The organism is Kitasatospora sp. NPDC048407 (assembly GCF_043200475.1).
GTDB lineage: Bacteria > Actinomycetota > Actinomycetes > Streptomycetales > Streptomycetaceae > Kitasatospora.
In genome coordinates this window covers 57,351-115,021 of the sequence record NZ_JBICXW010000008.1, presented here as the reverse complement: position 1 = coordinate 115,021, position 57,671 = coordinate 57,351, and the positions used below count along the sequence as shown (strand labels likewise).

The window sequence follows — 57,671 nt, the reverse complement described above, 5'->3', positions numbered from 1 at the left end:
GCACACCACCGTCCGCCTGCCCCGCACCGGCGGCGACCCGCTGGCCGCCCTGTTACTGGTACTGCGCAAGTACACCGGCGCCGACCTGGTTCCGCTCGGCCGCCTGGACGCGGCCGGCCGGCCGCTGCCCGCCGTCGAGGTGGGCGTCGATCCGGCCGCCACCCTCGCCGAGTTCACCGCCCACGCCGCCGAGGCGCTGCGCACCGCCGACGGCGGCACCGGCCCGCAGAGCGTGCTGCTCGCCGACACCCCGCAGGCGCTCGCCGCGCACCCAGTGCCGTTCGACCTCGCCGTGTGCGCCACCGAGGACGGCGCCGAACTGCGGCTCGACGTCCGGGTGCACGCCGACGCCGTCGACCCGGCCCTCGCCGAGGCGCTGCCCCGGCACCTCGCCCTGGTGCTCGACGCCCTCGCCGAGCGGCCCGACCAGCGCGTCGCCGACACCGGCATCATCGGCGCGCAGGAGCGCGACTTCGTACTGCACGAGGTCAACGCCACCGCCGTGGACTACCCGCGCGACGCCTCGCTGCCCGCGCTGTTCGCCGAGCAGGCCGCCGCCCACCCCGAGCGCACCGCACTGGTCGGCCCGGACGGCGAGTCCCTGAGCTACGCCGAACTCGACCGCCGCTCCGCCCGGTTGGCCGGGCGGCTGCGCGCCGCCGGGGTCGTCCCCGGCAGCCGGGTCGCGCTGCGCGCCGAGCGCACCGCCGCGATGGTGGTCGCCACCCTGGCGGTGCTGCGGGCAGGCGCGGCGTACGTGCCGGTCGACCCGGGCCACCCCGAGGAGCGGGTCGCGTACACGGTGGCCGACAGCGGCGCGGTGCTGATGCTCACCTCCGACCCGGGCCTCCCGGCCCCGCTGCCGCTCCTGTCCTGGGACACCGCCGACGGCGACCCGACCGGCCCGGACAGTCCGGCGGCCGCCGAAGCGACGGCGTACGTGATGTACACCTCCGGCACCACCGGCCGGCCCAAGGGCGTGCCGATCAACCACCGCAGCGTGGTGCGCCTGGTGCGGGGCAGCGACTTCGCCGAACTCGGCCCGGACACCCGGGTGTTGCAGACCGGCGCGCCGGTCTTCGACGCCGCCACGCTGGAGATCTGGGGGCCGCTGCTGAACGGCGGCACCCTGCACCTGGTCGACGACTCCGTGATCCTGGACGCCCGGGCGCTCGGCCGGGCGGTGCGCGAACGCGGCATCACCACCATGTGGCTGACCGCCGCCCTCTTCAACCAACTGGTCGACCAGAACCCGGCCCTGCTCACCGGCCTGCGCGAACTGCTGGTCGGCGGCGACGCGCTGTCCGTCCCGCACATCGACAAGCTGCTCACCGCCTGCCCGGGCCTGAAGGTCACCAACGGCTACGGGCCGACCGAGAACACCACCTTTTCCACCACCCACCCGGTCACCCGCCCGCTCGGCGAGCGCATCCCGATCGGCCGGCCGATCGCCAACTCCACGGCGTACGTGGTCGATCCGGACGGCGGGCTGCAGGCCGTGGGCGTCCCCGGCGAGCTGCTGGTGGGCGGCGACGGCCTGACCGCGGGCTACCTCGGCCGGCCCGACCTGGACGAGCGGGCCTTCGTCCCCGACACCTTCGGCGGCGGCGGGCGGCTGTACCGCACCGGCGACCGGGTGCGGCTGCTGCCCGACGGCGCGCTGGAGTTCCTCGGCCGGGTGGACCACCAGGTCAAGATCCGCGGCTTCCGCGTCGAACCCGCCGAGGTCGCCCAGCAGTTGATGCGGGAGCCAGGCGTGCGCGAGGCCGTGGTGGTGGCCCGGCAGTACCCGGAGACCGGCGAGAAGTACCTGTGCGGGTACGTCGCGGCCGACGCCGCCGCCGACCCGGCCGCCCTGCGCACCGCCCTGGCGGCCCGGCTGCCCGAGCACCTGGTGCCGGCCCGGATCGTCCGGCTGGACGCGCTGCCGCTCACCCGCAACGGCAAGGTCGACCGGGCGGCGCTGCCACTGCCGGAGGCCGCCGCACCCGACGCCGGCTACGCCGCCCCGCGCGACGAGCTGGAGCGCTTCCTGTGCGAGCGCTGGCAGCAGGTGCTCGGCCGTGAACTCGTCGGCCTGGACGACGACTTCTTCGACCTGGGCGCGAGTTCGCTGACCGCCGCGATGCTCGCGGGGGACGTCCAGCGGGAGTACGCCGTCGACTTCTCGGGCGCGCTGATCCTCACCCACCCGACGGTGCGCGAGGTCGCCGAGCTGCTGCGCGCGGCGTTCGCCGAGGCCGCCGACTGGCCCGCCGACGCGGGCGTCCGGGAGCTGCCGACCGCGCCCGAGCTGCCCGACCACCCGGTCACCCCGCAGCAGAAAAGGCTCTACGTCGAGCAGTTGAAGGACCCGTCGACCACCCAGTACCACGTCCCGCTGGTGGTCGACCTGCCCGCCGGGCAGGTCGGGGCGGACGCGCTGGAGGCGGCGCTGCGGCAGCTGATCGCACGTCATGAGGTGCTGCGCACCGCCTTCGTGCACGACGGCGACGAGCCCCGGCAGCGGGTGCTGTCCGAGGTGCCGTTCGCGCTGGAGCGCGAGGAGCGGACCGTGCGCGAGCTGCTGCGGCCCTTCGACCTGGCCGAACCGCCGCTGCTGCGCGCCGCGTTCTTCCCGCGCGGCGACCACGACCGGCTGCTGCTGGACGTCCACCACATCGTCGCGGACGGCACCTCGGTGGCGGTGCTGCTGGCCGAACTGGCCGACCTGTACCGGGGCGTGCCGCTGCCCGAGCCCAAACACCAGTACCGCGACTACGCGCACTGGTGGCGGCAGCACGGCGAGGCGATGGCCGAACGCGAGCACCGGCCGTACTGGCTGGAGCTGTTCGCCGAGCCGCAGCCCGCCGCCGACCTGCCCGTGGACCGGCCGAGGCCCGCCACCCGGGGCACCGCGGGCGACCGGACCGCCTTCGACCTCGGGCCCGAACGCTCGGCTGCGATACGGGAGTTGGCGTCCCGCCACCGGGTGACCGTGTTCGGCTTCCTGGCCGCCGCGCACGCGCTGTTCCTGTCCGCGGTGACCGGCAGCCACGACGTCACCGCGGGCGTCCCCACCGCCGGGCGGACGGTGCCGGGCAGCGAGCGGCTGCCCGGCATGTTCGCCGGCACGGTCTGCCTGCGCAGCCGATTCGAGCCCGGCACCCCGTTCGCCGACCACCTGCGGGCGGTCGCCGACCAGGCGGTGCAGGCCTTCGCCCACCAGGACCAGCCGTTCGACACCCTGGTCGAACTGGTCGCCGGGGAGCGGGACTACAGCCGCAACCCGCTGTTCGACGCGATGCTCGCCTTCCAGGGCGGCGGGGTCGGACCGGGCGACTTCCTCGGCGCGCGGCCGCGGTTCGCCGACACCGACACCGCCCACACCATGTTCGACCTGAACCTCCAGTTCCACGAGGCCGGCGAGTCCGTCGAGGCGGTGTGGGCGTACAGCACCGACCTGTTCGACCGCGCCACCGCCGAGGCCTTCGTCCGCCTGCTGCTCGACATCGTCGACGGCGCGCTGGCCGACCCGCACGCGCCCGTCGGCCGGCTGATCCGACCCGCCGCACCGACCGTCGCCCCGGCGGCCGTCGCCATCGAGTTCGACCTGTGAACCGCGCCCCGGGCGGCCCCGCTCCACACCCAGAGGAGAAGACCATGGCCCAGCACGAGACCTTCGGACAACGCAAGATCATCGCGGCGCAGCGCCCGCTGGCGACCGCCTACTGGAAGGGCCTGATCCGGCCCGGCCGGTACCGCTCCGCCTTCCCCGCCGACCTGCACCACGGCATGCCGGACGACGCGCCGCGGGTCACCGCCGACACCGCGCTCGGCGCCGAACTCGCCGCCGTGCTCGACCGGTTGACCAAGGGCAGCCCGGACGCGCTGCACACCCTGCTGACCGCCGGCGTCGCCGCCCTGCTGCACCGCTACGGCGCCGGCGAGGAGCTGACGCTGGCCCAGCCGTACCCGGCGGCCGACCACGAGCCGCTCGGCGACGCCCTGCCGCTGGAGCTCGCGCTGGACGCGGACACCGACCTGCGCACCGCGCTGTCCCGCACCCGGGAGGCCGTGCTCGGCGCCCTGGAGCACCGCGACTACCCGCTCGACGTGCTCGCCGCGGAGGCCGGGCTGACCGCCCCGGCCGGCGACAACCCGCTGTTCGACGTGGTGGTCCGGCTGGCGGGCCTGCACGCCGCGGCCCCGGCCGCCGGCGTCCGCTTCGACGTCCGCCGCGAGGACGACGGTCTGTACCTGACCGTGGACTGCGACGGCCGCCGCTACGAGGCCGGCACCGCGCGGCGGCTCGGCGCCCACCTGGCGCTGCTGCTGGAGCGCTGGGCCGCCGCTCCGGAGACCCCGCTCGGCGACCTGTCGCTCTTCACCGGTCAGGACGCCGCCCGGCTCGCCGAGGCCAACGCCACCGACGCGCCGTTCGAGGACGGGCCGCGCCTGCACGAGCTGTTCGAGCGTCAGGTCCGGGCCACCCCGGACGCGCCGGCCGTCGTGCTGGACGGCGAGAGCGTCAGCTACGCCGAGTTCAACGCCCGCGCCAACCGGCTGGCCCGCACCCTGGTCGCGCGGGGCGTCGGCCCGGACACCGTCGTCCCGGTGGTCGCCGAACGCTCGGTGGAGATGCTCACCGCCGTGTACGCCGTGCTCAAGGCGGGCGGCGCCTACCTGCCGGTCGACCCGTCCTACCCGGCCGAGCGGGTCCACTACCTGCTGCGCGACAGCGGCGCCGCCCTCGTCCTCGCCCGCACCGCGCACCTGGGCCTGCTGCCCGACGGCACCGCGATCGTCGACCTCGACGACCCCGCCTCGTACGCGGACGCCGACGGCGACCTGGAGAGCTTCGGCACCGCCCGCGACCTCGCCTACGTGATCTACACCTCCGGCTCCACCGGCAACCCCAAGGGCGTCGCCGTCGAACACCGCTCGGCCGTCAACCGGATCGGCTGGATGCAGCGCGCCTACCCGATCGCCCCCGGCGACGTGGTGCTGCAGAAGACCTCGATCTCCTTCGACGTCTCGGTGTGGGAGCTGTTCTGGTGGGGCCAGCGGGGCGCCGCCGTCTGCCTGCTCGCCCCCGGCGGCGAGAAGGACCCGGAGACGATCATCCGCACCGTCGAACGGCACCGGGTCAGCACCCTGCACTTCGTGCCGTCGATGCTCGCGGTCTTCCTCGACTACGCGCACGGCACCGGCGCGACCGGCGCCCTCGCCACCCTGCGGCAGGCCTTCGCCAGCGGCGAGGCACTCCCGCCGCACCTGGCCGCCCGGTTCGCCGAGGTGCTGCCCGGCAGCCGGCTGATCAACCTGTACGGGCCGACCGAGGCCACCGTCGACGTCACCCACCACGAGGTGCACGGCCGTCCCCACCGCGTCCCGATCGGCGCGCCGATCGACAACACCCGCCTGCACGTCGTCGACCACAAGCTGCGCCCGCAGCCGATCGGCCTGCCCGGCGAGCTGTGCCTCGCCGGCACCGGCCTGGCCCGCGGCTACCTGCACCGGCCGGAGCTGACGGCGGAGAAGTTCGTCGAGCGGCCCTTCGACGGCGAGGAGCGGGTCTACCGCACCGGCGACCTGGCCCGCTGGCTGCCCGACGGCACCGTCGAGTACCTGGGCCGGATCGACAACCAGGTCAAGATCCGCGGCTTCCGGATCGAGCCCGGCGAGATCGAGGAGCAGCTGCGCCGCCACCCCGCCGTCACCGAGGCCGTGGTGGTCCCGCACCGCGGCGCGGACGGGCAGCTCCAGCTGCACGGCTACGCGGTCGCCCCGGCCGGCGGCCCCGACGAGCGCGAACTGAAGGAGCACCTGCGGGCCGCGCTGCCCGAACACCTCGTCCCGGCCCGCGTGGTGCGCCTGGACGCGCTGCCCGTCACCCCGAACGGCAAGCTCGACCGGCGCGCCCTGCCGCTGCCCGCGGACACCTTCACCGGGCCGGAGTACACCGCGCCGGGCAGCGCCACCGAGCAGCGGCTGGCCGGGATCTGGGTCGAGGTGCTGGGCCTGGAGCGGGTCGGCGTGCACGACTCGTTCTTCGCGCTCGGCGGCAACTCGATCCACTTCGTCAGCGTGCTGGCCCGCAGCCGCCGGCACGGGCTGGAGTTCACCTTCCAGGAGTTCTTCCAGCACCCGACCGTCGCCGAACTGGCCGCCCTGCTCGACCGGGAGGGCGCCGAACGCACCGGCGAGAGCCAGGAGTTCGCACCCCTCTCGCTGATCTCCGAGGCCGACCGGGCGCTGCTGCCCGCCGACGCCCAGGACGCCTACCCGATGTCGATGCTGCAGGCCGGCCTGATCTTCCAGAGCGAGATCACCCGCGGCACCGCGCAGTACCACGACATCATCAGCTACCTGATCACCAGCCCGTTCGACGCCGGGCTGTTCGCCGAGGCGGTGCGGATCCTGGTCGAGCAGGCGCCGATCCTGCGCACCACCTTCCACCTGACCGGCTTCTCCGAGTCGCTGCAGATCGTCCGCTCCGAGGTGCCGCTGCCGCTGACCATCACCGACCTGCGCGGACGCACCCCCGACGCCCAGCAGTTCTGGTACGAGCAGTGGGTGAAGGAGGAGCGCGGCCGGCGCTTCCGCTGGGAGGAGCCGGGCCTGATCAGCCTGCACGTCCAGGTGCTGCGCGACGACCTGTACCGGTACAACATCAGCCTGCACAACTCGGCGCTGGACGGCTGGAGCATCAACCTCGTCCACACCCGGCTGTTCGACATCTACTACCGGCTGCGCGACGGCCGCCCGATGCCCGAGGCGCCCGGCGACCACCTGCGCAACCACGTCGGCCTGGAGCTGCGCGCGCTGAACTCCCCGGCCGCGCGCGAGTTCTGGGCGGGCATGCTGGACGGCGCGGAGAGCACCGCGGTGCCGCGCCCGGCCGTCCCGGACAGCGAGGAGTTCGCGGTCGGCATCCGCCCGGTGCCGATCCCGGCCGAACTGTCGGCCCGGATCGTCCGCCTCGCCGACCAGCTCGGCGTCCCCGTGAAGAACCTGCTGCTCGCCGCCCACCTGCGGGTGCTCGGCCTGCTGGCCGGCCGCACCGACGTGCTCACCGGCTACGAGCACAGCGGGCGACCGGAGTTGGAGGGCGCCGACCGCTCGATCGGCATGTTCCTCAACACCGTGCCGTTCCGCATCGAGTTGTCCGGCGGCAGCTGGGCCGAGCTGATCCGCTCGGTCTACCGGGCCGAAATCGACCTGCTGCCGCACCGCCGCTACCCGATGGCGCGGATGAAGCAGGACGCCGGCGCCCACCGGCCGCTGTTCGAGACGGTCTTCAACTTCACCCACTTCTACCTGCTGAAGGAGCTGAAGAAGCTCCCCGAGTTCGCGCTGCTGGACGTGCAGGTGCAGGCGGAGACCGAGTTCGTGCTGCGGGCCGAGTTCTCCCGGCACTTCTTCGAGGACAACGTGCGGCTCAGCCTGCACCACCACGCCGACGTGCTGAACAGCGAGCAGATCGACCGGATGGGCGGCTACTACCTCACCGTCCTCGACCTGATGACCGCCGACCCCGACGGCCCGTCCGTCACCCCGGAGCTGGCCCTCGCCCCCGAGGACCGCGAACTCCTGCCCCCGGACGCGGAGTTCGAGGCCCCCGCAGCGGTGGCCGCACCCACCACCGGCGGCCCGTCCGCTGTGCAGCGCCGGATCGCCGAGGCCTGGTCGCAGGTGCTGGGCGTGCCCGCCTCGCGGATCGGCGCCGGGGACGACTTCTTCGAACTCGGCGGCAACTCACTGGCCGCGCTGCGGGTCGGCATGCTGCTCGACGGCACCGTCTCGCTGGTCGACGTGATGCGCTACCCCGTCCTCGGCGACCTGGCCGCCGCCGCCGAACGCTCCGCCGAACAGAACGACGAGCAGCCCGGCCACCTCCAGCCGCTCACGGTGCCCGACGGCACCCCCGACGCGACGCTGATCTGCTTCCCGTACGCGGCCGGCAACGCCGCCAACTTCGTCCCGCTGGCCCGCGAACTCGCCGCCCTCGACGACCGGATCGCGGTGTACGCCGTCGAACTGCCCGGCCACGACCTGCACCGCTCCGACGAACCGTGCCTGGACGCCGCCGCCACCGGCCGCCTGGTCGCCGAGGAGATCACCCGGCACATCGACGGCCCGGTCCTGCTGTGGGGCCACTGCGGCGGCGCCGCGGTCGCCGTGGAGACCGCCCGGGAGCTGGAGCGCCGCGAGGCCGACCTGCGCCACCTGGTCATCGGCGCCAAGCTGTTCAACCCCGTCGATGACATCCACGAGGCGATCGGCATCCTGCACGGCATGTCCGACCAGGACATCGTCGACTGGCTGATCGAGCGCACCGGCTACGGCATCGACGACGGCCTGGCCATGGACCGCGCCCGCACCATCGCCACCCTGTTCCGGCACGACGTCGAATCCAGCCACCGCTACCTGCTCTCGCTGCGCGAGCAGACCGGCACCCCGCTGCGCGCGCCGATGACCTTCGTGGTCGCCCAGGACGACCGGACCACCGTCGAGTACCCGCAGTACCACCAGGACTGGAAGCTCGTCGCCCCCGACCTGCGGCTGTGCGAACTCGACTCCGGCGGCCACTACTTCATCCGCACCAGGGCCGCCGACGCGGCCCGGATCGTCCGCGAGGCCTGGCAGCAGGCCGCGCCCACCGGCTGATCACCCCGCACCCCGGGCCGGTGCGGCACCCCGCCGCACCGGCCCCACCGCCTCACCCCTTTGAGATGAGAGATCCCCGATGAAGTCCTACCTGTCCGTCCTGCGCCTGCGGGACTACCGGCTGCTGTGGTCGGCCTCCGTGCTCAACCTGCTCGGCGACGGCGCCACCTGGACGGCACTGTCCTGGCTGGCCATCTCCAAGGCCGGCGCGGGCGCGCTGGGCGTGCTCGCCATCTGCTACACCATGCCGGTCATCGTCGGCGGCGCCTTCGTCGGCCCGCTGCTCGACCGCTTCTCCCGCAAGTTCGTACTGATCGGCGACTCGGTGCTGCGCGGCGTCATCGTGGCCGGCGTCCCGCTGATCGCGCTCTTCGGCGACGTGCCGCTGTGGCAGCTGTACGCGGTGGCGGGCACCTACGGCCTGCTGAAGATCGTGCCGCTCGGCGCGGTGCCCACCATCGTGCCCGAGCTGGTCCCCAAGGAGCAGCTGCAGCCCGCCGCGGCGCTGGAGACCATCGCGTACGGCGCGGCCGGTTTCGCCGGTCCGGCGCTCGGCGGTGTGCTCATCCCGGTGATCGGCGGCGAGGCGGTGCTCGCCCTGGACGCGGCCAGCTACCTGCTGTTCGCGCTGGCCATCTGGGCGATCCGCGCCCCGCTCTCCCGTCCCGAACCCGCCGCCCCGGCCGCCCCCACCGCCACCGGGAAGAAGCCCAAGTCCGGAAACTGGGGCTGGGGCCCGGTGTTCGCCCTGCTCAAGCGGGACAAGGTGCTGCTGAGCATCACCGTCGGCTTCGCCCTGTTCAACTGCGCGATGGGCATGCTGCGCGTCACCAACCCGTGGCTCGCCCACAACGCGCTGCCCGGCGGCGCCGAGACCCTCGGCCTGCTGCTCGCCGCCGCCAACGGCGCCGGCCTGATCGGCTCGCTGATCGCCGGCGCGCTCAAGCCCTCCGACAAGCAGATGGGCCGGATCGGCCTGCTGCAGATCTTCGCCGGCGCCTCGCTCGGCCTGCTGCTGATCCTCAACCTGCCGGTGATTCTGATCGGTCTGGTCCTGTCCGACCTGCTCTCCGCGCCGATGACGGTCTCCTCGCAGGTGGTGCGGATGGTCCGCATCCCGGCGGAGGTCCGCGGCCGCACCATGACCTTCATGCGCACCCTGATGAACAGCACCAGCCCCGCCGGTGCCGCGCTCGCCGCCGCGCTCCTCGCCGGCAACATCTACCGCCCGACCGTGGTGATCATGACGCTGGTCGCCGCCGTCCCCGGCCTGTTCATGTGGCTGGCCTACCGGAAGACCTCCTTCTCCGAGGAGCTCGGCCTGAACAAGTCCGAGGAACCCGCCGCCGAACCCGCCCCCGCCCCCGCGCGCTGAGAGGACACCGACCATGCCCAAACTGCTGCTGGTCGGGGTCGGTGAACTCGGCCTGCCCTACCTGATCGCCGCCAAGCGGCTGCGGGCCTCCGTCGGCCTGGTGGAGACACCCGGCCGGGCGGCCCTGCTGCGCGACCTGGTCGACGAGGTCTTTCCGGTCGCCGGGACGGCCGAGGAACAGTGGTCCGAGGCCGCCCTCGGCGCCGCCGCCCGCTGGTCCCCTGACGGGGTGCTGGCGCTCGGCGAACCGCAGGTGCTGGCCGCGGCGCTCACCGCCGGGCGGCACGGCCTGCCCGGGCCGTCGCTGGGTGCCGCGGTGGTCTCCCGCAACAAGGCGCTCCAGCGGGCGGTCTTCGCCGCGGCCGGGCTCCCGCAACCCGTCTCCACCGTCACCGAACGGCTCGGCGCCGCCGCCGACTGGGCCGCCGAACGGCTGCCCGTCGTCGTCAAACCGCTCTCCTCGTCCGGCAGTTCCGGCGTCGAGCTGGTCCCGGACGCCGCCGCCTGGGCGGACGCGGTGCGACGCCGCGACGGCGAGGGCCGGCTGCTGGTCGAATCCGCCGTCACCGGACCGGAGTTCAGCTGGGAGGGCCTGGTCCGGGACGGGCGGGTACTGCTCGGCAACGTCACCGAGAAGGAGACCGGCCCCGCGCCGTACTTCGTCGAGGTGGCGCACCGGGTCGGCACGGCCGCCCCCGCCACCGTGGCGGCCGGTCAGCGACTCGGCCGCCAGGTCGTCGAGGCGCTCGGCATGCGCACCGGCATCGTCCACCTCGAATTCCGGCTCACCGCCGACGGCCCCGCCATCATCGAGGTCGCCGTCCGTACCCCCGGCGACTCGATCATGGACGCCGTCGGCCTGGTGCACGGCCTCGACCTGTACGAGGCCGTGGTCCGGCTCGCCCTCGGCCTGCCCACCCCGGCGGTCGAAAGCGCCCGCCAACTCCGTTGCAGCGCAAGCCTGTTCCCCACCGCCACGCCCGGCCGGGTGGTCGCCGTCCACGGCGCCGCCGACCTGCGCGGCCGCCCCGGCGTCGCCCGCGTCCACGTGGGCGTCCGCCCCGGTGACACCGTCGGCCCGATCCGCTGCTCGGCCGACCGCCCCGCCGCCGTCCTGGTCGAGGCCGCCGACCCCGAATCCCTGGAGAAGGCCGTCGCCGACGTCCGCGCCACCCTCCTCGTCGAAACGGAGCCCACCCCCTGACACCCCCTCGGCGGGGCCGGTCCCGGACCCCGGCCCCGCCCCCTTCGCCCCTCGCGGCACGCGGGTGCGCCGGCACTCGCTAGAGTCACCCCGTGACTACTCAAGGACGCCTCGCCCTGATGCTCATCGACCTCCAAACCCGCATCGTCGACCTGGAGTTCAAGCCGCGCAGCGGCCGCGAGGTGGTGGCGACCGCGCGCACCCTCGCCGACGCCTACCGCACCGCCGGCGTCCCCGTCGTCGTGGTCCAGGTGCACCGCCCGGGCATCCCCGAGCAGCCCCCGGGCAGCGAACTGGTCGACGGCGTCCTCGCCGAGGGCGACCTGCTGTTCACCAAGCAGGCCATCGGCGCCTTCCACAGCGGCGAGCTCGACACCCACCTGCGCGAGCGCGGCATCGACACCCTCGTCCTGGCCGGCCTGGTCACCAACATGGGTGTCGAATCCACCGCCCGCGCCGCCGTCGACCACGGCTACAAGGTCCACTTCGTCGAGGACGCCATGGCCGCCCTCACCGCCGAGGAACACGACCACGCCTTCCGCCACACCTTCCCCCGCTTCGGCACCATCACCACCGCCACCGAAGCCGCCACCCTCGCCCGGCCCTCCTGACCCACCGCCGACACCGGCCCCGCCGCGGTGGACACGGGCGGCGCGGCCGGATCGGCGAGGGCCCGCTGTCGTCCCTCCGGTTCCGCCGCCCAGGGGGGGTTCGCGTAGGTGCCGCCGGGCGACTCCCCCACCGCGTGCCGCTCCGCTGCGGCAGGGCGGCCACGTGCACGGTCGGGATCCCGCTCGGTCCCGACCGTGCGAGGAGGCCCCCGATGCGCCTGCCGGCCCTGACGACGACCGCCGTCGGCGCCCGGAACCGATCGCCGGCCGTTCACTGCCCCTGACCGGCAGCTTCGTCATCGCCGTAGGATGCGGACCATGGACAGCACCACCCCGGCACACGACGAACCCATACCGACGGCGGCGCGGCGAACCCGCTGGCAGGAGGCGGGAAACAGCGGAAACTTCGGCAAGCGGTTCGCCGAACTCGTCTCCACCGGCGAGGACATCGACGGCGAGGCCCGACTCGCCGACACGCTCCTGCCGCGCGGCGCCCGGGTGCTCGACGCCGGGGCCGGCATGGGCCGGGTCACCGCGGCCCTGCTGCGGCGCGGGCACGACGTGGTCGCGATCGAGCCCGACGAGGCACTGGTCCGGCAGGCCCGGGAGACCTACCCCGGGCTGCCGATCCAGGAGCGCGACATCCTCGACCTCCGCCCCGACGACGGCCCGTTCGACCTGGTCGTCTGCGTCGGCAACGTCATGCTCTACCTGGCCGAGGACACCGAACGCGAGGCCCTGCGCGCCATGCGCGCCGTCCTCGCCGAGAACGGCCGCATCCTGGTCGGCTTCCACCTCCAGGACGCCCCGGCGCACGCCCGCACCTACACCCCGGCCGAGTTCGAGGCGGACCTGACGGCCGCCGGCCTGCGCGTCGACCTGCGGGCGGGCACCTACCAGCTGCACCCCGCGAACGACGCCTATGCCGTCTGGATCCTGAGCCGCGCCCACGACTGACCCCGCTCCAGGTCTCCCGCCGCGGACCGCTTCAGGAGGGCAGGGACTCCAGCCAGTCGACCAGCAGCCGGTTGACCTCGGCGGGGCGTTCCTGCTGGATCCAGTGCCCGCAGCCGTCGAGGACGTGACAGGAGAGCAGGCCCGGCAGGGTCTCCGGGTAGGCCGCGATCGCATCGGCCATCCAGGTGGTGGAGGCGTCCAGGCCGCCGCCGGCGAACAGCGACGGCTGGGTGATGGCGACACCGTCGAAGGCGGCGAGGTCCTCCCAGTCGCGGTCCATGTTCCGGTAGCGCGCCAACCCGCCGCTCATACCGGTCCGTTCGAACTCTCCGGCGTACACGTCGAGGTCCTCCGCGCTGAGCCAGGCAGGCCGCCGCCCGACCGGGAACCGGTCCCGCAGCCGGCCGCCCCGGACCACGAAATGCGGGTCGGGCGCGTCGGCCGCAGGCATGGTGTCGGCGGACAGCGCGGCGTAGAAGCCCGCGAGCCAGCCGCGCACGTCCGGTTCGATCTCGGCCTCCGCCCGGCCCGGCTCCTGGAAGTAGGAGATGTAGAACTCCTCGTCGCCGCCCATCCGCCCGAAGATCTCGCTCGGCCTCGGCCCGCCCCGCGGGCGGTAGGGCACGCTCAGCAGCCCCACCGCGCGGAAGACGTCCGGCCTGGCCAGAGCGGAGTTCGCGGCGATGACCGAGCCCCAGTCGTGGCCGACGACCACCGCCCGCTCCTCACCCAGGGCGTGCACCACGGCGACGTTGTCCTCGACCAGGTCGGGCATCCGGTACCCGTCGATCTCCCCGGGCCTGCTGGAACGCCCGTACCCGCGGACATCGACGGCGACCGCCCGGTACCCGGCCGCGGCCAGCGCCGGCAACTGGTGACGCCAGGAGTACCAGGACTCCGGAAACCCGTGCACCAGCAGAACCAGCGGCCCGATGCCCTGCTCCGCCAGGTGGATCCGGCCGGCGGGCGAGGAGACCAACCGATGGGTGACGCCTGCGGTCCCTGCTGACATGAAACCTCCCGAGATCTCGGCCCACTGCGCGCCGGATCCGTCGCCCGACGGATCAACACCGATGGTGCTGCGCGCAGTTGACGGCGAACAAGCCGTGTTGCCACTTCGGCAAACCGCCCGGGCGGACACGGTTCACGCCCTGTGGGCGTCGTCGGTGCCCACGGAACCGCCGACGGCGGCCTGCTGGTGGGGCAGGACGGCGGTGCCGGCTGCCGCTTCGGGCGAACGGGTGAGGCGCCGGATGATCGGGTTGACGGGCAGGGTCGCGGAAACGGCGGCGACGAGCAGGATCGTGAAGAGCCGGTCGCCGATGATGCCGAGGTCGCGGCCGATCGTCAGGATGAGGACCTCGCCGAGGCCCTTGGTGTTGAGCAGTACGCCCACGGCCACCGCCTCGCGGCGCGGCACGCCGACCAGCCGGGCGCCGATCCGGACACCGGCGAACTTGCCGCCCCAGATGACGGCCAGGACCACCAGCGCCGCCGCCAGGCCCGCGAAGCCGAGTCCGCCGAGGTCCACGGACAGGCCGGTGAGCGCGAAGAACACCGGCACCAGCAGCGCCCCGGCGTTGCGCAGTGGCGCCTCGACGGCCTGCCGCAACTCCTGCGCGGCGTCGCGCGGCATGACGAGCCCGAAGGCGAACGCGCCGACCGCCGGGTGAACGCCGAGGAAGGAGGCGGTCCAGCCGGACAGCAGGACCCCGCTGCCGAGGGCCAGCAGGGCGAGCGACGGGTGCCCACCACCGGCCGGGCGGCGGAGCAGTCGTCGCAGCAGCGGGCGGACCAGGAACGCCATCCCCGCCGAGTAGCAGGCGAGTTCGACGAGGGCGAGAGCGAGGTGGCTCGCGCCGTCGCCGTGCGCCGCAGGGGCGAGGCAGGCGACGGCGCACCACACGGCGAGGTCGGTGAGCGCCCCGCAGGCCGCGGCCATCGCGCCGGTCCGGGTGGCCTGGAGCCGGTTCTCCCCCACGATGCGCGCCATCACCGACAGCGCGGTGGCCGACAGCACGATGCTCAGGAACACCGTCAGCAGCACCGGGGAACCGGCCCCACCGACGAGGTGCGGCCGGCCGACCGTGAGGGCGGCCGCCAGGACCGCCGCGCAGGCGAGGGGGACCGCGACCGAGGTGACGGTGACGGCCAGCACGACGCGGACCCGTCCGTGCAGCTGCTTCAGGTCGAGCTCCCACCCGGCGGCGAACAGCGTGAAGACGATGCCCAGTTGGGCGATCCCCAGGAGGTGCACCCGGGCCTCGGGCGGGAACAGCAGGTGCGGAAGGTCGCCCGGGAACAGCCCGAGGACGCTCGGACCGAGGATCACCCCCACCGCGATCTCACCGACCACCACCGGCTGGCGCAGCCGGGTGCGCAGCGGCGACAGGAGCAGTCCGACCAGCAGGATGACCGCGACATCGGCCATCGCGGTCGTCAAGGAGCCGTCCAAGAGCGTGCGCCTTCCTGGGAGTTGGCGTGGCGTCCTGTGCGTTATCGGCACGGCCGGTTCGTCGACGTAGCGTTCCTCCCGCGCCGCAGGAGCACGACCGCCCGGCCCGCGCCCCGGCGCCACACCTTGCGCCCCTCGCGCACCTCCTCTTTCAACTCCCCCTCCACCTGGGCCGCTCGCTCACCGGGGCAGCGTGTACCCCCGGCTGCGGACGAGGTCGCGGGTGATGCGGGTGAAGGCGTGGGCGGCGACGCTCTGATAGGCGCCCTCGCGGTGCAGCAGGGTGACGGTGCGGGTGGGCAGGGGCGGGTCGAGGGGGACGGGGGCGAGGTGGGGGTGGTCGTGGGTGAGGGCGTCGGGGAGGACGGTGACCAGGTCGGTCCGTTGAACGATCTCGGTGAGCGCCTGGATGGAGTTGGCCTCGACCGAGATGCGCGGGGTGCCGCGATGGCGCGCGAAGTACTCGTCGATGTGCCCTCGGGTGGCGAAGTCGCCGGTGAGCAGCGCGAGTTGCTTGTCCTTGAGGGCCTTGACCGGTAGCGGGTCGGGCATGGCGCGGGCCCGTTCGGTGCCGGCCACCAGGGCGAGCGTCTCGGTGAACAGCGGCGTGCCGGCCAGGCCGGGGAGGTGGTCGCCGGCGAAGGCGATGCCGAGGTCGAGGTCGTCGGCGAGCAGGGCCGCCTCGATGCGGTCCTGGGTGGCCTCGGTCAGCGTGAGGTCGATACCGGGATGGCGGCTGTGCAGCTCGGCCGCGAGCGGGCCGACCAGGTACGCGGTGAACGTCGGCGTGACGCCGAGGCGCAGGTGGCCGCGGCTGAGGTCCTGCACGTCGTGGACGGCGCGTTCGGCGGCGGCCAGGTCGCGCAGCGCGCGCCGGGCGCGATCGGTGTAGACGGCACCCGCGTCGGTGAGCCGCACGGTGCGGCCGCTGCGGTCCAGCAGCTGGACGCCGAGGGTCTTCTCCAGCTGCTTGATCTGCTGGGAGAGCGTGGGCTGCGAGATGTGCAGCTCCTCGGCGGCGCGGGTGAAGTTGCCCTGCTCGGCGACGGCGAGCAGGTAGCGCAGGTGACGCAGTTCGACTTGAGCCATGGGCGCCACTATAGGTACCACCAATTGCTTCTGCCGCTAACACCCCTACGGCACTATGCACGCTGGTCATGCCGGATTTCACAGGCGGGGAGGCGAAGGCTCGCCGGCGAGGGTCGGCGCACCCGGCGGCGGACCGCCGGTTTTCGGACAGCCGGGGGTCGGCGCCGTGCCCGCGCGCGCGACGGGAAATCCCCCGTGTGCGACCGGGGCGAGCCGCTCAAACTCTCGAACTTTGTCCGATTCGTCGTCAGAATCTCGAGGCCGGAACACGCCTGACGCGGACATGCCCCTTTGCGTAGCCTTGACCCCCGGCGGCCCCCTCGACCGCCGTCCCCCACAACTCCCCAGGAGCGCAGATGCGTCGTTCCGTTCGCGTCCCCTCGCGTACCGCCGGCAGGATCCTCGGCGCCGCAGCGCTGGTCGCAGGCGTCGGCCTCGCTCAGTTCGCCGCCCCTTCCACGACCACCACCGCGCAGGCCGCGGCCTCCACCGAGTGCGCCGGGGCGGCGACCAACGACGACGCCGCGGCCCGCAAGCCCGCCGGCAACACCGTCGGCCACGACCCCAACGCCGTCACCGACGCGCAGGTCAAGACGATGGAGGCGGACCTCAACGCCCGCGTCGCCGAGCTGGCTGCCTCCGGCCAGGGCGGCGCCCTGCTCGCCCCGGGCGTGACGGCGGCCACCACCATCCCGGTGTACATGCACGTCGTCCACTCCGGGACCACCGGCAAGCTGTCGGCCACCACCATCGCCAAGCAGATCGACGTCCTCAACGCGGCCTACAGCGGCCAGGGCGCGGGCAACACCCCCAGCCAGTTCCAGTTCCAGCTGGTCTCCACCGACTACACCGACAACGCGACCTGGTACAACGGCGTCGCACCTGGCTCCACCGCCGAGAGTGCGATGAAGAACGCGCTGCGCAAGGGCGGCGCAGGCGCCCTCAACCTGTACAGCGCCAGCCTCGGACAGTCACTGCTCGGCTGGGCGACGTTCCCGAGCAGCTACAAGTCCAGCCCGAAGGACGACGGCGTGGTCATCCTCGACACCTCGTTCCCCGGCGGCTCGGCCACCAACTACAACGAGGGCGACACCGCCACCCACGAGGTCGGCCACTGGCTCGGCCTCTACCACACCTTCCAGGGCGGCTGCGGCGGCCAGGGCGACTACGTCGCCGACACCCCGGCCGAGAAGAGCGCCGCCTTCCAGTGCCCGACCGGCCGGGACACCTGCACCGCCACCGGCGTCGACCCGATCCACAACTTCATGGACTACACCTACGACTCCTGCATGACGCAGTTCACCCCCGGCCAGGTCGCCCGCATGGCCAGCTCCTGGGCCGCCTACCGGATCTGACACCCACCGCCCCGACACCGGCGGGTGCGTGGCGACACCGCCGCGCACCCGCCGGCACGCATGTTCCCGGATACACCCACAGCGTTCTTCGCCGCCGGGCGCGTCGGCCTCCTCGGGGCGATCAACTCCCTTGTCCCACTGTCTCGTTGGCCCTCTGGTGGAACCGGCCCGGGCCGGGCACCATGGGGGCCGGTGGACGGAGTGGATCGCAGGGGGACTGCAATGCTCCAGTACTTGAGCGTGTCGGCGTCCGAACCGAACTGGCTGATCTCCGCGGCGGTCGGAGCCGTTCTCGGCGCCCTGGTGGTACCCGCGGCGAACCTCGCGCTGTACCCGGCCCGCAGGCTGCAGGCCCATCCGATGGCCGGCCATTGGTATTCCTACCATTTCAGCTACCTCTCGGGGCAGCCGGTGCTGCGCTACGGGACGATCGTCATCCGGACGGGCATCAGGACCCGGCACGTGATCGAGCGGCACAGTTCGGCGAGTCCGATCGGCCCCGATCTCGCACTGACCCCGCCGGTGCTCAGCTATCGCGGCGGGTCTCTGATCGACGAAGCGGATCATATTGTCATGACCTTTTCCGGGAAAACCCATCGCGAAACCCTGGTGTACAGGTTTCTCAGTCGCATCCCGTCGAACGCGAGTGTCATCCCCGGCGTCTGGATGGCTTACGACCATGATTTGAACCCCGCTGCGGGCGCGGCTATCATCAGCCGCGAACCGTTGGCCGACTCGGACATCAGACGCCTTCTCGAATCCTGGGTGGTCAGCGAGGGATTCGCCCTGCACCTCCGGAAATCCCCCCGCTGAGAGTTCCACCCGCAGCAGCTCGGCCCGCTACCCGACATTCATGAAATCCCTGAAATTCATGCAATGTCCGGTCCCGACCGGTTCGGAGAATTCCGACACACGAGTGTGGAGCTGTCGAATATGACCAATTCGGTGGATGCGGACGTGATCGTCGTCGGACTCGGCGCGATGGGCAGCCAGGCCCTCTGGCAGCTCGCCCGGCGCGGGGTCGGGGCCATCGGCATCGAGCAGTTCACGCCGGGACACGACCGGGGTGCCAGCCACGGCGAGTCCCGCATCATCCGCACCGCCTACGCCGAGGGCACCGCGTACGTCCCGCTGGTGAAGCGGGCCTGGAAGCTCTGGCAGGAACTCGAGCAGACGTCCGGCCGGAGCCTGCTCGACCGGACAGGCGGCCTGATGATCGGACCGGCCGACTCCTCGGTGATCGCCGGGCCGCTGGCCTCGGCCAAGGCGCACGATCTCAAGTACGACCTGCTGTCCGCCGACGACCTGCGGCGGGACTTCCCGCAGTACCTGGTCACCGACGATCTTCGGGGCTTCTACGAGGAGGAAGCCGGGGTGCTGCGACCCGAACTCGCGGTCACGGCGGCCGTGGACGCGGCCGTGGCGAGCGGGGCCGAGGTGTTCGACGGGACGGCCGTCCGGGAGATCGTCCCCGACCCGAGCCGCCCGCGGGTGGTGGTCGACGACCACGAACTGACGGCGCGCCACGTGGTGGTGGCGGCGGGCGGCTGGCTGCGGCAGCTGCTGCCGAGCACCGCGGGACTGATCACCGTCGAACGCAGGGTGATGGGCTGGTTCCGCGCCCAGGACCCCGCGGCATTCGCCCCCGCCCGGTTCCCGGTCTTCGTCCGCTGCGACTCCAGCGGCGACCACAACTGCTACGGCTTCCCGTCCACCGACGGCGCCACCGTCAAGGTCGGCCTGCACACCTGGCCCGGCATCTACGAGCCGACCGACCCCGCTGCCGGCCACCGCCCGCCCGACCAGCAGGACGCCGAGCGCTTCGCGGACGCGATCCGCGGCACCCTGCTCGACGTGGACCCGTACCCGGTCCGGATGACCTCCTGCATGTACTCCCTCACCCCGGACCATCACTTCCTGCTCGGCCCCCGCCGCGAACTGCCCGGCCTCACCCTGCTGGGCGGGTTCTCCGGACACGGCTTCAAGTTCGCCACCGTGATCGGCGAGATCGCCGCCGACTTCGCCTGCGACGGCTCCACCCGGCTGCCCGTCGCCCAGTTCGACCCGCACCGCTTCGCCTGACACCGACCCGAGCGCCGCACCGAGAGGGGCCGCCGTCCGTGTTCTCCGACGCCGAGTACAGCGAGCACGTGGCGGCCGCCTACGACGACGGGCAGCACCTGCCGCCGCACACCATGCGGAAGTGGGTCGACCTGTTCGTCCGGCACGCCGGCCACCCCGGCCCCCGGACGGTGCTCGACCTCGGCTGCGGAACGGGCCGGTTCACCCCACTGCTCGCCGAGGCGTTCGACGCCCTGGTGGTCGGCGTCGAACCGTCCGAACCGATGCTGACCGTCGCCCGGGCCGGCCGCTCCCACCCCCGCGTCGACTATCGCGGAGGAAACGCCGAGAGCATTCCACTGCCTGACGCCTCCTGCGACCTGACGCTGATATTCCAGGTCGTCCAGCATTTCTCCGACCCCGCCCGGGCCGCCGCCGAGACCGCCCGCGTCACCCGGCCGGGCGGGCGCGTCCTGATCCACGGGTTCTTCGCCGGACGGGGATACCGGCGGGCCCACTCCGCGTACTTCCCGAGCGCCCACGGAATCGAGGAATCCCGCCTGCCCGGGATGGCGGAGACCATCGGCCATTTCACCGCCGCGGGCCTCCGACCCGGCGGAACCCACCGTTGGGCAATGGACCTCGCCACCAGTCGAAAAGCCTATTACGAACGGCTGAGCCACCGCGCACTCTCGATATTCCAGTACCTCTCCGAAGCGGAGATCGAATCAGGCCTGAACACCCTGCGCGCCGAGGCCGACTCCGAAACCGTCCCCCGCCCGGTGCCGCAGCCCGCCGAACTCCTGGTCCTGCACAAGCCGCACAGCTGACGAAGCCACCAGTAGCGGTCGATCAGGCCCGGCTGCCGGCCCGCCGTCGTCGACCGCACCGGAGTCCGCGAACTGCGCGACCGACTGGACCGCGCCTTCGCCCGCGCCGCCGGCGGCGACACCCTGCGCCGCTGGATCGACCGATAAATCACTCGATAGCGTGATCGGCTTGGCATTTGTCATGCCATCAGGGCAGGATCTCGACCGGTGCGCGACGACGGCCATTCCTCCCATCGCACAAGCAGAGAGTCCAGGGTCACCATGACAATGCCGCGGCAACGGCGCGCGCGACGTATCGGCCCGGTCGATCAAGTGTTCCTGGACCTGTCCCCCGCCCTGATCGGCGGATTCATCCTGGAATTCACCGGCAGCCTTCCGGACACGGCCGCTCTGCGTGAGCAAATCCACGAGCGGGCATCGAAACTCCCCACCCTCGCCCTCACCTGCCCGGCTTCGGCGAAATCGAAATGGTGGCGCACCGCAACTCCGGCTGAATCGATCACCTTTTCCGTCCGCCCGGACATCTCCGACGAGGACGCCCTTCGGGTCGCGGTCACCGAACTCTTCGACCGCCCGTTCCCGTCCGCACCGGCCCCGCAGTGGGACATGCACTTCTTTTCTGGATACAGCCTTTCTGGATACAGCACGCACCGGTTCACGGTGATCTATCGCGCGAATCACGCCCTCCAGGACGGGGTCGGCATCGTCCAGCACCTCCAGGCCCTGCTGGGCGATCCGCACGGCGAACCCGTGGGGCTCCGTCCCCGACGCCGGGCGACCGCCCGCGCGGTGATCAACACCGCCAGGGACGTCAGCGCCACCCGGGAGAGCCCGAGGACGGAAGCGGTCGAGGGCTCCCCGGCCCCGCTGCAGTGGCACTTCAGGGACATCGAACGGCCACTCCTCGCGGCCGCCGCGAGGAGCCGGGGCGTCACGGAGAACGACCTGTGCCTCGCCACCCTCGCCCGCGCCGTACGGGCCGTCGGCCTGCGCCATACGACGCTGCTCGTCCCGATGTCGATCCGGCGCCCTTCCGAGCGGTACACGCCCGGCAATTTCACGGCCGGATATCTCCTCAGAATTCCGCCCGAAACTCCGCTCTCGCCACATGACGCACTCCGGAGCATCCGCGAACAGACGAGCAACGCCCGCCGCACGAACGAACGGGACACCCGACGCGCCGTTCTCTCCCTCCTGCCGAATGCACTCGCCAGGAGAGCGGCCCGGCCGGTCATCGTGAACATCGGGCTGACCGCGAGTTCCGTCTCCCTCCCGCACCTGGAAATCGGAGGCGCCCGCCTGACCGGCGCTTCCGTCGCACACTCCGCTCCTTCCTCGCTCGCGCTCGACGCCTACGTGTCGTTCACCACGACCGGAACAGCCGTCCGATGCTCGGTCTTCCATCGGAAGAAGCTGCCGGGCGAGCTCCTGGTCGAGACATTCCGCAACCTCTTCCTCGAAATGCATCAGCACGAACCGAGTCCCGAATTACGCCTCGGCACGTGACGGCGCGAAGCCGTGACAACGAACGAAAACGAAAGAAGTGGAGCACCCTTCATGCGACCCGTCGCCCTGGTCACCGGGATCTCAGGAGTCCTCGGCTCGGCCGTCATTCCGGCCATGGCCCAGTCGTTCGACATCGTGGCCCTGACCGGACGCCGCCCGGTCGACCTGCCGTGCCGGCAGGTCGGCATCGACCTTCGGGCTCCACAGCTGGGTCTGGACACCCCCGCCTTCAAGGAACTCGCCCAACAGGCCGACGTGATCGTCCACTTGGCCGGCAACGTCCGCTACACGGCGTCCGCCGACGACCTGCACGCGGTCAACGAGGGCGGCGCGGCGGAGATGGTCGCACTCGCCGAGACGGCCGGCAGCCCGCTGCTCTACGCCTCGACGGCCTTCGCCGGGCGTCACACGCAGGCCGCCAGGGAGGACACGGTCGGCGCGGTGTGCTCCTCACGGCCGTCCGCCTACCACCGGTCGAAGGCCGCCGCCGACGACCGGATCCGGTCCTGCACGCAGCCCTGGTCGATCATCCGCCCCTCGATCATCATGGGCGACTCCCTGGACGGGGCGATGCCCGAGCTGCAGAACATGCACCGGATCATGATGTTCATCGCCTCCGGACTGCCCGCGGTCTTCGGCCGGCCCGAACAGCGGGTGGACATGGTCCCGCGCGACCACGTGGCGGCAGCCGTCAACGCACTGGCCCGCCTGGCCGTGGAAGGGTCGCCGCTCCCCCGCGAGTACTGGGCCACGGCCGGCCCGTCCGCCCTCACCGTCGCCGAGTGGATCGACGCCCTCGGCGCCACGATGACCGCCGCCGGCCTGCCGTTCCAACGCCCCGCCCTCCTGGACCCGTTCACCACCGAGCTGACGGCCTACCCGCAATGGGAGACCACCCGCCGGTCCGTGCGCCGGGCGCTCGGCAACCTCTACGTCAGCGCGCTCGCACTCGGCGACGGCGAGAGCTTCCCGGCCTCCACACTGCCCGCGAGCCACCGGGTACCGGAGATCGACAAGGCGGCCGCCCGCTCCCTCTTCGCGAACGACATGGCGTGGCTGCTCCAGAAGCACGTCGTCCCCGGCCCCCGGAAGCACGCCGCCAGCCCGAACCCGGTGGCATAGGCACGGTCAAAACCGCCGGACGACCGGCGGGACCGTACAAGGCAGCGCCCACCCCGGCCCGCGACTCCCACGGGGCGGACACACCATCACCCCCCGGCCACCCGCCGTCAGTTCGCGGCGAGTTGCGCGGCCAGCGCGGAGCTGAGCCAGGTGTTCGCGGCGCCGAGAGTGGGGCCCGGGGTCAGTTCGCCCGCGAGTGCCCAGTAGCGGCGCATGGCGGGGTGGTCGCCCACCGCCAGGTGACGGCCGAGTTCGCGGCGGTAGTCGAGGGTGTCGCGGCGGTCGTTCGCCCGGGCGTGGGCGGTGACGAAGCAGTCCAGGGCCTCGCCCGGGGCGGGGCCGCGACCGGCGAGCAGGGCGGGTGCGGCAAGGTCGTAGGCCTCGCGCAGGCCGTCGTAGAGCATGTCCGGCCGTGGCGGCGAGGGCCGGTGTTCCGCGAGGCACGCGTCGTTCATGGCCGCGGTCAGTTCGTGCAGCCGGGCGAAGGCCAGCACGTGTGCCGGCGAGGGTTGCTCCGGCAGCGGCGGCACCGCCGCCTCCACGATGGCGGCCACCAGCCGGGCGGGGAGCCGCACCGGCAGCAGCCCGCGCCAGTAGCGGGCCAGGGTCTCCGTGCTGGGAGGTGTGCCGAGCGCGCCGACCAGACGCAGGAGTTCGGCGCGCTCCGCGGCCGCGGCCTCGTGCAGCAGCCGCAGTGCCGCCTCCCGCCAGCGCAGCGCGGCAAGTTCGGCACCGAGGCTGTCCAACTGCCTGGCCACGACGGCCTCGAGGCCATCGTCGAAGCCGTCCCCGTCCCCGTCCTCGCCCGTCTCCTTCTCGACCACACGGGCGATCTCCGGCAGCGGCACGTCCAGCGCGCGCAGCGAGCGGATCAGCCGCAGCCGCTCCAGCGCCTGCGGGACGTAACGGCGGTGTCCGCCGCCGCTGCGGCCGGCCTCGGGGAGCAGGCCCTGTTCCGAGTAGAAACGCACTGCCTTCACGCTCACCCGGGCGCGCTCGGCGAGCTCACCGATGGTCAACAGATCGTGCGGCAGCACCACTTGAACCTCCCGTTAGGGGAGTTCCTACCGTACCCGCATGCGAAGCGATCATGAGATTCGGACCGCGTTCATCCTGGCCTCCGGCCCGTTCACGGGCGGGCCGCTGTGGGACCGGGTGGGCGAGAAACTGCGCGAGGCGGGCGCCGAGGTGCACGCCGCGACACTGACCGGCACGGGCGGCGGCACGGCGCCCGCAGGCGGAACGAGCCTGGAGACCCACATCGCCGACGTGGTGCGGCTGATCGACGGGGTCACCGCACCGAAGGTGGTGCTCGTCGGCCACGACTACGCCATCCACCCGGTGCTCGGCGCGGCACAGCACCGCGTGGAGCGGGTCACCCGGATCGTCTACCTGGACTCCGGGCTGCCGCAGGACGGCGACCTTCCCCTCGCCCTGGTGCCCGACACCGACGTGCAGGCGCTGCTGCGCGAGCAGCCGGACGCGACCGTACCCGCGCCCGCGCCCGACCAGTGGCAGAGGTGGGGCAACACGACCGGCCTGTCGCCGGCCGACCTGGAGCGGCTGTCCTCGCTCGCCGCCCCGCAGCCGGGCCGGACGCTGACCGAGCCGCTGCGGCTGACCGGCGCGCTGAAAGACGTGCCGACCAGCGGCATCCTGTGCACGGCGAGCGGGTTCACCATCGAGGCCGTGCAGCAACTGGTGACGTCGGGCATGCCGCAGTTCCAGTCCCTCGCCGAGCCGGGCGTGGGCTTCTTCGAACTGGCGACGGGCCACTGGCCGATGCTCTCCCGCCCCGACGAGCTGGCCACGACCCTGCTGCGCGCCGCCGCCGGGGAGGGCCACCGGCTCACCCCGGCGAACATCACGCCGTTCCACGAGCGTCCGTTCCTGCTCGACGCACCGGTGGCGGCACGGGAACGCACCGGGCGTCTGGACCTCCACCTGCCCGGCCCGGCCGACGACGACGGCCCCCGCCCGGCGATCCTCTTCGTGCACGGCGGCCCGCTACCGCGCGACATGGTGCCCGAGCCCCGCGACTGGCCGCTCTACGTCGGCTACGCCCGGCTCGCGGCGAGCCAGGGCGTGATCGGCGCGGTCGTCGCCCACCGGCTCCACGCGACGTCCGACTACCCGACAGCCGCGGCGGACATCGCCGAGGCACTGCGGGTACTGCGAGCGGATCCGCGCGTCGACGCGGACCGGATCGCCCTGTGGACCTTCTCCGGCGGAGGCCTGCTGATGTCCGACCACCTGGCCGCTCCCCCGCCCTGGCTGCGCTGCGTCGCCGCCACCTACCCGGTCCTGGCCCCACTGACCGGCTGGATCGGCGTCGACCCGCGCTTCGCCCCTGCCGCAGTGCTGCCGAAGGCAGGCCGACTGCCGATCGTGCTGACCCGGGTGGGGCTCGAGGCACCGGAGATCGCCGCGACAGTCACCGCGTTCCTGGCAGCCGCCGACGAGTGCGGCGCGGCACTGGAACTCGTGGACGTACCGCACGCAATGCACGGCTTCGACGTGCACGACCCCACGGACGAGACCCGGGAGGCCGTACGGCACGCACTGTCCGCCGTCCTCACACACCTCCGCGCCTGACCGAACGCCCGCGTTGAGCGGTGTGGGCGGGAACGGGGGATCCGTGTCCGACTTCCACATCCGCACGGCAGGCCTGCACATCCGCATGGCAGGCCTGCCGGTCAGGTCAGGTCATGTCGCGGCGCGAGACGAGTAGCGCGGAGAGGCCGAGGAACACCACCACGTACGCCGCCAGCACGATGCTCGCGGTCAGCGGTCCGGCAACCGAGACGACCCCGGGGATCGACGTGTTGGGCTTGCCCGACGGGTCGAGGGCGGTGGCGAGGGAGCCCGCGCACGGGCCGATCAGCAGCTTCTGGACGCCTTTCAGTGCGGACAGGATGCCGGCCAGTCCGGACACCAGGTTCTCGACCGCCAGCAGCCAGAGCAGGCCCACTCCGATGGCGGCCCCGGTGCCGCGCAGCAGAACGGCCAGGAAGATGCCCAGGCTCGTCGCGGCCATGCTGATCAGCCAGATGGCGCCGATTCCGGCCAGCAGCGTCGCCGTGTCCGGCCAGTGCGCGGGCCGGCCGGTGAGCGCCGCGATGAGCGCGCTCGCTCCCGCGCCGACCACCACCACCAGCACCGAGATGCACAGTGACGCCGCTGCCGCGGCCCCGGCCTTCCCGAGCACCACCGAGGTGCGGCTGGGCCCTTGGACCAGAAGCGTGCCCCAGGTCCCCCATCGGTGCTCGCCGCCGACGAGGACGGCGCCGAGGATCAGCATCAGCGCACTGCCGAACATGGGGTACAGGCTGACGGTGCCGGACAGGAACTTGTCCGGCAGCAGACCGTTGATCAGCTCCTCGGGATCACCGGACGATCCGACCGGCTTGTTCCTGATGGCCAGCCAGATGATGTACGGGACCGCCATCCCGAAGGCCACCGACAGCGCGACCCACGCCCCGCCGATGATCCAGGCGCCGGGGCGCTTGCGCGTCGACAGCAGCTCTGCTCGAAGGACACCGTTCATCGGTTGGCCGCCTCCACGGGTGCCGGTTCAGTGGGCCGGTGTTCTTCGACCAGGTCGAAGAACACGTCTTCCAGCGAGAGGACCCGTTTGCGGAGTTCGCTGACCTCCAGTCCGTTCACCACGAGCAGCCGGTTGATCGCGGCGGCCTCACCGGGGTCGACAGCCACCTGCAGTTCCCCGTCGACGACCGTCACCGAGCGGACGGCCGGCAACTCGCGTACCAGCTCGGCGGCGCGCTCGGGCGCGTTCACGGCGACCGTCAGCCCGCCTTCGCCGACGCCCTGGCGGAGTTCCGCCACCGTGCCGTCGGCGATCAGCCGGCCCCGGCGGATCACACCCACCCGGTCGCACACGTGCTCCACCTCGCCCAGCATGTGGCTGGACAGGAGTACCGTGCGGTTGTCGCGGCGCAGCCCGGTGATCAACTCCCGCATGCTCGCCATGCCTTCGGGGTCGAGACCGTTGGTCGGCTCGTCGAGGATGAGCAGCGCGGGGTCCTTCAGCAGTGCGGCGGCCACCCCGAGTCGTTGTTTCATGCCGAGCGAGTACGTGCGGAAGGCGGCGTCCGCCTTGGCGGCCATCCCGACCTCCTCGAGGACTTCCCCGATGCGGGTGGCGGGTACGGACGTGTATCCGGCGAGGATGCGCAGGTTGTCCCGGCCCGACAGGTGCGGGTACAGGGCCGGGGCCTCGATCAGTGCCCCCACCCCGCGCAGGCTGCGCGGGGTCCCGGCCGGGTGGCCCAGCACCGTGGCGGTTCCCGAGGTCGGCCGGATCAGCCCCACCAGCATGCGCATGGCGGTGCTCTTTCCTGCCCCGTTGGGGCCGAGGAATCCGTAGACCTCCCCGCGGTGGATGCGCAGGTCGAGGTCGAACACGCCGGTGTCCGGGCCGTACTGTTTGGTCAGTCCGCTGGTACGGATCGCGTAGTCGTCGCTGTCACTCACCGGTGGTCCGCCGTTCGCTCGAGCTGCCGCGGGCGACGGCTGAAAGGACACCGGCGGCCACCGCGGTCTCCGCGGCGAGAATCACCACTGCCCACGTCGGCCCTACCCAGTGCTGAAGGCTGCTGAACCACACCGACATCATCGCGCCGTACGCCGAGAGGAGAAGGAGGAGGGAGACGCTCCCGTAGAGGGCGTAGGTGCGGATGTCGCGGGGCGGGTAGGCGCTGAGGCTTTCCCGGGCGGCCGGGTCGCGCCAGCGCAGTCGCAGCCGCCAGAACCGGAAGGACTCGCGGCGCAGATCGGCGATGTTCAGCGCGTGGGTGAGCATCACGTAACCATCCGATCGTAGAACTGGCAGCAGGCTGATCGCCGTGGCACCACTGCCGAAGAGCAACAGACCGGCGGCGAGCGGCCGGCCGAACATGCCGTCACCGGCCAGCCACCACCAGGCCGCCACCGGCACCAGCGCCAACCAGCTGACGAAGATGCCGGCGAACGCGGTGCCCACCCGGGCCCTGCGCCGCTGGAACAGCACGATGTCGTCCGTGCGACAGTAGGGGACCAGCATGGGAAACCGCCAGCTGACTCCGATCTCCGTTACCCTGCCGCCGAAGTGACGACACGTCACGCCGTGGGCGAACTCGTGCAGCACGGTGATTCCCCACACCACGAGCGCCGAGAGCGGCAGGGTGATCATCGGGTGCTTCTGATGCGTCGCCTCGTGGGCCAGGGCGCCGACATGTGTCCAGACGAACAGCTGGACGGCGGCCAGCAGGACGAACGCCGGGACCAGGAACGCCGTGCGGAAGGCGAAGGACAGGCGGCTCGCCAAGGTGGCGCACAGCTGATCGGGGCGCAGGATCACCCAGCGCCGGCGCAGCCAGCCCTGCCGCGCCGACTGTTTCGCCTCGTGGGCCTGCTTCAGCCTGTCCAGCGCCGCGTCGTCGGCGTACCCGTCGAGCAGTTGGTAGCGGCCGAGCATGGTGAAGATCTGCTGCCAGTGCTCGGGGCCCAGTCTGCGGTCGAAGGTGTCGACGTAACTGCGCCCGATGTCCTCGATCGTGTGCTGTCCGTCCATCAGTCCCATGACGAAGTACTCGCGGGAACCGACCCGGTAGTAGCAGCCGGTGCGCGCGTCCTTGACGTGGTGAACGGTCCTGGGGCCGGAGCGCATGCCCGGGCCGAGTGCCACCTCCGGCCGGAGCCGGGGCCGGTCGTGGGCGGTGCCGGTCACCGCTGCGCCTCCTGCGGAGCCGTGTCGGACAGTGCCTTGCACAGGATGTACGACAGGTAGATCTCGTCGAGGATGCTCACCCCGAGCCGGTTGTTGGTCATGTGGACGTAGGAGCTGAGCACGATGGCCAGTGCGACCTGCGGGTCCTGCACGGGTCCGTCGCGGAAGGTCAGGGACCCCGCGTCGGTCATTTCCAGTACCTTGTCACGGAGTTCGCCGCAGTGCGCGAGCCACGACCGCTCCAGCGGGGTGGGTGCTGCCGAGGAGACGTCCCTGGCGCTGTCCCGCACGTGCTCCAGCCGGGCCACCAGCCGGTCCTTCATCCGCTCGTAGCTGCGGTCGAAGCGCTTGTGCTGGTCGTCGCTGGGTTCCTGGTACGAGGCCTCCCACATCATGCGGTAGTTGACCAGGAAGCGGGCCACCGCCTCCTCGTCGCGCAGGAACGCGAAGCACAGTCCCGCGGTCAACTGCGCGGCCTGGCCCAGCAGTACGGTGCGCACGTGCACGTTGGTGGTCTCCAGCAGGGTCATCACCGTCTCGCTGGATTCCTGGAAGTGCCACTCCGCGAGTTCCATTCCGGCCGGGCCCCCGTACCGGTCCAGCTCCCGTTCGTAGGGGATGCGGGCGACGCTGTTGTTGTCCCGGAACGGCATCGTGCCCTCGGCGCCGTACAGCTCGTTCCAGCGCTCCTCGCTGTATTCGGCCAGGAACATGTTCTTGTACAGGTCACCGCTGGCGTTGCGGTCCTCCTCGTACAGGGCGGGGCGCTCGCGCAGGTACGACTCGAGTGCGGTTCGCGCGGCCTCGGCGACTTTCGCGGTCGCCGAGGCCTCGGCCGGCAGCAGGCGCAGCCGGATGTGCGGGCCCTCCAGCCAGTAGCGGATGAAGAACCACGAGCGCAGCAGACCCTGTTCGCGCAGGCTCTCCACCAGCGGCCGCACGCAGTTGACCAGCACCGGGTTGGCGTTGGCGGCGTAGAAGACGTGGAGGCTGATCCAACCGTCGCCGTCCGGTTCCGCCTCAATGTGCCCGCCGTCGTTCGCGTCCTGATCGGCGCCCATCACCGCTCCGCATCCGTTGCTTTGATTCCGTTGAGTTCGACCGTGAGTTCGGTGACGTACCGGTGCCGGTCGTCACGCAGCCACAGCTGGTCGGGGCCGGGCAGCATTTCGGTGAGTGTCACCGCCGAGTCGCTCTTGCGGACCGCGGCCTCGAACAGCCGGAGGCACGTGTACGAGTCGAAGTCCACGTACTGCGGCTTGCGTTCGCCGCCGAGACCGGCGAACACGTGGCGGGGCAGCCCGGCCGCCCGCTGCCATTCCCGCCAGGCGAGGAACCACTCGTGGTCCGGTTGGCCGGCTGTCGCGGGCGGGAGCTGGTCGGCGGCGAACCGCCAGGACTTGCGTTGCAGCACCACGTTTCCGAGCCGCACGCGCGGAGTCGCGCCGTTGTCGCGCTCCAGGATGCCGGTGCCCTCCCACAGGTCGAGTTGGACCATGGTGGTGGAGGAGAAGTTGAGCAGGACCTGCTGCACCTCCGGCAGTGCCATCGGAAGCAGGAAGCCGAGGTAGACGGGAATCACCTCGACGCCCAGTGCGCGGGACCGCAGAAGCAGCCGGTCGGTGGCCGCGTCGTGCTCGACGACCAGGTCCTCCACCGGGATCTGTTCGTGCGGCGGCCGGAAGCTGGTCTCTCCGGGACAGACGATCTCGTAGGGCGTGACGACCGGATGCAGGTTCAGGTTCGTCGTGTCGTAGCCGCCCTTCAGTTCGGCGAACACGGCTCCCTCCGGCACGGCGTCGTCCAGCGACCGGCGCAACGACGTGGTGAGGCCCTCGTCGAAGCAGTGCGCGAACCGCGAGAAGAGCAGGGTGAGTCCGGAGTAGACCCGGTTGACGACCACCAGCGGGTCCTCGGTGCCGTCCTCGGCGATCTGGAGGAAGAAGGACAGCGAGCGCAGGCGCTCGTGCCCGGGCAGCAGCCCCTCCACCGTGGCCAGGAAGTCCTCGTCCAGCTCGACATCGGCTCCGGTGGCGCAGGCGCTCCGGTAGCGGAGGTCCATCTCCCGGGCCACCGCGGCTCGCGCACGGTCGACCGCCGTGATCTCCTCCTGCCGGAACCAGTTGTCGTAGTGACGGAAGTCGGTGCCGTCGAAGCGCTGGTGGCGCATCAGCCGCTTGTTGTAGTTCTCGTAGAAGTCCTGGTTGAACTGGTGGGCGAAGGACAGGAAGTCCTCGCAGCGCCCGCCTTCCCCGTAGCGCGCCCGGAAGAATCCCTTGGTGACGAGTCTGCGTACCAGGTTTCCGTCGAACGCCGGGAGGATCCTGGCGAGTTGCTGGAGCCCGGGGGTGAGTTTCCGGGTCCAGGTGGAGGCGTCACCGGTCACCGCCAGTCCGGGCAGGGTGCTGTCCTCGTAGACCAGGGTGCGGAGCACCGGGGTGTCGCCGCGGCCCGCGAGACGGTGCGCCTGTGCCGCCGACTCCCTTATCCCGGAGAGGAGTTCACGCCTCTCGGGCAGGCCGGCGTCGGCGAACCGCTCGACGTCCGCACCCATCCGCCCGACGAGCACGGCGATGTCGTCGGCCCGGTCCGTTCCCAGCCGCGACAGTCCCTTCCGGTACGTGGCGACCGGGTCCGGGTCGTGGATGTCGATGTCCAGATCCGGCACGACGAGCAGCCCCAGCCTGAGCAGCTGGGCCAGGTACCGCTCCACGTCCTGCTCCGGCCGCTTGCCGTCCATCGCGCACAGCCGTCGTACGGCGTCGCCGAACCGCAGCGTCCTGCCGTCGCGGAACAGCGTGAGGACATCGGTGATGGCCTCCCCGCCCGGCAGGTAGAAGAGACTCTCGTGCACGGCGTCCAGGGTGACCGCGGCGTCCGCGTCGCCGTCGGCACCGCGGAGCTTGCGCAGGTAGCGAACCCGGTCGCGGTGCACCTGTGTTCCGCTGGTGGCTCTCACCGGCAGGTCGCGGCGGACCTCCGGGTTTCCGGTGAGCTGGTCCGACAGTCTGGCGAGCAGGGCGATGTTCAGCCGGGTGCTGCCCTGCTTGCCCCAGCCGCGGACGGAGGCGGTGAGCGGCCTGCCGTCGCTCTCCGCGAAGGCGCCGGCGGACACGGCCGTCAGCGTGCTGAACGGGCTGGTCTTGCACGCGGTGCGCAGCAGGTACTCCAGCAGCGACCGCTCGATGCGCCGTTCCCGCTTGCTGAGCGGTCCGTCGGGACGCCGCAGGAAGTCGTCCAGGTACTCGTCCAGTGACGGGGACGACAACTGGACGCCGTGGCGCAGATCGGTCTCCGTCGCGACGCGGCGCAACTCCTCTCGGACCGCGGCGATTTCGTCGCCGAGGATCCCCGAACCGGTCCGCAGCAATTCGTCATGTCGTTGCCGGTCGGCCGACCACGCGTGCAACTCGTCGAGTTCGTCGGCCGAGAGCAGCGGTTCGGCCGCGGTCAGGCCGCGCGGGGCACGGGCGTTGAAGACGTCCCGACGCAGATTGATCAGTGCCCGTCGCGCCTGGGGATCGTCGAGGTGGTCGGCCACGCGTTCTTGCAGGGAGTCGGCGATCCGGGCCGCGCGCTCGCTCAGCCGGTGCCGCGCGTCGAGGACGCCGTCCCCCCATGCCGCGGCCGCCGGAGTCGCCAGAGCGGCCGCGGTTTCGAAGGGAAGACCACCGACACGCAGCATGAACCTCGGCACCAGGTGCCAGGTCACGTGCTCCGTGCTCCGGTGATCGGGCGGGGTCGCTGCGGACGCCGTGCGGGGCATCGTCGATGGCGGCGCGCTGGATTTCACGGATCAGCCCTCTCAGACCAGCCGGTAGTCGTAGTCCGCGCTGTCCGCGCGTTCGTGGCCGAGCAGCACGAACAGGAAGGTGCGCTCGTCGCCGTCGTCGAGGCCGACCGCCTCGTCGATGGCGATGTTGTCGAAGCCGAGCACCACTCCGCAGCCGACGTTCAGCGCGGCAGCGGTGGTGTACGCCGTCTGTGACAGGGCGCCCACCTCGGAGTTGAGAACGCGATAGCCGCGGCTGCCGTAGGCATCGAGCGTGCTCTGCCACCGGCCGGAGATCGCCAGTACGGCGGCGACCTGCTCCAGGTTGTAGTTGCTCAGGTAGTAACTGCGCTGCAGCTTCTCGGCGAGCGGCATCTCGGACACGACCCGCAGCCGGTGCCCGGCGGCGTCGTAGCGGTAGGTGCCGCTCGGCAGGCCGGTGACGCGGTTCGCCAGGACGTACAGACCCGTCAGCCCGACTTCGTCGGGCACCACGTCCGAGAGGTACCGCTGCCCCGCCGCCGTGCCCGCCAGCACGGTCGCCAACTCGTCGAGGTGCAGGGGGCGGGAGCGCGTGAACGAGCCGAAGCTGGTCCGCCGCGAGCGCAGGGCCCGGCCGACGTCCCGGCCGAGCCGGCCGGTCAGCGGCTCGGGCAGTTCGACCTCCTCGCCCCCGGCGGGCTTCCGCGGCACGAGGCCGCGGGCCACCGAGGGCTGCGGGCGCTCACGACGGTCCGCCAGGACCGCGCGGTGCACCTGCTCGATCTGCTCGAAGGTGCGGGGACGGGCCGATCGCTCGAAACTCGGCCGGTCGATGAGACCGCCGCGGTCCACCGGATCGACCTGGGCCGCCCGGTCCGCGGGTGGGCCGAACGGCATCGGCACCACGGCCAGTACGGTTTCCTGATCGGTTTCGAGTCCGAGCAGGCGGTTCAGCCGCTCGTCGTCGAACCACAGCGTGCGGGTGAGGCGCCGGCCCGTTCCCCGCGCGATCAGTTCCCAGCATCCCAGCAGCGCACCGGCGTCCTGTGTCACCACGTGGTAGCAGAAGCTGTTGTACTTGAAGGAGTTCTTCCAGAAACGCACGGTCACCACGAGGAACCCGTCCGCTGCCCCGTCCCCGTCCCCGGACTCGCACGCCGCACGGACCTCGTCCGTGAGGTCACCGGCAAGCAGCCGCTCGAAGCTGTGGTGCGCCGTCGAGTAGTGGTAGACACCCGGAAGCAGCGGGCTGCCGGGCCCGGCCACCCAGTAGACCTCCAGCGGGTACATGCCGCCCCCCGAGGCGGTACCGCGCCCCCACAGCGCCTCCGGGTAGAGCACCCGGACGTGGCTGTCCTGGTTCCAGCTCACCCGCAGCCTGCGGTCGAGCACGCCGTACGACAGCCGCAGCAGCGTGGCGAGGGACTCGAGGGTCCAGGGCGCCCCGTGGCCGACGGGCGGTTCACCGAAGAGAACCTCCGCGGTGTCCCCCAGCGCCAGATCGACGCCCGCCGGGAGCGGGAAGCGCCGCACCCCCAGATAGGTCTTGTGCCGGGACGGCTGGTCGTCCCAGTCGGGGGTGAAACCGACCGGCTCCATCGGCTCCCGACCGCGCCGGAACACAGACTCGACATAGCCTTTCACGACCTGCGTTCGGTCTACGGACACGGGACTTCCTCCTTCGGCCCGCGGGCGGGCCGACGTGACGGACGGGACTCACTGCCGGGTTCCGCACCGGACGGACAGCGCGCGGAACCCGACGGGACGGCTCAGGGGAACGGGTGCGGCCTGCGGTTCAGCCCCGTGGGACCGAACCCCTCGTCACGGGCGTGGATCTCGGCCAGTTCTCCGTCGAGGTACGCCTGGAGCCGCGGATGGCCCAGCACGCGCTGCCGCTCCCAGCCGAAGTCGATCGGCACCAGCCCGGGCGCCAGTACGCACAAGGTGCGGATGCCGGTGCCGTGCTGCTCCGGGCAGGTCTGGTCCACCGCCACGACGTCGCTGCCGGCCTCGCGCAGACGTTCCATCACGAACCGGGCGTCGTCCGCCAGGTCCAGGGTCGCGGGTCGCTGCGCGAGCCACGGACCGTACAGCTCGTCCATCGACCGGAGCGGTGCCGCCTCCAGCAGGAAGTCGGCCGTCGACGCCATTTCCGGCAGCCCGTACAGCAGTGCGTGGTGAGTGAGCTCGTGCACCTGGTTGTAGTCGGCGGCCATCTCGCGCAGCGCCGGCAGCTTCGCCTCCACCCGTTCGTCCATCCCCGGGATGTAGGACGCCGTCTCCGCGATGGCGGCGCGCACCGCCTCCACCGGGTCCAGGCTCGCGCCGGCGGCGAAGCACAGCTTGCCCAGTCCCCCGTCCAGGCGCTCGGCCACCGCCATCACGGCGGGCACCGGGACGTCGACGCGCATGTCGAACAGCCGCATCCGGTAGCCGAGCCGGGCCACCCGGTCCAGGACGAACCTGATCTCCTCGTCGACAAGGGTCGACTGGTCGATCTCGGGCAGTCTGGCCGCGCCGTACCAGCAGAGCAGGAACGCGTCCCGCTCGATGAGTTCGAGCATGCCGTGCAGCAGTGCCTCTTCCACGCTGCTGCCGCTGGCACAGCCGTTGGAGCACTCCTGGACGAACTTCCGGTCCGGCCGGCGGTCCAGGTAGAAGACGAACTGCTCGGGTACGAGCAGCGGACGCTGCTCCCCGAAGGAGTAGCCCCACACCCAGTGGGTCGGGGTGTCCGGGTGGTACGGCTGGTAGTAGTCGTGGTGCCCGGTGTAGAACTCCGGACTGTACGAACCCATCGCCATGGGGTCGAGCGCGTTCGGCTTCAGTTCGTTGTAACTGGCGTACGTCTGCGTCTGCTTGGCCCGCGGGAACTGCCCCGCGTACCGCTCCATGCCTTCCAGGACGCCGTACCGCTCGCTGCTGGCCGAACTCTGCGACTGCCCGCTCCACCACATCTCGTGGTAGTCGTACTTGCTGCGGACCCGGAAGTACCCGCTGACCGGCAGAGTGGCGCTGCACTGGTACACACGTCGTGCCGCGCTCGCCAGCGCTCCGCACACCTCGTTCACCAGACCGGCGGTCGGCAGGTTCAGGTCCGCCGCCGACGCGCCCCGGTAGCTGGTCGGACCCGGCTTCGGCCGCGGGCTCAGCGGGAGCATCGCGCCCTCGGCGGTGTCCGGTACCGGGGTGGCGCACCGCTCGCACTCGGAGTCGGCGACCAGCTCGTGCCGGTTGACCGTCAGATCGCGCAGTCGCAGTTCCACGATGCGCCCGATCCGGCGGTCCCCGGGAGCGAGCTGACCGCCGGCCGTCTCCGTGTGGACGATCTGAGCGATCTGTTCCATGGCGAACGGCGTGAGCAGGGCGTCGTCACCCGCCACCCACACGTCCGCGCCGTCCTCGACCGGCTTGCGCTCCTCGACGGGGCGCAGCGCCAGCCAGCGGCGTTCCAGGCAGAGCCCGCACGGCTGACTCGTACCGTCGGCCCGGTGCAGCGGCCCCATCAGTACCGTTCCGCCGTACAGGCGCACCGGGTAGACCAGACCGTCGGCCCTCCGCGCCCCGCTCGGCGCGTGGCGCTCAGGCAGGCCGAGCACTCCGACGTCGACCGTGACGCCCGCAGCGGCGTACCCGGCCAGATGGTCGCGGACGACCTCGACCACCCCGGGGCCAACCGGGACCGTCACGGTGGTCACCGCGCTCGACTCCACATTCATCCGTCCACCCAGTCGATGAGAAGATAGGGGTGTGCGGCTGCTTGCCACTTCACGGACAGACCCCTCCTGTCGATGGGGACCGTCCTGCCAAGCAGCCGCACGTTTTCAGCCCATGTGCCGGGTCCCGGGCAGGTGCCCGGCGACCTGGTCAGCCGTGGGTCAGCTGGTGCTCGAGGAGCAGGAGCAGCAGCTGCTGGTGGAGCAGGAGCAGCAGCTGGAGCAGGAGCAGCTGGAGCTGGACCAGGCCAGCTCGACGGACTCGTCGGTCATCTCCTCGACCTCGAACGTCGCGCTCTCGAGAGCGCTCAGCTCGTTCATGAGCTCAACGGACATGGCAATCCTCTTTTCTCGGGATGTGCTCGGGTTGTGCCACCCGGAACGGGACGTTCCGAGAACCGTGGCGCGCCTCGAGTGGGCGCGGACCGGCCGACTGTCCGGCTACTTCGCGGCGAGCAGGACCGTGCCTGTGGTCATTCCGCGGACTGCCCTCAGATCGATCGGTGTGGTGTCGACGAACAGCGCGCGTGTTCCCTCGGCTTCCAGCCGGGCGAGCGCTTCGGACATGGGCACTTCGAGTTGGTCGAAGGACCAGTCGGTCTTCGCGTCGGCCGGGACGAGGACCCTGGGATCGAAGTCCGCGATCAGCGGGTCGCCGAAGTCCATGGGCGCGCCCTCGTAGTGGCGGCCGACCGCGAGTCCGACGGCGTCCCGCACCGCTTCGCGTACCGCGGCACGTACGGACAGCGCCGAGCCGACCGCCCAGTCGACCTTCCCCTCGGAGTCCTCGACCATCGCGAGAACGGCGAAGGACGGTGCGGCACCGGGCAGCGCCCACACCCTGGCGGACCGGCCGATGGGCCGCAGGCTGCGCAGCGCGAAGGCCGTCTCGTCGTCGGTGCCGAGCCACTCCTCGGAGAGCGGGACGGCCGGTTCACCGCCGCGTACCGCAAGGACGAGTCCGCGATGGGCGAGCGCCGAACACAGTCCTCGCTCCCGCACCTCCTCGGCGGTCCAGCCGACCGCCGCGCCCGCGGGGCTCGGCTCGAACGTGAGGAGGGAGTTGGACGGTGACAGCGGGTGGACTGCCGCAGCCGGCACCTGCCAACGGCTTTCGTCGTACAGGGACACGGCGGCCACCATCGGGCCCGCCGCCCGCGCACCGGCCGCGGGCAAGCCGCTGAACAGGCCGAGCCGTTCGGCCGGAACCGCTTCGGCGTCGGCCGCAGATCCTCCGTCCGGAAGCCCGGGGGAACCGAGCCGGCCCACGTAGCAGGCGACTGCCGACCGCACCGAACGGGTGCGGGCGACGAGGGCCGTGTCGATGTCGAACGCGACGATCTCACGTGCCGCGTCGGTCAGGGCCAGGGCCGGACCCAGCCGCACCCGGCCCGTCTTGAGCGGGATCTGCCGAATCGATTCGTCGGTCCATCCGGACATGACGCCCAGTTCCGGGGAGACCAGAACAGCCGCGCGTCCGTAGGCGTCGCTGTCGTCCGCGGGCGCAAGCACCTCCTCGGGCGGCACCGCCTGGTGGCGCAGCGGGCATCCGGGATGGGGCAGCACGCGTTCGCGGCGGGATTCGAGCGTGGTCAGGTCCTGGATCACGGCGTGCCGCTCGTCATCCATCTGCAACTGCCCGGTGCGCAGCCGGAAGATCTCGAACGCCAAGGCGTTGCCGACCATGGACTGTGTCACCGGATCGCCGCTCGGGGCCCCGGCACCGGTCGGGCCGAGCGCCAGTCGGCGCCAGAGGTCGGCCGTCCGGCGCGGATCGGAGTTGGCCGACAGACGAAGCTGGGCGCACACCCAGCACGGCTGCTCACCGGGTCCGGAGATCGGACCGACGACCATGCGGGTCGGGTCGGCCACCACCGGGATCAGTCGAGGACCCTGCGGAGCTCCGTGCAGGCGCCTGGTCAGGTCGAGCACGGTGCTGCTGTCCGACTCGTCGGCGACCGCCACCACGACGTCGAATTCCGTCAGGTCCTCGGGAGTTGACGGCAGCACCACGACCTGTGCCGGTGCGCCCGCGTCGGCGAGCCCGGCCGTCTCGCTCTCGAACTCCCGTCCCCACGCCGCGTCGTCCAGCGACACCTCGGCCAGCCCGTTGCGCAACAGACCGCGCACCGCCGCCGCCGCGACACCACTCGGTGAGCCACTGACCAGGACCCGGGAAGAGCGGAAGCGCGCGAACAGCTCCTGTGGCGTCCGCTGGTCCGCGTGCATGAAATGTTCGACGAAGTTGATCTGCGGCGCGAACCTGTCCAGCACTTCGGCCGGCAGCGTCCCCGTGCCCGCGCCCGTGCCCGCGCCCGGAACAGCACGGGCGAAACCCCTGTCGAGCAAGGTGCGCATCAGGCCGACGGCGGTCTTGCGCCGATTGTCGTCCAGGCCTTCGCATATTTCCTCGACAGTGCGTTCACCCGTCATTCGGGGGCCGAGGACAGACATCCATTCATAGGCGCCCGCGCCTTTGAGAACACACGATGTCTCTGAACTTCTCAGATAAATTCCGGTGTCGACGCGAAGGAATACAACGTCATTGCGCAACCGGGGTCTTACGCCTGCCAGAGGTATATCTTCGGCGGTTCGCATAGCGTCCTCTCGCGGGATCATGCGCCGACTGTGGGGCGACGCTACGCGCGTCCACCGAGGAAGAGTGTGTTGGTTGGTCTAGGGCACGTCAACACTCTGTGCAAATCTCGGCAACCTGTGCCCGATTGGACCACTTTTGTAGCCATGGGCAACGCCGCGCGAAATGCCGGATCGTAGCGACACCATCACCGATTGCACTATCGCGCCCCGCAAAATGGGCGATCGGAGCCCATTGGTCTCGACCAAAGTCCTTGACCGGCCATCCCCGGAAAGCGCGATCGGCGCGGGCGCCGCGGTTCACGGCCGAACCGCACGAGCCCACCGCCACCTACTCCGGGTGCGCCGTGGACCGCGGGTCCGTTCCGTCGCCGGTGCGGACCCACGCCGCGCGGCGGCGGGACTCGTCCTCCTGGGCAAGGCGGCGCAGCACGGCCAGGACGGGTTCGAGGAGCAGGACGACGATGGCTGCGTGTTCGGCGAGCCGGAGGCGGTCCTCGATGTGTTCGAGCCGGTCGAGGTCCAGTCGGGCTGCGGCGGCGGCGAGTTCGGCGTAGGGCAGCAGTTCCTCCGTGCCGTACTCCATGCCGAGGCGGTTGAGGTCCATCAGGCTGGCGGCGAGTGCTCTGCGGTGCGGCGACTCCTCGGAGATCTCCCAGCGCATGGCCTCCAGCAGCTGGTCGACCTGCGGCGCCTGCTCGTCGACCGCGTCGGTCTCGGCGGCGTCGACCGGAGTGGGCAGGGCGTAGTGGACGACGCGGAGCGTGTCCAGCGGTTCGAGCGGCTGGTCGATCGCGGTGAGGACGTCGCGGGTGGCGGAGATGGACAGGCCGCCGCGGGCGGTCAGGGCGCGGATCAGCCGCAGGCGCTCGGCGTGTTCGTCGCCGTACAGGGTCAGGGTGGCCCCGAGGGGCCGGCCGGGCGGCAGCAGGCCTTCCCGCAGGTAGTACTTGATGGTCCCGACCGGTGTCCCGGTCAGGCGGCTCAGGTCGGAGATCCTCATGCGCTCACTCACTCGGCTGTTCGGTATGCGCCCAGTCTTCCAGACCCCCAGATGGACACCCCTGTTCGGTAGTGCCACTATTGAGCTAGAAAGTGAAGGTTTCTAGCAAGCCTCCAACCAGGCGCGATGCCGGAAACCGCTCACTTCCGCCCCTGAGCGCCACCCCGACGCGACATCGCAACTGGAGCACCATGCCAGCCCCACGCCCCACCGGACCCGGGTCCCACGAACAGGCCCCCGCCAGCCGCCACCGCTGCGGGAGGAGCCATGTCTGAACCGCCCCACGCGTTCTCGGCCAGCGCCCGCGGACTGCTGCGCAGGAAGAGCCTGTGGCTGCCGTCCGCGGTGATCCTCGGCCTGCTGTCGTTCGTCCTCTCCCTGCTGTACCTGGGCGCCAACAACAACCCGGTCGGCTCGATGAAGGACCTGCCGATCGCACTGGTCAACGCGGACCGGGGCACCCAGGTCGCGGGCAAGCAGGTCAACCTGGGCGAGCAGATCACCCCGCAGATCGCCCAGGACCCCGGCTCGAAGGGCAAGGTCGCCTGGAAGCAGGTCGACCGCCGAACCGCCGACGACCTCCTCGCCAAGGACAAGGTGTTCGGCGCGCTCGTCATCCCGGACGACTTCTCCGCCTCCGTGGCCGCCCTCGGCGGCCCGCCCCAGCACGATCCGCACCCGCCGACCATGACCGTGCTGACCAACCCCGCCGCCGGAAGCTTCGGCTCGAGCATGGCGTCCGAGATCAACCGCCAGGTCGTCCACACCGTCTCCACCCAGGTGGGCCAGGAGCTCACCCGGCAGCTGAGCCAGCAGGCCCAACCGCACGCTGCCTCCGGCTCCACCGAGCACCCCGCCGCCCCCGGCGCCGCCGCACAGCTGATGATCGCCGACCCGGTCAAGGCCGCGATCGAGGAGGGCCACCCGCTCGGCGACCACAGCGGCCTCGGACTGAGCGCGTTCTTCTACACCCTCGTCCTCGTCCTCGGCGGCATGCTGGGCGCCAACGTCATCCACACCCAGCTGGACACCGCACTCGGCTACATCGCCAGCGAGAAGGGCCCGTTCCGCACCACCAAGCCCGTGCAACACATCAGCCGGGTACGGCACTTCGCGGTCGGCTCGGTCCTCATGGTCGTCCTGTCGATGGCGACCTCCGCACTGGCCATGGCCGCCGCCGTCGGCGTCGTCGGCATCGACGCGTCCCACCTGCCCCAGCTGTGGATCTTCGGTACCTGCGCCACGGCATCGATGGGCATCACCGCCCTGGCCCTGCTCGCCGCCTTCGGCACCCCGGGCCCGATCATCTCCATGCTCGTGCTGATCGGCCTGGCCATCCCGTCCGCCGGCGCCACCATCCCCCTTGAGGCACTGCCCGGGTTCTACCGGTTCCTCGCCGACTTCGAACCCTTCCGCCAGGTCGTCGACGGCGTCCGCTCCATCCTCTACTTCGACGCCCAGGCCGAGGCCGGACTGGGACGGGCCTGGAGCATGGTCGGCATCGGCTTCGCCGTCTCTCTCCTCCTCGGCCTCGCCATCACCCGCCTCTACGACCGTAAGGGCCTGCACCGCACCGCGCCCCGCACGCCCGCACCGCAGCCCGCACCGATCGGCTGACCCGCCCACGGACGGTCCGACGCCGGCCCCGCGCCGACGCCGGACCGCCGGTGCACCGCCCCCGTATGCCCGCACGACACCTGGAAGGCCCCCGTGCCCCGGCACACACCCGAAAGAACTCCCGCTCCACCCGGCCGAACCACACCGAAGACCCTCGCCCGCGCTCCCCGCCCCGAGACCCTTCCCCCGGCCGGGCCGTCCCCGCAGCCACTCGGCCGCATGTACCGGATAGCCACCCTCTGGAAGACCCGACTGGAGCCCCTTCTCAAGCGGCACGGCCTCACCGCCACCGGCTTCCATGTGCTCGTCACCCTGCGCCAGGCCGGGCCCGCCCACAGCCTGACCACCGGCCAACTGGCCGCCCTCGGCCTGGTCACCTGCTCCGGAATGACCATCCGCGCGGACAAGTTGGAGCAACAACGACTGATCGTCCGCGAACGCGACGACCACGACCGGCGCATCATCCACCTCAGGCTCACCGAACACGGCCTCGACCTCGTCGACCACCTCCTCGCCCACTACCGCGCATGCGAACAGCGCCTGCTGGCAACGCTCGACGCCGACGAACAGCGGACCCTCTCCAAGCTGCTCGGCAGCATGGAGCACTCCCTGCGACACGACGAACAGACCCTCGTTCCGCACGTGCGCTGCGACGGCCGCGACTGATCCTCGCTCATGTCAGGAGGAAGCTTTGACGGCGGACCAGCCGCCGTCCACCACGAGGGTCGTACCGGTGATGTAGGAGGCGTCGGAGGAGGCCAGGAAGGCCACCGCCGCGGCGACCTCCTCGGGGCGGCCGAAGCGCTTGGCGACGGTCTCGGCCACGCTGTTCGCCCGGCCGACCTCGTCCACCCGGTCCCAGGCCGCCGTCATGATCGGGCCGGGGAGCACGGTGTTCACCCGGACCTCGGGCCCGTACTCCACGGCGAGCTGACGGCCCATCGAGCACAGCGCGCCCTTGGCCGCGGCGTACGCGGGGTGGCCCGGGATGCCGACGAGCGCGTGCACCGAGGAGGCGAGAACCAGCGAGCCCTCGCTCGCGCGCAACAGGTCGGCGAAGGCCCGCACGGCGAGCCAGGATCCCTTCAGGGTGACCGCGAGTTGGCGGTCCCACTCGTCCTCCGCCAGTTCGTGGGCCGGCTTGACGGTCACGGTGTAGGCGTTGCTGAACAGGACGTCCAGGCGCCCGTAGCGGTCCCGGACGTGTGCGGCCAGTTCGTCCCACACGGCGGCGGCGGACACGTCACCGTGCCGGTACTCGGCCCGGCCGCCCTCCCGGACGAGGGAATCGACCAGGACCCGGCCGGCGTCGTCGTCGATGTCGACGGCGATCACCACGGCGCCCTCGGCGGCCAGCCGCCGGGCCGTCGCAGCGCCGATGCCGTTGGCGGCGCCGGTGACAAGGGCGACCCGCCCGTGGAATCTGCGAGGTGTCTGCTCGGGCATGGCCTCACCGTAGCCCTTGGCACTGATGGTGGAAATATCCAGGCGAAGAGGCGGCGGCTCAGGTGGAGCGGGCTGGTTTCGGCGGCGCCCTGAGCTTGGGCTCGGACTCAGCTCCCGATGGTGCCGAGCAGTTGCCTCAGGCATAGGCGGATCGCCAGAACCGGTGAAGGACTGCTAACGCCCTGTGCCAGGCTTTCGACGTGTGTCATCCTGCGCAGGGCGGAACCGGGCGGCGGGGGGACTCATGGGCAAGTCGTCAGACGAAGCGCTGTTCCTGGCGGCCCGTGCCGCGCACCGGCCGCACAGTCGTTCACCATCGTCGGCTGCGCCTACACCGTCAGCCAGGGCGCCGACGCCTCGATTCACCCGGGCGCGGCAGAGGCGGGGCCGCTGGAGCCGCCCCGGTCATCGGGTCGTGGAGGTCATCCCGTCGGACCCGTGCTGGTGCTCCTGCGCCTCGTCCATGGCCTCGTAGATCTTGTTCTTCAGCCCCTCGGGGTCCGGAACATGCCTCAGCGTCAACATCCCCTGCTCGGAGGCCGACTCGACGTTGAGCGTCCCGCAACGGATGATCCGCTCCCACAGCGAAGCCTCGAACGAGATGTCGTTCACCCGGAGGAGCGGAACGCTGTGACCGGTCTTGGTCAGGAAGCCGCTGCGCAGGTGGAGCCGCTTGGTGGTGAGGATGTAGACCGTGCCACGCCACTTCATCAGCGGGATCAGCCAGTACCGCAGGGAGACGAACAGCGCCGCGGCGAGCACCACGTAGCTTCCCACCCTGCCCCAGCCTTCGCCGCTGGGCAGCAGCCACAGGATCCCGCCCGCCACGACCCAGGTGAGGCACAGCACGACGAACTCGCCGACGAGCTGCGTCCAATGCTGCCGGGTGACGTAAACGAGGTCTTCGTCCTCGGCGAGATGGCGGTCCACAGTAAGCATGATGTGCATCCTGGCACACCACCTCCTGTCCGCCCACGGGCTTACCAATCACCGCCGCTCCAGCACCTCGCCGTCACGGCCTCCACAGACACGAACCCTCGCCACCCGGGGAACGGGCGAAGGCAACCTCCCCGGCCGAGGCCAGGGCCCCCGCCCTCCTGAGCCCGGCCCCACGCTCGGCCTCCTGCCGGACGCCGCCCGGCGCACCAGCACCCACTGCCCCACCGACCACTGCCCGCACGCCAACCGGCCCGGACGAACGAGCCATCATGACCCTGGCCCGCCCGCGCGTACGCCGGCGCGCACGGACCGGGCGCTCTCCACCGTCGGCGATCGAGTGCGCCCGCTACCGGCTCGAAGCCTTCGACACCACCCACGCGGTCCGTACGACGCCCCGCCACTGCGTCCGGACCCGGCGGGCGAACGATCGGCACAGGTCACGCGCCTCATCCACTCGCACTCCCCCGCCGGCGGGCCGGGGCGCCTCGCCGCTCCCGGGCGAGGACGTGGTGAACCTGGAACCCGCTCCGCGCTTCGCGAACCACGACCCGCAAGCAACGCCTGGGCTATCTTCGAGACCTGCCTCGAGGCGATGGCGGCGCAGGCCGCCGCACCGGTGATCGCCGAATACACCGGCGCCCTCGCCGCAGTCGACGAGTTCACGCTCAAGAACGCCGCCGCCATGGTCGAAGTCGCTCCGGATCGACGCCGGGCTCCTCGGCCCGTTCAGCACCCGCCCCCGAAGACCGGTCCGCGCCGCCCCGCCAGGGGGCCACCGATCCACCGTCAGCCGTCGTCCCTCAGCGTCCTTGGAGCACCGCGTGGAACTCTCCCGGCCCGGAACCCGCAACCACCGCCGACCGTTCGGCGCGGCTCCGGCGGCAGCCGTCGCACCGAGCGCGACGGCGATCAGCGCCGCCACGCCCTCCGAACCCACCTCCGCCGGCGAGCGACTCCCCTCGGGGTTCAGCGAGCACCGCACCGTCGCGGCCGGTATCGGCCTGCACTACGTCATCGGCGGCCACGGCCCGACCCTGGTACTGCTGCACGGCTACCCGCAGACCTGGTACGAGTGGCACCGCATCATGCCCGCCCTCGCCGAGCACTACACGGTCGTCGCCCCCGATCTGCCGGGCGCCGGCCAGAGCGACGCCCCGCCCTCGGGCTACGACAAGAAGACGATGGCCGCCGAGATCCACGCGCTGCTGGCATCACTCGGCAAGGACCAGGACGTGCGGGTCGTCGGCCACGACATCGGCACCGTGGTCGCCTACGCGTACGCCGCGCAATACCCTTCCACGGTAAGAAAGTTGGTGCTCAGCGAGGCGCCGATCCCGGACGACGGCATCTACCAGTTCCCCGCGCTGACGAAGAACGGCCCCGGGGTGTGGAACTTCGGCTTCTTCAACGTGACCAACGGCCTGCCGGAGGACATGATCCGGGGCCGGGAGACCACCTGGATCGCCGGCTTCATCGACGGCCTGGAGGGCGTCAAGGGCGCCGTCACCCCGGAGGACGTCCGGGTGTACGCCCACTACCTGCGCGACCCCGCCCACCTGAGGGCGAGCCTGGCGTGGTTCCGCGCGTTCCCGCAGGACATCCAGGACAACGCACGGTTCCGGCAGACCCCCCTGCCGATGCCGGTGCTCGCCATCGGCGCGTCGGGCAGCCTCGGCCCAGCCGTCGGCGAGCAGGCCAAGGCGTACGCCTCCGACGTCACCGGCGTGACCATCGCAGACTCCGGCCACTGGATCTACGAGGAACACCCCGAGGAACTGACCGCTCTGCTGCTCGACTTCCTCGGACGCCCCTGACCACCTCACCGAGGCGCCCAAGCGCCGACGAACCGTCCGCCACACGTCGGACTGCGGCGAGGCCGCAGCGTTCGTCGCCGGTGAGCTGGGAGCCCAGGAGGGCCAGCACAGCGTCGAGTCATGACCGTGGGCCTTCCAGGGGCCGGCCGCCGGCGGACCGCCGGCGGACCGGCGGCGTGAGCGGGTGGTCAGGGGCGTGTCCGTGCGGTGGGGCGGCCGAACAGCAGGTCGTAGCCGGGTGGCAGCTGGAGCAGGATCCGCCTGGTGAGGTCGTCGCCGGCGGCGTCGGCCACCGTGGACAGGACTGCACCGATGTCCCACGGGGCCGTGGCTTCGGTGGCTCCCTCGATCCAGGCCGCGGTCGCGCGCACGAACCGCTCCGGGCTGAGCGGCTCGGCTGCCTGCAAGGGGTTGAGCAGGATCAGGGCCATGGTCTCCGGCAGGCGGGCGGCCAGTTCCGCGCGCGCGTCGCCGACCAGGTGGGCGCCGAGCAGGGCCAGGACGACCCGGGCGGCCCGCTCGGCCTCCTGCGGGGTGTCGTACTCGCCGCGCTCCCGGACCTCGTCCAGGAACGCCTCCCATCGAAGAGTCACCGCGGTTCTCCCTCCGTTCCAATGTCCGGCGCGACCGTGCCCGCTCGGGGCTCGGCGGCCAAGCGCCGGTGCAGACCGGTGAGTTCGAGCAGCCGGACGACGCGGCGGCCGGCTCCGCGCAGGATCAGGCGCCTGCCGCTGCGGTCGGCCTGGTTGCGGGCCCGGACGAGGGCGCCCAGGCCCGCGCAGTCCATGAACGTCACCTCCGAGAGATCGAGCACCACCTCCCGGTGCGCCTCGAGCGCGGCGGCCAGAGCACGGCGCAGCGCGGGGGCGGTGTCGAGGTCGATCTCGCCGTCCACCCGCACGATGAAGGGGTGGTTGCTCTGGCCGTTCATGGCGTTGCCACGTCGCTGCGGGTGGGCCGGTCCGGGCGGAAGCGGCCGGCTGTTGGGGGTCGGGGGTGTTCCGGCCGCCCTTGCGATCGAGGGGGGAGAGATCAGGGGGCGGCCGGAACGGCACCGGGGGTTGGTCAGGCCTGGATCTGCTTGCGGTCGCCGCCGTGACTGATCGCGACCTTCCGGGGCTTGGCCTTCTCCGCGACCGGGATCTTCAGGGTCAGCACGCCGGCGTCGTAGTCGGCGGTGATCCCGGCGGGGTCGAGGGTGTCGGAGAGCATGACCTGGCGGGAGAACACTCCGAGCGGGCGCTCGGACAGCTCCCACTTCACGTCCTCGCCCTGGTGACGCGGGCGGCGTTCGGCCTTGACGGTCACCATGTTCCGCTCGACGTCGATGTCGATCGCCTCCGGGTCCACCCCCGGCAGGTCGAAGCAGATCACGTACTCGTCGCCGGCCCGGTAGGCGTCCAGCGGCATCGGTGCCGGACGCGACCAGGTCCCCGTGTTGCCCAGGAACTGCTGGGTCAGACGGTCCAGCTCGCGGAACGGGTCAGTGCGCAACAGCATCGCGAAACACCTCCACTGATCGAATGGGTGCCAGTGCGCTTCACCTGACACCTTTGTAGCGCGTCATCCATCCGATGACAAGTCCATGTGTCGCGTATAGAGTGACTTCATGAGTGAGAAGCCCCGCAGACCCGCCGCCGGTCCTCCCCAGCCGGTCGAGCCCGCCTCGTTCCTGGCGGCCGCGGCGGCGCTGGCCGCCATCGACGACGCCGTCCGCACCGCCCAGGACCCCGCGTCCCGGCCCCCGGCCTCCCCTGACGGGCAGGAAGGCCCCGAGCAGGCCCTGGCCGCCCTGATGCTGCTGCGCGAGCTGCGTACCCAGCTCGCCGGGTGGGAAGCCGGCCTGGTGGAGAGCGCCCGGGAGGCCGGCGCCACCTGGGCCGACCTCGCCCGGCCCATGGGCGTCGCCAGCCGCCAGGCCGCAGAGAACCGCTACCTGCGCCTCAAGCCCGCCGGGGGCAAGCCGCAGGCCGCCACCGGTGTGGAACGCGTCAAGGCGGTCCGTGACCGGCGGGCCGCCGACCGGACGGTCACCGCTTGGGCCCGCGACAACGCCGCCGAGCTGCGGGTCCTCGCATCCCGGATCACCATGACCGCACTCGCCCCCGGCGCCCACTCCGCCCAGGCCGCGCTGACCGCCGCCCTGGGCGCCACCGACCCCGCCGACCTCATAGAGCCCCTCGCCGCCATCCGCCCCCACCTCGGCACCGATCAGGCCGACCTCGCCACCCGCCTCGACACCCTCACCCACCACACCACCCAGCTCCGCGATGACAGCGACCGACGCCGCGCCTGACCCCCTCGCCACCGCCGCCTCCGAAAGGCGCTGGCAGGACATCCTGGACCGGATCCAAGACCTGGAAGCACGAGTAGCCGCCACCACGAGCACCGTCACCGCCGCCCTCGACCACCACCTCGCCCGGCTCGACGCCCTGCGCCGCCGGCTCGCCCACCCCGACTGGCCGCTTCCCGCCACCCCGGGCAGCCCCCCGACCACACCGGCGGACAACCGGCCGACCTGACCGGGCCGGAAGCCACCGCAGCCGTCCGACCCGGCGCCCGTACCCCGTCCTCGCCGATCGCCCCCATCCCCAGCGGCGGCGACCGGCCGCTCCCCCGCGCGCGGGGGGCAGACTGTCTACCTCGCCGACACGGAAAAATCTGTGCTCGCTGGAGTAGACATTGCCGCGCACCGTGGCTAGTTTTTCTCTCGTAGACGAGGTCGAGCGGTACCCGCCAGACACGAACTGGCGGGCAGCAGTACGCAAGTGCACAGGTCGGCACGGTTGCAGGGTCCTGAAGCCACGGATGGTGCAGTAGGCGACAGGGTCGGCGGCCGGGCCTGGCGGCCCGCAGGTATCAGGGGTCGCAGACCGAGCGGTACCGCAGTTCAGCAGGACGCAGGACACGCCGGGCAGGTGGGCGTGAAGAAGGTGACGCGAAGACGGCGCGGTAGCGGAGTCCCGGAGCCACAGCAGGTGCAGGACGGCGACGGGGCTGGCGACCGGGCCAGGTGGCCCGCAGGTATCAGGGGCCGCCACCGAGCGGTACCGCAGTGCGGTAAGTGCATGACCGGCAAGTGAAGTTGAGTCGGGCAGTACCGGCAGTCGCAGTACGCGGTATCCCAGTGAAGGCGCCAGGCTGCCGGCGCGCGTGCTGGGAGTCCGGAAGTTGGAAGTACCCGCAGTTCGCAGTAATCGGCCAGTCCAGAGGATGAACGGAGGGCACAGAGCGCCATCAGGATCGCCCGGCCCGTGAAGATCACCCGGGCGGATTCCGAAGACCCCAAGGCAAGGACGGTGGTTTCCGGTCACGCATACGCGATCCCCGCACGCCCCCTCTCTCGGGGCGAGGCGGACATGAGGAAGTCGGCCACAGGCCGACAGATGGTGTAAAACCCTTCGGGGCCCCGGGAGCCGAAACGCCCCGGGGCCCCTCAACGCGTCCACCGACACAACAAGAAGAGGTGCAGTGACCACGGCAACCGTCCGACCGCATACCCCCGACTCCCTCGACGACGACGACTACCCCGCCTACACCATGGGTCGCGCCGCCGAGATGACCGGCACCACCCCCGGCTTCCTGCGCTCCCTCGGCGAGCAGGGCCTCATCACACCCTTGCGCTCGGAGGGCGGACACCGCCGCTACTCCCGCTACCAGCTACGGATCGCCATGCGCGCCCGCGACCTCGTCGACCAGGGCACCGCCATCGACGCCGCCTGCCGCATCATCATCCTCGAGGACCAACTCGAAGAAGCCCTGCGCATCAACGAGCAACTGCGCTCCTCCCAGCACGGCCAGGAACCCGCCGCCGACACCTGACCCGCCCGCCGGGGCAACGAGACCGGCCCGCGGCGGGCGACAGCCGCGCACCGCAGGCCGCCCCCGGGGGCGAGCCCCCCGTTCCGTCGCACCGGCCGACCGTTGCCCGCCGGGGTCAGAGCCGCAGGGCCCGGTCGACCAGTGGTTCCGCGGCGCCGAGGTAGTCCTCGGGGCGGCACAGCGCCGCGAGCGCCTCCGGAGTGAACACGTCCTTCAGTTCGGGGAGTTCGGCGAGTACCTCGGCGAGTTCCCGGCCCGTGGCCGCGGCGGTCGCGGCGGCCCGGGAGGACAGGGATCGGGCGGCTGCCCGGCCGAGCAGGGGGGCGAGGACGGCGGAGACGCGTTCGGAGACGATCTGGCTGCCGGTCAGTGCGAGGTTGGCCGCCATCCGCTCGGGCCGGACCTGCAGACCCTCGGCGAGTTCCACCGCGGTGTGCGCGGCGCCGCCGGTCAGCCGGAGTGCCTCTCGCAGCAGTTGCCACTCGGCGTGCCAGACGCCGCCGGAGCGTTCGTCCTCGGTGATCAGGCACTGCGTCAGACCGGTGGCGATGACCGGGACCTGGAGTGCGGCACTGCGGATCAGAGTGGAGTGCACCGGGTTCTGCTTGTGCGGCATGGCGGAGGAGGCTCCGCGTCCGGCCACCGGCCGCTCGCCGACCTCGCCGATCTCGGTCCGCGTCAGGACCTGTACGTCGACCGCCATCTTCCCGAGTGCCCCGGCGGTGAACGCGAGCGCGGCGGCCAGGTCGGCGATGGGGGTCCGCAGCGCGTGCCAGGGCAGGACCGGCCGGGCCAGTCCGGTCTCGGCGGCGAAGGCGTCGACCAGGCGGTCGAGGTAGCCGGCCGGGTCGTCGTCGGTGGCGGGGTCGGCGGCGCGGGCGTTCTCCAGGTATCCGGCCAGGGTGCCGGCCGCGCCGCCCAGCGAGACCGGCAGACCGGTCTGCTCGACCAGCGCCAGCCGGTGGTCGGCGTCCAGCACCAACTGCCGCCATCCGGCGGCTTTCAGGCCGAAGGTGGTCGGCACGGCCTGGAGGGCGAGGGTGCGTCCCGCCATCGGGGTGGACCGGTGGGCCTCGGCCAGTGCGGCGAGCGCCTCGGCCACCCGGTCCAGGTCCGCCCGGATGATCCGCAGGGCGCGGGCCGCGACCAGCATCGCCCCGGTGTCCAGGATGTCCTGGCTGGTCGAGCCGGAGTGGACGTACTCCGCCGCCTCGGGGTACCGGGCTGCCACCAGCTCGGTCAGGGCCCGGACCAGGCCGACCACCGGGTTGGCGGTCTCCCGGGAGGCCAGTGCGAGCGCCCGTACGTCGAAGTTCTCGACCCGGGCGAGGGCGGTGATGGCCTCGGCCGCCGATGCCGGCACCACTCCGAGTCCGGCCTGGGTCCGGGCCAGCGCCGCTTCGGCGTCCAGCATCGCCTGGAGCCAGGCCCGGTCGCCGACCGCGCCTTCGATCGGGGTGCCGGCCCGGACCGGCGAGAGCAGACCGGTGTCCGCCTCCGCCTCGGATGGCACGGTCTCAAGTGTCACGCGCTGACTCCTGTCCTGTCGGTTTCCTGGTGCCCCACGGGCCGGAGCGAAAGTATGGCGCGTGCGATCGCGTCCGAGTCGCCCAGGGTCACGGAGTCCACCCCGGGACGGATACCGGCCGCCGTGACCCAGTGGACGCCCTCGGTGGGAACCCCGTAGGCGAACCGGCGCGGGTGCGCCCTCCCGTCGGCGTCGACCACCCGGTACGGGCGGCCGGTCACGTGCAGTCCGCCGGTCTCGTGGCCTCCGGTCTCGTCACCGCCGGCGCCCGACGTCCGGTAGGGAGCGATCCGGCCGCTGTCCAGCAGGTGCCGCAGCAGCGGGTCGGCGGTCCGGCGCACGTCCGGTTCGGGGAGCCTGGCCTCGATCAGCACCGTGGCCAGGACCGGCGGCCCCGGCACCCGGCCGGAACGGGCGACGAAGGCCCGGCGGCCGGTGTCGACGCTCACCGTGGTTCCGGGGCCGGTGAGTTCGAGCACGCCCGCCTCGATCAGCGCGATCATCTGCTCGATCCGGGCGGCCGGTGGACCGATCGACAGGAACGCGTTGAGCGGGGTGTACCAGCGCTCCAGGTCCTCGCGGTGCGAGTCGCCGGCCAGGCCGCCGTGGTCCACCGCGAGCCGGATCTCGTTGCGCAGGTCGCGCAGGACGTCCAGCGCGGCCTTCAGCGGGCCCCGGAGGTTGCCGGCACGGGCCTCCCGGAGGTCCTGTGACAGGTACTCCAGCAGCCAGGACCGGAACTCCGCCCGGTCGCCGAACTCCCGGCCCGCGCACGGTCGGGCCAGGCGTTCCCAGTCCCAGTGGTCCGCCCGGTCGATGCCGTACGCGTGCAGGAGTTCGGCCCGCCGCTCCGGCCGTTCGGCGGCCAGGTAGAGCTCGGTGAACGGCCCCCGGTCGGCCGGGCGGTCGCGGACGTCCAGCAGCGCGCCGTAGTACACGCTCTCGACCTCGCGGGCGATCAGCGGCCACAGGTCGCGACGGAAGTCGAGCGGGGCGTCCTGCCGGCGAAGGGCGCTGACGAACTCGACCGAGAGCAGTCTCGGGACGTACCGCCCGTAGGCGCCCTTCTGGTTCTCGCCACGAGCCTGGTACGGCACGCCGCGCCGCGAACTCGCGTACAGCACAGGCTCCTTGCCGGAGGCCCGGTACACCAGCCGGCCGCCGCGGCGGGTGAACGTGCCGCCCCGGCCCTCGGTCAGCAGCGCCAGGTGGTCGAAGAAGTTCAGCCCGAGGCCGCGCAGCAGAACGTGTTCGCCCGGCCGGACGGCACTCAGGTCGGCGTCGGCCGGATTGCCCGGCGGCAGGTAGCGCAGCCCCGATCCCGCTGCTGTGTCGGCGAGTTGCTGTTCCTCTGGGCCCAGTACGGCCGGTCCGTGCCCCGTGGCCAGCACCACGGCGTCCAGTGCGTCGACCGTGCCGCCGTCCGCGAGCCGGACCCGCTGAGACCCCTCACCGGTGAGGGCGACCGCCCGGGAGCGGTGCACCCGGACCGTGACATGCTGCGGCGCCCGCTCGACCAGGCGCTGGAACACGGCCCGCAGGTACGCCCCGTAGAAAGCGCGGGTGGGGTAGGAGTCGGGGCCCAGCGAGGCTGCCTCGGCCAGCACGTCGGCCTCGGCCCCGTACGGCGAACGGGCCCACTCGTACAGGCTCGGCCCGGGCTCCACCGGGCCGTCGATCCGTACGCTGTCGTCGGTGAACACGGTGACCTGGGACGCCACGGTGTTCATCAGCAAGTGCCGCGACTGGTCGGTGCGCCAGACCCTGCCCGCCCCCGGCGGGTCGGGGTCGATCAGGTGCACGGTCAGGGGACGCGGGGAGGGGTTGATCCGCTCGTTGGCACAGAGCCGCTCCAGTACGGACAGACCGCGGGGGCCCGCACCGATCAGGGCCACTCGCATGCGGGTCTCCGTCATGACCGCCGTCACCGCGCCCGGCCGGGCAACACGGCACGGCCCGCCCCGGGGGCGGTGCGGCGAGCGCCCCCGGCCCGCGTCCCACCCCGGTGTCCCCGCCGGGTGACGAACATCCCGTCCACGGGGCTGATGCGATGCGATCCGAGAAGCCCCGACCGGCTTGGTCGGACGTCCGGCTCCAACGCAACCGTGCAGACGTTCCCCACTGGGCCCCCTCCTGTCCTAGTGCATCTGTTGCGGAGACCTTGCAAGGTACGGGTGGAGAGAGTGTGATTCCGGCCGTGTCCGCCTGGATGACCGGCATCCTGCCCGGCGATCGGCGACGGAGTCAACGGTCTCGCGAACTTCCTGGCCCGAAAGGGCATTTGACCTGCCCAGACGATACTGAGGTCGTTTGCAGGCGACCGGCGGGAGCGAAGCCGGCGGCACCTCCTGGACCAGCAGTTGGGGCCACTGCGGCTGCCCCGGGCCCGGCCACGGGACAGTGGACGACAGCGAGCGGCCCGGACCCCGGCACCGGATGCTGACCTGATTTTCATTGCGTAGCAATTTCCTGACGGACCATCACCCGGATCGTGTCGTGTTCTGTAGCCTTTCGATGCTGTGCATGGGGGAGCCAGCACCGTGAACGTCGGGGAGGGCCCAAGTGAGCGTCCACGAGGCGCGGCGCGGCAGCGGACAGGCGGTGCGGATCGAGGACGAGGACGAACAACGCCGGTTGCCTGTCTACCATCTCGTCGGTTTGGCGGCCGGGGGCGTCTTCGGGTCGGGCTGGCTGGTGGGCGCGCAGAAGGCGTACGAGCAGGCCGGTTCCAGCGCCTGGCTGGCTTGGCTGGTCGGCGGCGGGCTGATGCTGGTGGTGGCCTGGGTCATGGTCGAACTGAGCAGTGCCGCGCCCAAGACCGGCGGGCTGATCTTCCTGCCCCTGCAGAGCAGTGGACCGCTGGTGGCGACCGTGATCGCCGCCGGGCTGTGGATCTTCTACGCGATCAACTCGGCCAGCGAGGCCCTGGCGATGACCCAGGGCCTGTCCTGGAAGCTCCCCGGGCTGCTCGTCGACCACCGGCTCACCCTCGTGGGCTGGGGGTACACGCTGGCCTTCATGATGCTGATATGTGCGGTCAACCTGATTGCACCGCGGCTCCTGTTCCGCTTCTCCACCGCCCTGACCCTGGCGAAGGTCGCCGTCCCGGTCCTGGCCGTCGCGCTGCTGCTCACCCACGGCGTGCAGCGCGGCATCCTGCCGTCGGCCGCCGATCCGCGCGGGCACGGCGGCAGTGCGGTGCTGGCCGCCGTGGTGAACAGCGGCGTGATCTACGCCTACGTGGGTTTCCAGGCGCCACTCGAACTCGCCGGGAACGTCAAGCGGCGCGGGATCGGCGAGGCGGCCCGGCTGCGCTGGGCGGTCTTCGGGACGATAGTCGGCTCGACCGCCCTGTACATCGCGCTGCAGGTGGTCTTCGGCCGGTACCAGACGCACTGGCAGCCACTGGGGTCCCCCTCGCACCAGGCCGTGGACGGGCCCGAGTCGCCCTTCGTCGACTTCGCGTTCGCCGCCGACCTGAACGTTCTGGGGTGGCTGCTCAGGATCGACGCCGTGGCCTCGCCGTTCGGCGCCGGCCTCGTCTTCGGACAGGCCGTGACCCGCGAGGTCGCCGCGCTCAGCCGGGCCCACCTCACGCACCGGGGCCTGCAGAGCGCCCGCAGGGCCTCGCTGCGGCAGCGTTACGACGTCTACTGGCTGATCCTGCTGGCCGACTTCTTCATCGGGGCGATCGTGCTGTGGCTGGCCGGCGGGAGCTGGGCCCCGCTGACCGCCGTCACCGGGGTCCTGACGCTGATCATCTACGCCTTCCCCGGGGTGGTCCTGGTCTCGCTCCGGAGCAAGCTGGGCCGGCACTCCTCGCGACGGCGCACCGTCCACGAGGGGCTGGCCCGGGTGAGTTTCACGCTGATCGCGCTGATCCTCTACGGCGCGGGCTGGGCAAGCATGTGGCGCTCCATGGCCTCGCTCGCCGGCGGCAGCGCCCTGCTGCTGATACTCCCCGTCCTCTCGCGCCGGCTCCCACTCCTCGGACGGATCTACGACGCCAAGGAGCACGTCACGCTCCTGCGCCACTGGCGCACCAGCGCGGCGGCCCGGGCGGCGATCTGGCTGACCGCCTACCTGGCCGCGCTGATGCTGCTGACGCTGCTGGGCAACTCCTCGGTCGGGACGCACCAGGAGTTCGCGGTGGGCGTGCTGGTGGCCGCCCTGGCGCTCGGCGCCTTCGAGATCCTGGTCAGGACCTCGCGCCAGCACGTGGGGCAGGAGGCCCCGCTGCTGCCGGCGCCGACACCCGCCCCCGACCTAACGAAGTGAGCGGACAACTTCCGCCGCCTAACGAAGTGAGCGGACGACTTCCGCCGCCTCCGGGTCGTAGCCCTTCTCCCGCAGCAACTCGACCGCGTTCTCCCGGGCGTGGGTGTCGGACCAGCGGCCCACCGTGGCGCGCAGCAGGAAGAGCCTGCGGTCCGCCGGCAGCGTGCTGTCGGGCTCGCGCAGCCGGGCGACGACGGCCGCCACGTCCTGGTGGCTGATGCGCTGCTCGTTCTCCAGGCAGCGCTCCAGCAGGTCCCAGCCGTCGCGCCCCGCGTCCCGGGCGTAGAGGCGGACCGCGATCTCCGCGATGACCAGCGCCGACCCCTCGGACCAGCTGCCCGGGTCGGAGGGGTCAGCCAACTCCTTGAGGGCGAGGAAGACAGCGTCCGAGCGCCCGTCGACGCGCAGCCTCGTGACGTAGTCGACGAACAGGGCGGGGTCGGCGCCGTCGCCGAGCACGTGCGCGGTGAGCTTGCGCGCGGTCCTGCGCGCCACCCGGTAGCGGTCGCTGGTGCGCTCGACTCGGCCGAGCAGCTCGGCCAGTTCGATCCCCGAGCGGCCCTCGACCTGTTCGGCCGCGGCGATCCACAGCAGTCGCCGGCACTCCGCCTCGGCGTTGAAGTTCGCCAACACCTTGTCCAGGTCGGCCACCCTCGACCGCGGCCGGGGTCCGGTGGCCCCGCCGACCCCGACGGCGACGACGTCGGCGAGGAGGTCCTTGGTGGTCCGGGTGAGGATCTGGGAGCGGTGCCAGGCGATGACGAGCTCGGCGAGCTCGTCGTTGCTGCTCCGGGCCGCGGCGTGCCGGCGGATCTCGTCGCACTTCTCGGGCCGCGTCGTCGCCAACTGGCCGCATATCTCGACGATGTCGTGCCGGGACAACCGGGCGCCGACGTGTTCGACCAGGGTGTCGGGGCTGCCCGTCTCGCTGGCGATCAGCCGGGCGACGATCCGCCTGGTCGCGATCACCTGCTCCGGGTCGGCCAGTTGGGCATCGACCCAGTTCTCCAGGATCTGCTCGGCCGGGCTGAGCTGGTAGAGCGCCCCGACCAGGTCGTGGAACTCGGCCGGGTCGGTGTCCGCCGCCTGCGTCGAACCGTGCCGGTCGATCGTGGACAGGGTCTGCAGGAGCAGCTTGGTGGCCTCCGGGTCGCAGCCCTGTTCGCGCAGCAGGATGTAGAGCAGCGCCTTGTCGAGATTGGTCCGTCCGGAGCTCGGCCGGGTGAAGACGCGCAGCGTCTTGTCCACCGGCCCCTGCGCCCGCCGGCACTCCCGGACGAAGACGGCGACGTCCGGCGCGGTCCGCTGGCAGGCGACGTCGTGCACGATGCCGTCGGTCAGCGGTGTGCCCCGCCCCGCTGCGCCGCGTCCCTCGGCCTCCCACTGCTTGCACGCGAGCTCCGCGGCCTGTTCGGCGCTGCGGCACAGGGCCGCGGTCGCCAGCATGTTGACGGAGTCCCAGTAGTTGAGGCGGTCCCGCGCGGGGAGGGCCGGGCTGGACGCGGGCATCGACGTCGAGGCCGCCGTGAGCAGATCGTCGATGGAGCGACTGACGGCGAACACGTGCAGCAGGCGGATCGCGGTGGCGGGCTGCGCCCCGTCGTCGTTGGCCGTGCCCAGCCGGATGGCCTGCATGCGACGCACGAAGCTCTCGATCGAGCAGGTGGTCACCCACCCGTAGCCGAGGGCCGAGGGGCGCTCCGGGCCGCCCCCGGCGGCCTCGCCCGGCAGGCTGCCGCTCATGTGCGCGGCGCCCGCTCCACCCGGTTCCAGTACCGGGCGAAGGTCTCGGCCTCCTGGAACCGCGTGTTCGCCTTCTCGTCGAGGTGGCGCGCGAGGGACTGACTGGCGTCGTCGGGCCTCCTGCTCAGCGTGCCGACGATGTCCCCGACCATCCGCTCGTCCCCGAACAGCACGTCGAGCAAGTAGTCCTGATCGAGCATCAGATGCCGGATCCAGTCCTCGGCGCTGGCCGGCACCTGGCTCTGATCCCGCAGCCGGCGCTCCATCTGGTTGGTGAACAGCGGGGTGCCGTCCCGGGCGTCGTTGAGCAGCATGCCCGGCGCCTGGTGCGCGCAGTCCTCCATCTCCCGCCGCACCGCCTCGCGCAACAGGCCGATGGTCAGCCGGTCCTTGTGGTCCTTGGTGCCGCCCTGCAGGACGCGCAGCAGGTGTCCGCTGAACGGTGTGCACCGGTCCAGCGGTGCGGGCAGG

At 71.8% G+C, this 57,671-nt stretch carries 43 protein-coding genes (2 of these 43 cut by a window edge); 20 read left to right on the top strand and 23 right to left on the bottom strand.

The window, feature by feature from the left end:
• The 6 genes from ACGFWJ_RS17500 to ACGFWJ_RS17475 form a co-directional block, all read left to right on the top strand.
• Positions 1–3,598 carry the 3' portion of an amino acid adenylation domain-containing protein gene (locus ACGFWJ_RS17500; protein ID WP_392950231.1) on the top strand. The gene continues 119 nt to the left of window position 1, outside the view, so only the last 3,598 of its 3,717 coding nucleotides appear in the window; its start codon lies beyond the left edge, outside the window; it ends in the stop codon at positions 3,596–3,598.
• Positions 3,599–3,642: 44 nt separating this feature from the next.
• Positions 3,643–8,652 (top strand): amino acid adenylation domain-containing protein, encoded by a 5,010-nt coding sequence (locus ACGFWJ_RS17495; protein ID WP_392950228.1) that lies wholly within the window; start codon positions 3,643–3,645, stop codon positions 8,650–8,652.
• Between the two features lie 79 nt (positions 8,653–8,731).
• Complete coding sequence (locus tag ACGFWJ_RS17490; protein WP_387858856.1) at positions 8,732–10,027, top strand: MFS transporter; 1,296 nt, start codon at positions 8,732–8,734, stop codon at positions 10,025–10,027.
• A gap of 13 nt (positions 10,028–10,040) precedes the next feature.
• Entirely contained in the window at positions 10,041–11,231 is a 1,191-nt protein-coding gene (locus tag ACGFWJ_RS17485) for an ATP-grasp domain-containing protein (RefSeq protein WP_392950225.1), read from the top strand.
• Between the two features lie 92 nt (positions 11,232–11,323).
• The gene (locus tag ACGFWJ_RS17480) at positions 11,324–11,842 is read left to right on the top strand and encodes an isochorismatase family cysteine hydrolase (protein WP_392950222.1); all 519 of its coding nucleotides are present in this window, start codon (positions 11,324–11,326) and stop codon (positions 11,840–11,842) included.
• A 318-nt stretch (positions 11,843–12,160) separates the two neighbouring features.
• A complete protein-coding gene (locus tag ACGFWJ_RS17475; protein WP_392950219.1) occupies positions 12,161–12,799 on the top strand; it encodes a class I SAM-dependent methyltransferase in 639 nt (212 codons plus the stop codon).
• A 31-nt stretch (positions 12,800–12,830) separates the two neighbouring features.
• Here ACGFWJ_RS17475 and ACGFWJ_RS17470 read toward each other — a convergent pair whose 3' ends face one another.
• The 3 genes from ACGFWJ_RS17470 to cynR all read right to left on the bottom strand — a co-directional run bounded on the left by ACGFWJ_RS17470 (position 12,831) and on the right by cynR (position 16,343).
• Positions 12,831–13,811 carry an alpha/beta fold hydrolase gene (locus tag ACGFWJ_RS17470; RefSeq protein WP_392950217.1) on the bottom strand — a complete coding sequence of 327 codons (981 nt, stop codon included), beginning with the start codon at positions 13,809–13,811 and terminating at the stop codon, positions 12,831–12,833.
• 132 nt (positions 13,812–13,943) lie between these two features.
• Positions 13,944–15,242: a cation:proton antiporter gene (locus ACGFWJ_RS17465; RefSeq protein ID WP_392950214.1), complete on the bottom strand. Its 1,299-nt coding sequence runs from the start codon at positions 15,240–15,242 to the stop codon at positions 13,944–13,946.
• Between the two features lie 192 nt (positions 15,243–15,434).
• Positions 15,435–16,343 carry a transcriptional regulator CynR gene (gene cynR / locus ACGFWJ_RS17460; protein ID WP_392950212.1) on the bottom strand — a complete coding sequence of 303 codons (909 nt, stop codon included), beginning with the start codon at positions 16,341–16,343 and terminating at the stop codon, positions 15,435–15,437.
• Between the two features lie 356 nt (positions 16,344–16,699).
• On the opposite strand from cynR, the gene ACGFWJ_RS17455 reads away from it, so the two are divergent.
• From ACGFWJ_RS17455 to ACGFWJ_RS17430, 6 genes are all read left to right on the top strand, one after another.
• A complete protein-coding gene (locus tag ACGFWJ_RS17455; protein WP_392950209.1) occupies positions 16,700–17,698 on the top strand; it encodes a zinc metalloprotease in 999 nt (332 codons plus the stop codon).
• A 222-nt stretch (positions 17,699–17,920) separates the two neighbouring features.
• Entirely contained in the window at positions 17,921–18,511 is a 591-nt protein-coding gene (locus tag ACGFWJ_RS17450; RefSeq protein ID WP_392950206.1) for a hypothetical protein, read from the top strand.
• A gap of 120 nt (positions 18,512–18,631) precedes the next feature.
• Positions 18,632–19,780: an N-methyl-L-tryptophan oxidase gene (gene solA / locus ACGFWJ_RS17445; protein ID WP_392950203.1), complete on the top strand. Its 1,149-nt coding sequence runs from the start codon at positions 18,632–18,634 to the stop codon at positions 19,778–19,780.
• A 38-nt stretch (positions 19,781–19,818) separates the two neighbouring features.
• Positions 19,819–20,589 (top strand): class I SAM-dependent methyltransferase, encoded by a 771-nt coding sequence (locus tag ACGFWJ_RS17440; protein ID WP_392950200.1) that lies wholly within the window; start codon positions 19,819–19,821, stop codon positions 20,587–20,589.
• A 207-nt stretch (positions 20,590–20,796) separates the two neighbouring features.
• Positions 20,797–22,095, top strand: a complete 1,299-nt coding sequence (locus ACGFWJ_RS17435; protein ID WP_392950197.1) for a hypothetical protein — start codon at positions 20,797–20,799, stop codon at positions 22,093–22,095.
• Between the two features lie 51 nt (positions 22,096–22,146).
• Entirely contained in the window at positions 22,147–23,217 is a 1,071-nt protein-coding gene (locus ACGFWJ_RS17430) for an SDR family oxidoreductase (protein ID WP_392950194.1), read from the top strand.
• A gap of 107 nt (positions 23,218–23,324) precedes the next feature.
• Here the strand turns inward: ACGFWJ_RS17430 and ACGFWJ_RS17425 are convergent, their stop codons facing one another.
• Positions 23,325–24,257: a MerR family transcriptional regulator gene (locus ACGFWJ_RS17425; protein ID WP_387636408.1), complete on the bottom strand. Its 933-nt coding sequence runs from the start codon at positions 24,255–24,257 to the stop codon at positions 23,325–23,327.
• Positions 24,258–24,294: 37 nt separating this feature from the next.
• On the opposite strand from ACGFWJ_RS17425, the gene ACGFWJ_RS17420 reads away from it, so the two are divergent.
• A complete protein-coding gene (locus ACGFWJ_RS17420; protein WP_392950191.1) occupies positions 24,295–25,812 on the top strand; it encodes an alpha/beta hydrolase in 1,518 nt (505 codons plus the stop codon).
• A gap of 106 nt (positions 25,813–25,918) precedes the next feature.
• Here ACGFWJ_RS17420 and ACGFWJ_RS17415 read toward each other — a convergent pair whose 3' ends face one another.
• From ACGFWJ_RS17415 to ACGFWJ_RS17370, 10 genes are all read right to left on the bottom strand, one after another.
• Positions 25,919–26,764 carry an ABC transporter permease gene (locus ACGFWJ_RS17415; RefSeq protein ID WP_392950188.1) on the bottom strand — a complete coding sequence of 282 codons (846 nt, stop codon included), beginning with the start codon at positions 26,762–26,764 and terminating at the stop codon, positions 25,919–25,921.
• Entirely contained in the window at positions 26,761–27,711 is a 951-nt protein-coding gene (locus ACGFWJ_RS17410; RefSeq protein ID WP_392950185.1) for an ATP-binding cassette domain-containing protein, read from the bottom strand. The genes ACGFWJ_RS17415 and ACGFWJ_RS17410 overlap by 4 nt, the downstream gene beginning before the upstream one ends.
• The gene (locus ACGFWJ_RS17405) at positions 27,704–28,945 is read right to left on the bottom strand and encodes a hypothetical protein (RefSeq protein ID WP_387858831.1); all 1,242 of its coding nucleotides are present in this window, start codon (positions 28,943–28,945) and stop codon (positions 27,704–27,706) included. Before ACGFWJ_RS17405 ends, ACGFWJ_RS17410 begins: the two co-directional genes overlap by 8 nt.
• Entirely contained in the window at positions 28,942–30,006 is a 1,065-nt protein-coding gene (locus ACGFWJ_RS17400) for a thiopeptide-type bacteriocin biosynthesis protein (RefSeq protein WP_392950182.1), read from the bottom strand. The genes ACGFWJ_RS17405 and ACGFWJ_RS17400 overlap by 4 nt, the downstream gene beginning before the upstream one ends.
• Positions 30,006–32,657, bottom strand: coding sequence for a lantibiotic dehydratase (locus tag ACGFWJ_RS17395; protein ID WP_392950179.1), 2,652 nt, complete (start codon positions 32,655–32,657; stop codon positions 30,006–30,008). Before ACGFWJ_RS17395 ends, ACGFWJ_RS17400 begins: the two co-directional genes overlap by 1 nt.
• Before the next feature lie 93 nt (positions 32,658–32,750).
• Complete coding sequence (locus ACGFWJ_RS17390; protein WP_392950177.1) at positions 32,751–34,298, bottom strand: SagB family peptide dehydrogenase; 1,548 nt, start codon at positions 34,296–34,298, stop codon at positions 32,751–32,753.
• Between the two features lie 170 nt (positions 34,299–34,468).
• Positions 34,469–36,397, bottom strand: a complete 1,929-nt coding sequence (locus ACGFWJ_RS17385) for a TOMM precursor leader peptide-binding protein (RefSeq protein WP_392950174.1) — start codon at positions 36,395–36,397, stop codon at positions 34,469–34,471.
• Positions 36,398–36,577: 180 nt separating this feature from the next.
• Positions 36,578–36,751 (bottom strand): hypothetical protein, encoded by a 174-nt coding sequence (locus tag ACGFWJ_RS17380; RefSeq protein WP_387636431.1) that lies wholly within the window; start codon positions 36,749–36,751, stop codon positions 36,578–36,580.
• A 105-nt stretch (positions 36,752–36,856) separates the two neighbouring features.
• Positions 36,857–38,968, bottom strand: a complete 2,112-nt coding sequence (locus ACGFWJ_RS17375) for a TOMM precursor leader peptide-binding protein (protein WP_392950171.1) — start codon at positions 38,966–38,968, stop codon at positions 36,857–36,859.
• A 373-nt stretch (positions 38,969–39,341) separates the two neighbouring features.
• Complete coding sequence (locus ACGFWJ_RS17370) at positions 39,342–40,013, bottom strand: MerR family transcriptional regulator (protein WP_392950168.1); 672 nt, start codon at positions 40,011–40,013, stop codon at positions 39,342–39,344.
• 267 nt (positions 40,014–40,280) lie between these two features.
• Here ACGFWJ_RS17370 and ACGFWJ_RS17365 point away from each other — a divergent pair, with 267 nt between their 5' ends.
• Positions 40,281–41,630 (top strand): YhgE/Pip domain-containing protein, encoded by a 1,350-nt coding sequence (locus ACGFWJ_RS17365; protein ID WP_392950166.1) that lies wholly within the window; start codon positions 40,281–40,283, stop codon positions 41,628–41,630.
• Positions 41,631–41,849: 219 nt separating this feature from the next.
• Positions 41,850–42,296 (top strand): MarR family winged helix-turn-helix transcriptional regulator, encoded by a 447-nt coding sequence (locus ACGFWJ_RS17360; RefSeq protein WP_392950163.1) that lies wholly within the window; start codon positions 41,850–41,852, stop codon positions 42,294–42,296.
• A 12-nt stretch (positions 42,297–42,308) separates the two neighbouring features.
• On the opposite strand, the gene ACGFWJ_RS17355 is transcribed toward ACGFWJ_RS17360, so the two are convergent.
• Both ACGFWJ_RS17355 and ACGFWJ_RS17350 read right to left on the bottom strand, forming a co-directional pair.
• Entirely contained in the window at positions 42,309–43,076 is a 768-nt protein-coding gene (locus tag ACGFWJ_RS17355) for an SDR family NAD(P)-dependent oxidoreductase (RefSeq protein ID WP_392950160.1), read from the bottom strand.
• 405 nt (positions 43,077–43,481) lie between these two features.
• The gene (locus ACGFWJ_RS17350; protein ID WP_387858809.1) at positions 43,482–44,015 is read right to left on the bottom strand and encodes a PH domain-containing protein; all 534 of its coding nucleotides are present in this window, start codon (positions 44,013–44,015) and stop codon (positions 43,482–43,484) included.
• Positions 44,016–44,836: 821 nt separating this feature from the next.
• Between ACGFWJ_RS17350 and ACGFWJ_RS17345 the strand changes: the two genes are divergently transcribed.
• On the top strand, positions 44,837–45,829 hold the full coding sequence (locus tag ACGFWJ_RS17345; protein ID WP_392950157.1) for an alpha/beta fold hydrolase: 993 nt from the start codon (positions 44,837–44,839) through the stop codon (positions 45,827–45,829).
• A gap of 188 nt (positions 45,830–46,017) precedes the next feature.
• Here the strand turns inward: ACGFWJ_RS17345 and ACGFWJ_RS17340 are convergent, their stop codons facing one another.
• From ACGFWJ_RS17340 to ACGFWJ_RS17330, 3 genes are all read right to left on the bottom strand, one after another.
• A complete protein-coding gene (locus ACGFWJ_RS17340) occupies positions 46,018–46,422 on the bottom strand; it encodes a DUF2267 domain-containing protein (RefSeq protein WP_387858805.1) in 405 nt (134 codons plus the stop codon).
• The gene (locus ACGFWJ_RS17335; protein ID WP_392950155.1) at positions 46,419–46,760 is read right to left on the bottom strand and encodes an STAS domain-containing protein; all 342 of its coding nucleotides are present in this window, start codon (positions 46,758–46,760) and stop codon (positions 46,419–46,421) included. Before ACGFWJ_RS17335 ends, ACGFWJ_RS17340 begins: the two co-directional genes overlap by 4 nt.
• A 134-nt stretch (positions 46,761–46,894) precedes the next feature.
• Positions 46,895–47,329: an Hsp20/alpha crystallin family protein gene (locus ACGFWJ_RS17330; protein ID WP_387636477.1), complete on the bottom strand. Its 435-nt coding sequence runs from the start codon at positions 47,327–47,329 to the stop codon at positions 46,895–46,897.
• Positions 47,330–47,438: 109 nt separating this feature from the next.
• On the opposite strand from ACGFWJ_RS17330, the gene ACGFWJ_RS17325 reads away from it, so the two are divergent.
• The 3 genes from ACGFWJ_RS17325 (at position 47,439) to ACGFWJ_RS17315 (ending at position 49,651) form a co-directional block, all read left to right on the top strand.
• Entirely contained in the window at positions 47,439–48,125 is a 687-nt protein-coding gene (locus tag ACGFWJ_RS17325) for a type III effector protein (RefSeq protein ID WP_392950151.1), read from the top strand.
• Positions 48,100–48,351 carry a hypothetical protein gene (locus tag ACGFWJ_RS17320; protein WP_392950148.1) on the top strand — a complete coding sequence of 84 codons (252 nt, stop codon included), beginning with the start codon at positions 48,100–48,102 and terminating at the stop codon, positions 48,349–48,351. Before ACGFWJ_RS17325 ends, ACGFWJ_RS17320 begins: the two co-directional genes overlap by 26 nt.
• Positions 48,352–49,369: 1,018 nt before the next feature.
• The gene (locus ACGFWJ_RS17315) at positions 49,370–49,651 is read left to right on the top strand and encodes a MerR family transcriptional regulator (protein WP_387860039.1); all 282 of its coding nucleotides are present in this window, start codon (positions 49,370–49,372) and stop codon (positions 49,649–49,651) included.
• A 115-nt stretch (positions 49,652–49,766) separates the two neighbouring features.
• Here the strand turns inward: ACGFWJ_RS17315 and pcaB are convergent, their stop codons facing one another.
• Both pcaB and ACGFWJ_RS17305 read right to left on the bottom strand, forming a co-directional pair.
• Complete coding sequence (gene pcaB, locus ACGFWJ_RS17310; protein ID WP_392950145.1) at positions 49,767–51,179, bottom strand: 3-carboxy-cis,cis-muconate cycloisomerase; 1,413 nt, start codon at positions 51,177–51,179, stop codon at positions 49,767–49,769.
• The gene (locus ACGFWJ_RS17305; RefSeq protein WP_392950142.1) at positions 51,176–53,095 is read right to left on the bottom strand and encodes an FAD/NAD(P)-binding protein; all 1,920 of its coding nucleotides are present in this window, start codon (positions 53,093–53,095) and stop codon (positions 51,176–51,178) included. The genes pcaB and ACGFWJ_RS17305 overlap by 4 nt, the downstream gene beginning before the upstream one ends.
• 646 nt (positions 53,096–53,741) lie before the next feature.
• On the opposite strand from ACGFWJ_RS17305, the gene ACGFWJ_RS17300 reads away from it, so the two are divergent.
• A complete protein-coding gene (locus ACGFWJ_RS17300) occupies positions 53,742–55,457 on the top strand; it encodes an APC family permease (protein ID WP_392950140.1) in 1,716 nt (571 codons plus the stop codon).
• 18 nt (positions 55,458–55,475) lie between these two features.
• Here the strand turns inward: ACGFWJ_RS17300 and ACGFWJ_RS17295 are convergent, their stop codons facing one another.
• Together ACGFWJ_RS17295 and ACGFWJ_RS17290 are read right to left on the bottom strand one after the other, a co-directional pair.
• Positions 55,476–57,200, bottom strand: a complete 1,725-nt coding sequence (locus tag ACGFWJ_RS17295) for a hypothetical protein (RefSeq protein ID WP_387858794.1) — start codon at positions 57,198–57,200, stop codon at positions 55,476–55,478.
• Positions 57,197–57,671, bottom strand: partial view of a hypothetical protein gene (locus ACGFWJ_RS17290; protein ID WP_392950136.1) — the 3' end only. 551 nt of this gene lie beyond the right edge of the window; only the last 475 of its 1,026 coding nucleotides appear in the window; its start codon lies off the right edge, out of view; it ends in the stop codon at positions 57,197–57,199. The genes ACGFWJ_RS17295 and ACGFWJ_RS17290 overlap by 4 nt, the downstream gene beginning before the upstream one ends.

Coding starts and splice junctions, on each gene's coding strand:
- ACGFWJ_RS17495 (WP_392950228.1), top strand. CDS start 3,643: ATGGCCCAGCACGAGACCTTCGGACAACGCAAGATCATCGCGGCGCAG.
- ACGFWJ_RS17490 (WP_387858856.1), top strand. CDS start 8,732: ATGAAGTCCTACCTGTCCGTCCTGCGCCTGCGGGACTACCGGCTGCTG.
- ACGFWJ_RS17485 (WP_392950225.1), top strand. CDS start 10,041: ATGCCCAAACTGCTGCTGGTCGGGGTCGGTGAACTCGGCCTGCCCTAC.
- ACGFWJ_RS17475 (WP_392950219.1), top strand. CDS start 12,161: ATGGACAGCACCACCCCGGCACACGACGAACCCATACCGACGGCGGCG.
- ACGFWJ_RS17470 (WP_392950217.1), bottom strand. CDS start 13,811: ATGTCAGCAGGGACCGCAGGCGTCACCCATCGGTTGGTCTCCTCGCCC.
- cynR (WP_392950212.1), bottom strand. CDS start 16,343: ATGGCTCAAGTCGAACTGCGTCACCTGCGCTACCTGCTCGCCGTCGCC.
- ACGFWJ_RS17455 (WP_392950209.1), top strand. CDS start 16,700: ATGCGTCGTTCCGTTCGCGTCCCCTCGCGTACCGCCGGCAGGATCCTC.
- ACGFWJ_RS17450 (WP_392950206.1), top strand. CDS start 17,921: ATGCTCCAGTACTTGAGCGTGTCGGCGTCCGAACCGAACTGGCTGATC.
- solA (WP_392950203.1), top strand. CDS start 18,632: ATGACCAATTCGGTGGATGCGGACGTGATCGTCGTCGGACTCGGCGCG.
- ACGFWJ_RS17430 (WP_392950194.1), top strand. CDS start 22,147: ATGCGACCCGTCGCCCTGGTCACCGGGATCTCAGGAGTCCTCGGCTCG.
- ACGFWJ_RS17420 (WP_392950191.1), top strand. CDS start 24,295: ATGCGAAGCGATCATGAGATTCGGACCGCGTTCATCCTGGCCTCCGGC.
- ACGFWJ_RS17415 (WP_392950188.1), bottom strand. CDS start 26,764: ATGAACGGTGTCCTTCGAGCAGAGCTGCTGTCGACGCGCAAGCGCCCC.
- ACGFWJ_RS17400 (WP_392950182.1), bottom strand. CDS start 30,006: ATGGGCGCCGATCAGGACGCGAACGACGGCGGGCACATTGAGGCGGAA.
- ACGFWJ_RS17390 (WP_392950177.1), bottom strand. CDS start 34,298: ATGGAGCCGGTCGGTTTCACCCCCGACTGGGACGACCAGCCGTCCCGG.
- ACGFWJ_RS17380 (WP_387636431.1), bottom strand. CDS start 36,751: ATGTCCGTTGAGCTCATGAACGAGCTGAGCGCTCTCGAGAGCGCGACG.
- ACGFWJ_RS17370 (WP_392950168.1), bottom strand. CDS start 40,013: ATGAGGATCTCCGACCTGAGCCGCCTGACCGGGACACCGGTCGGGACC.
- ACGFWJ_RS17365 (WP_392950166.1), top strand. CDS start 40,281: ATGTCTGAACCGCCCCACGCGTTCTCGGCCAGCGCCCGCGGACTGCTG.
- ACGFWJ_RS17360 (WP_392950163.1), top strand. CDS start 41,850: ATGTACCGGATAGCCACCCTCTGGAAGACCCGACTGGAGCCCCTTCTC.
- ACGFWJ_RS17355 (WP_392950160.1), bottom strand. CDS start 43,076: ATGCCCGAGCAGACACCTCGCAGATTCCACGGGCGGGTCGCCCTTGTC.
- ACGFWJ_RS17350 (WP_387858809.1), bottom strand. CDS start 44,015: ATGCTTACTGTGGACCGCCATCTCGCCGAGGACGAAGACCTCGTTTAC.
- ACGFWJ_RS17335 (WP_392950155.1), bottom strand. CDS start 46,760: ATGAACGGCCAGAGCAACCACCCCTTCATCGTGCGGGTGGACGGCGAG.
- ACGFWJ_RS17330 (WP_387636477.1), bottom strand. CDS start 47,329: ATGCTGTTGCGCACTGACCCGTTCCGCGAGCTGGACCGTCTGACCCAG.
- ACGFWJ_RS17325 (WP_392950151.1), top strand. CDS start 47,439: ATGAGTGAGAAGCCCCGCAGACCCGCCGCCGGTCCTCCCCAGCCGGTC.
- ACGFWJ_RS17320 (WP_392950148.1), top strand. CDS start 48,100: ATGACAGCGACCGACGCCGCGCCTGACCCCCTCGCCACCGCCGCCTCC.
- ACGFWJ_RS17315 (WP_387860039.1), top strand. CDS start 49,370: ATGGGTCGCGCCGCCGAGATGACCGGCACCACCCCCGGCTTCCTGCGC.
- ACGFWJ_RS17305 (WP_392950142.1), bottom strand. CDS start 53,095: ATGACGGAGACCCGCATGCGAGTGGCCCTGATCGGTGCGGGCCCCCGC.
- ACGFWJ_RS17295 (WP_387858794.1), bottom strand. CDS start 57,200: ATGAGCGGCAGCCTGCCGGGCGAGGCCGCCGGGGGCGGCCCGGAGCGC.